Annotated in this window: 50 protein-coding genes and 4 tRNA genes (1 of these 54 only partly in view); 33 read left to right on the forward strand and 21 right to left on the reverse strand. The window is 65.2% G+C overall.

The genetic code is table 11. The features are described from left to right. Positions 1 to 324: 324 nt before the first annotated feature. Both hisI and AC4D6D_RS10050 read right to left on the reverse strand, forming a co-directional pair. Positions 325 to 702 carry a phosphoribosyl-AMP cyclohydrolase gene (gene hisI, locus AC4D6D_RS10045; protein WP_147214994.1) on the reverse strand — a complete coding sequence of 126 codons (378 nt, stop codon included), beginning with the start codon at positions 700 to 702 and terminating at the stop codon, positions 325 to 327. Positions 703 to 1042: 340 nt separating this feature from the next. Continuing rightward, positions 1043 to 1798, reverse strand: a complete 756-nt coding sequence (locus AC4D6D_RS10050; protein ID WP_491325172.1) for a ComF family protein — start codon at positions 1796 to 1798, stop codon at positions 1043 to 1045. Positions 1799 to 1904: 106 nt separating this feature from the next. On the opposite strand from AC4D6D_RS10050, the gene AC4D6D_RS10055 reads away from it, so the two are divergent. Further along, complete coding sequence (locus tag AC4D6D_RS10055; protein ID WP_491325173.1) at positions 1905 to 2663, forward strand: methyltransferase domain-containing protein; 759 nt, start codon at positions 1905 to 1907, stop codon at positions 2661 to 2663. A 36-nt stretch (positions 2664 to 2699) separates the two neighbouring features. Here AC4D6D_RS10055 and ppdK read toward each other — a convergent pair whose 3' ends face one another. From ppdK to AC4D6D_RS10070, 3 genes are read right to left on the reverse strand one after another with little or no spacing between them, the layout of a single operon-like run. Continuing rightward, a complete protein-coding gene (ppdK, locus tag AC4D6D_RS10060; protein WP_491325174.1) occupies positions 2700 to 5366 on the reverse strand; it encodes a pyruvate, phosphate dikinase in 2667 nt (888 codons plus the stop codon). Between the two features lie 57 nt (positions 5367 to 5423). Further along, positions 5424 to 7538: a glycine--tRNA ligase subunit beta gene (gene glyS, locus AC4D6D_RS10065; protein WP_491325175.1), complete on the reverse strand. Its 2115-nt coding sequence runs from the start codon at positions 7536 to 7538 to the stop codon at positions 5424 to 5426. Next, a complete protein-coding gene (locus AC4D6D_RS10070; RefSeq protein WP_491325176.1) occupies positions 7535 to 8440 on the reverse strand; it encodes a glycine--tRNA ligase subunit alpha in 906 nt (301 codons plus the stop codon). The genes glyS and AC4D6D_RS10070 overlap by 4 nt, the downstream gene beginning before the upstream one ends. Positions 8441 to 8618: 178 nt before the next feature. Here AC4D6D_RS10070 and AC4D6D_RS10075 point away from each other — a divergent pair, with 178 nt between their 5' ends. The 5 genes from AC4D6D_RS10075 (at position 8619) to AC4D6D_RS10095 (ending at position 12417) form a co-directional block, all read left to right on the forward strand. Then, positions 8619 to 9557 carry a TraB/GumN family protein gene (locus tag AC4D6D_RS10075; protein ID WP_491325177.1) on the forward strand — a complete coding sequence of 313 codons (939 nt, stop codon included), beginning with the start codon at positions 8619 to 8621 and terminating at the stop codon, positions 9555 to 9557. Between the two features lie 4 nt (positions 9558 to 9561). Then, positions 9562 to 10425 carry a TraB/GumN family protein gene (locus AC4D6D_RS10080; protein WP_491325178.1) on the forward strand — a complete coding sequence of 288 codons (864 nt, stop codon included), beginning with the start codon at positions 9562 to 9564 and terminating at the stop codon, positions 10423 to 10425. Positions 10426 to 10569: 144 nt separating this feature from the next. After that, positions 10570 to 11184 (forward strand): 50S ribosomal protein L25/general stress protein Ctc, encoded by a 615-nt coding sequence (locus AC4D6D_RS10085; protein ID WP_147215010.1) that lies wholly within the window; start codon positions 10570 to 10572, stop codon positions 11182 to 11184. 104 nt (positions 11185 to 11288) lie between these two features. Continuing rightward, positions 11289 to 11858: an aminoacyl-tRNA hydrolase gene (gene pth, locus AC4D6D_RS10090; RefSeq protein WP_491325179.1), complete on the forward strand. Its 570-nt coding sequence runs from the start codon at positions 11289 to 11291 to the stop codon at positions 11856 to 11858. A gap of 175 nt (positions 11859 to 12033) precedes the next feature. Next, the gene (locus tag AC4D6D_RS10095; RefSeq protein WP_491325180.1) at positions 12034 to 12417 is read left to right on the forward strand and encodes a PEP-CTERM sorting domain-containing protein; all 384 of its coding nucleotides are present in this window, start codon (positions 12034 to 12036) and stop codon (positions 12415 to 12417) included. Positions 12418 to 12478: 61 nt separating this feature from the next. Here the strand turns inward: AC4D6D_RS10095 and AC4D6D_RS10100 are convergent, their stop codons facing one another. Further along, the gene (locus tag AC4D6D_RS10100) at positions 12479 to 14002 is read right to left on the reverse strand and encodes a tetratricopeptide repeat protein (protein ID WP_491325181.1); all 1524 of its coding nucleotides are present in this window, start codon (positions 14000 to 14002) and stop codon (positions 12479 to 12481) included. A gap of 126 nt (positions 14003 to 14128) precedes the next feature. Between AC4D6D_RS10100 and ychF the strand changes: the two genes are divergently transcribed. Continuing rightward, complete coding sequence (gene ychF / locus AC4D6D_RS10105; RefSeq protein WP_491325182.1) at positions 14129 to 15229, forward strand: redox-regulated ATPase YchF; 1101 nt, start codon at positions 14129 to 14131, stop codon at positions 15227 to 15229. Positions 15230 to 15235: 6 nt separating this feature from the next. On the opposite strand, the gene AC4D6D_RS10110 is transcribed toward ychF, so the two are convergent. Beyond that, positions 15236 to 15676, reverse strand: coding sequence for a MerR family transcriptional regulator (locus AC4D6D_RS10110; RefSeq protein ID WP_491325183.1), 441 nt, complete (start codon positions 15674 to 15676; stop codon positions 15236 to 15238). A 41-nt stretch (positions 15677 to 15717) separates the two neighbouring features. On the opposite strand from AC4D6D_RS10110, the gene AC4D6D_RS10115 reads away from it, so the two are divergent. Both AC4D6D_RS10115 and AC4D6D_RS10120 read left to right on the forward strand, forming a co-directional pair. Further along, positions 15718 to 16467: a MauE/DoxX family redox-associated membrane protein gene (locus AC4D6D_RS10115; RefSeq protein WP_491325184.1), complete on the forward strand. Its 750-nt coding sequence runs from the start codon at positions 15718 to 15720 to the stop codon at positions 16465 to 16467. Between the two features lie 45 nt (positions 16468 to 16512). Then, the gene (locus tag AC4D6D_RS10120; protein ID WP_491325185.1) at positions 16513 to 17781 is read left to right on the forward strand and encodes an alkaline phosphatase family protein; all 1269 of its coding nucleotides are present in this window, start codon (positions 16513 to 16515) and stop codon (positions 17779 to 17781) included. 9 nt (positions 17782 to 17790) lie between these two features. Here AC4D6D_RS10120 and AC4D6D_RS10125 read toward each other — a convergent pair whose 3' ends face one another. Then, the gene (locus tag AC4D6D_RS10125; protein ID WP_491325186.1) at positions 17791 to 18285 is read right to left on the reverse strand and encodes a hypothetical protein; all 495 of its coding nucleotides are present in this window, start codon (positions 18283 to 18285) and stop codon (positions 17791 to 17793) included. Further along, positions 18282 to 20108 carry a DNA mismatch repair endonuclease MutL gene (mutL, locus tag AC4D6D_RS10130; protein ID WP_491325187.1) on the reverse strand — a complete coding sequence of 609 codons (1827 nt, stop codon included), beginning with the start codon at positions 20106 to 20108 and terminating at the stop codon, positions 18282 to 18284. The genes AC4D6D_RS10125 and mutL overlap by 4 nt, the downstream gene beginning before the upstream one ends. 242 nt (positions 20109 to 20350) lie before the next feature. On the opposite strand from mutL, the gene AC4D6D_RS10135 reads away from it, so the two are divergent. From AC4D6D_RS10135 to AC4D6D_RS10170, 8 genes are all read left to right on the forward strand, one after another. After that, positions 20351 to 21397 carry a rod shape-determining protein gene (locus AC4D6D_RS10135; protein WP_031341471.1) on the forward strand — a complete coding sequence of 349 codons (1047 nt, stop codon included), beginning with the start codon at positions 20351 to 20353 and terminating at the stop codon, positions 21395 to 21397. A 130-nt stretch (positions 21398 to 21527) separates the two neighbouring features. Beyond that, positions 21528 to 22415: a rod shape-determining protein MreC gene (locus AC4D6D_RS10140; protein WP_491325188.1), complete on the forward strand. Its 888-nt coding sequence runs from the start codon at positions 21528 to 21530 to the stop codon at positions 22413 to 22415. Further along, a complete protein-coding gene (locus tag AC4D6D_RS10145) occupies positions 22415 to 22963 on the forward strand; it encodes a rod shape-determining protein MreD (protein ID WP_147215033.1) in 549 nt (182 codons plus the stop codon). The genes AC4D6D_RS10140 and AC4D6D_RS10145 overlap by 1 nt, the downstream gene beginning before the upstream one ends. Further along, entirely contained in the window at positions 22960 to 25074 is a 2115-nt protein-coding gene (gene mrdA, locus AC4D6D_RS10150) for a penicillin-binding protein 2 (protein WP_491325189.1), read from the forward strand. The genes AC4D6D_RS10145 and mrdA overlap by 4 nt, the downstream gene beginning before the upstream one ends. Continuing rightward, a complete protein-coding gene (gene rodA, locus AC4D6D_RS10155; protein WP_491327233.1) occupies positions 25074 to 26186 on the forward strand; it encodes a rod shape-determining protein RodA in 1113 nt (370 codons plus the stop codon). The genes mrdA and rodA overlap by 1 nt, the downstream gene beginning before the upstream one ends. Positions 26187 to 26299: 113 nt before the next feature. Continuing rightward, positions 26300 to 26375, forward strand: a tRNA-Lys gene (locus tag AC4D6D_RS10160). A gap of 25 nt (positions 26376 to 26400) precedes the next feature. Continuing rightward, a tRNA-Lys gene (locus AC4D6D_RS10165) sits at positions 26401 to 26476 on the forward strand. A gap of 28 nt (positions 26477 to 26504) precedes the next feature. After that, a tRNA-Lys gene (locus AC4D6D_RS10170) sits at positions 26505 to 26580 on the forward strand. Positions 26581 to 26647: 67 nt separating this feature from the next. Here the strand turns inward: AC4D6D_RS10170 and AC4D6D_RS10175 are convergent. The 4 genes from AC4D6D_RS10175 to AC4D6D_RS10190 form a co-directional block, all read right to left on the reverse strand. Further along, positions 26648 to 26989, reverse strand: a complete 342-nt coding sequence (locus AC4D6D_RS10175; RefSeq protein WP_491325190.1) for a PilZ domain-containing protein — start codon at positions 26987 to 26989, stop codon at positions 26648 to 26650. A gap of 77 nt (positions 26990 to 27066) precedes the next feature. Then, on the reverse strand, positions 27067 to 27246 hold the full coding sequence (locus tag AC4D6D_RS10180; RefSeq protein WP_491325191.1) for a hypothetical protein: 180 nt from the start codon (positions 27244 to 27246) through the stop codon (positions 27067 to 27069). Continuing rightward, positions 27246 to 31502 (reverse strand): translocation/assembly module TamB domain-containing protein, encoded by a 4257-nt coding sequence (locus tag AC4D6D_RS10185; RefSeq protein ID WP_491325192.1) that lies wholly within the window; start codon positions 31500 to 31502, stop codon positions 27246 to 27248. Before AC4D6D_RS10185 ends, AC4D6D_RS10180 begins: the two co-directional genes overlap by 1 nt. Next, positions 31502 to 33883: an autotransporter assembly complex protein TamA gene (locus tag AC4D6D_RS10190; protein ID WP_491325193.1), complete on the reverse strand. Its 2382-nt coding sequence runs from the start codon at positions 33881 to 33883 to the stop codon at positions 31502 to 31504. The genes AC4D6D_RS10185 and AC4D6D_RS10190 overlap by 1 nt, the downstream gene beginning before the upstream one ends. 152 nt (positions 33884 to 34035) lie before the next feature. Here AC4D6D_RS10190 and AC4D6D_RS10195 point away from each other — a divergent pair, with 152 nt between their 5' ends. Beyond that, positions 34036 to 35073 (forward strand): YihY/virulence factor BrkB family protein, encoded by a 1038-nt coding sequence (locus AC4D6D_RS10195; RefSeq protein WP_491325194.1) that lies wholly within the window; start codon positions 34036 to 34038, stop codon positions 35071 to 35073. On the opposite strand, the gene AC4D6D_RS10200 is transcribed toward AC4D6D_RS10195, so the two are convergent. Continuing rightward, positions 35070 to 35843 (reverse strand): kinase, encoded by a 774-nt coding sequence (locus AC4D6D_RS10200; RefSeq protein WP_491327234.1) that lies wholly within the window; start codon positions 35841 to 35843, stop codon positions 35070 to 35072. The genes AC4D6D_RS10195 and AC4D6D_RS10200 overlap by 4 nt on opposite strands. A 244-nt stretch (positions 35844 to 36087) precedes the next feature. Between AC4D6D_RS10200 and AC4D6D_RS10205 the strand changes: the two genes are divergently transcribed. The 5 genes from AC4D6D_RS10205 to AC4D6D_RS10225 all read left to right on the forward strand — a co-directional run bounded on the left by AC4D6D_RS10205 (position 36088) and on the right by AC4D6D_RS10225 (position 40909). Then, positions 36088 to 36915, forward strand: a complete 828-nt coding sequence (locus tag AC4D6D_RS10205; RefSeq protein WP_491325195.1) for a coniferyl-alcohol dehydrogenase — start codon at positions 36088 to 36090, stop codon at positions 36913 to 36915. A 99-nt stretch (positions 36916 to 37014) separates the two neighbouring features. Further along, positions 37015 to 37818 carry a crotonase/enoyl-CoA hydratase family protein gene (locus tag AC4D6D_RS10210; protein WP_147215048.1) on the forward strand — a complete coding sequence of 268 codons (804 nt, stop codon included), beginning with the start codon at positions 37015 to 37017 and terminating at the stop codon, positions 37816 to 37818. Between the two features lie 59 nt (positions 37819 to 37877). Next, on the forward strand, positions 37878 to 39185 hold the full coding sequence (gene ribB, locus AC4D6D_RS10215) for a 3,4-dihydroxy-2-butanone-4-phosphate synthase (RefSeq protein ID WP_491325196.1): 1308 nt from the start codon (positions 37878 to 37880) through the stop codon (positions 39183 to 39185). Between the two features lies 1 nt (position 39186). Continuing rightward, positions 39187 to 39606, forward strand: a complete 420-nt coding sequence (ribH, locus tag AC4D6D_RS10220; RefSeq protein ID WP_465144720.1) for a 6,7-dimethyl-8-ribityllumazine synthase — start codon at positions 39187 to 39189, stop codon at positions 39604 to 39606. A gap of 142 nt (positions 39607 to 39748) precedes the next feature. Next, entirely contained in the window at positions 39749 to 40909 is a 1161-nt protein-coding gene (locus AC4D6D_RS10225; protein ID WP_491325197.1) for a glycerophosphodiester phosphodiesterase, read from the forward strand. Positions 40910 to 40957: 48 nt separating this feature from the next. On the opposite strand, the gene AC4D6D_RS10230 is transcribed toward AC4D6D_RS10225, so the two are convergent. The 4 genes from AC4D6D_RS10230 to grxC all read right to left on the reverse strand — a co-directional run bounded on the left by AC4D6D_RS10230 (position 40958) and on the right by grxC (position 42697). Continuing rightward, positions 40958 to 41034: transfer RNA gene (locus AC4D6D_RS10230), tRNA-Arg, on the reverse strand. A gap of 71 nt (positions 41035 to 41105) precedes the next feature. Beyond that, complete coding sequence (locus tag AC4D6D_RS10235) at positions 41106 to 41597, reverse strand: DUF1178 family protein (RefSeq protein ID WP_147215057.1); 492 nt, start codon at positions 41595 to 41597, stop codon at positions 41106 to 41108. A gap of 6 nt (positions 41598 to 41603) precedes the next feature. Then, a complete protein-coding gene (locus AC4D6D_RS10240) occupies positions 41604 to 42428 on the reverse strand; it encodes a carbon-nitrogen hydrolase family protein (RefSeq protein ID WP_147215060.1) in 825 nt (274 codons plus the stop codon). A 5-nt stretch (positions 42429 to 42433) separates the two neighbouring features. Continuing rightward, entirely contained in the window at positions 42434 to 42697 is a 264-nt protein-coding gene (gene grxC, locus AC4D6D_RS10245; RefSeq protein ID WP_147215062.1) for a glutaredoxin 3, read from the reverse strand. A 157-nt stretch (positions 42698 to 42854) separates the two neighbouring features. Between grxC and AC4D6D_RS10250 the strand changes: the two genes are divergently transcribed. Both AC4D6D_RS10250 and AC4D6D_RS10255 read left to right on the forward strand, forming a co-directional pair. Beyond that, positions 42855 to 43316, forward strand: coding sequence for an Hsp20 family protein (locus AC4D6D_RS10250; RefSeq protein WP_147215064.1), 462 nt, complete (start codon positions 42855 to 42857; stop codon positions 43314 to 43316). A gap of 144 nt (positions 43317 to 43460) precedes the next feature. Next, on the forward strand, positions 43461 to 44396 hold the full coding sequence (locus tag AC4D6D_RS10255) for an AEC family transporter (protein ID WP_491325198.1): 936 nt from the start codon (positions 43461 to 43463) through the stop codon (positions 44394 to 44396). A 54-nt stretch (positions 44397 to 44450) separates the two neighbouring features. Here AC4D6D_RS10255 and pyrG read toward each other — a convergent pair whose 3' ends face one another. The 3 genes from pyrG to tpiA form a co-directional block, all read right to left on the reverse strand. Beyond that, positions 44451 to 46079, reverse strand: coding sequence for a CTP synthase (gene pyrG, locus AC4D6D_RS10260; protein ID WP_491325199.1), 1629 nt, complete (start codon positions 46077 to 46079; stop codon positions 44451 to 44453). Between the two features lie 149 nt (positions 46080 to 46228). Further along, positions 46229 to 46636 carry a preprotein translocase subunit SecG gene (secG, locus tag AC4D6D_RS10265; RefSeq protein ID WP_491327235.1) on the reverse strand — a complete coding sequence of 136 codons (408 nt, stop codon included), beginning with the start codon at positions 46634 to 46636 and terminating at the stop codon, positions 46229 to 46231. Between the two features lie 135 nt (positions 46637 to 46771). Continuing rightward, positions 46772 to 47530, reverse strand: a complete 759-nt coding sequence (gene tpiA, locus AC4D6D_RS10270) for a triose-phosphate isomerase (RefSeq protein ID WP_147215070.1) — start codon at positions 47528 to 47530, stop codon at positions 46772 to 46774. Between the two features lie 341 nt (positions 47531 to 47871). On the opposite strand from tpiA, the gene AC4D6D_RS10275 reads away from it, so the two are divergent. The 8 genes in view from AC4D6D_RS10275 to AC4D6D_RS10310 are tightly spaced (at most 26 nt apart) and all read left to right on the forward strand, a layout consistent with a single transcriptional unit that may run on beyond the window. After that, the gene (locus tag AC4D6D_RS10275) at positions 47872 to 49848 is read left to right on the forward strand and encodes a peptidylprolyl isomerase (RefSeq protein ID WP_491325200.1); all 1977 of its coding nucleotides are present in this window, start codon (positions 47872 to 47874) and stop codon (positions 49846 to 49848) included. A 26-nt stretch (positions 49849 to 49874) separates the two neighbouring features. After that, positions 49875 to 51386 carry an anthranilate synthase component I gene (gene trpE / locus AC4D6D_RS10280; RefSeq protein ID WP_491327236.1) on the forward strand — a complete coding sequence of 504 codons (1512 nt, stop codon included), beginning with the start codon at positions 49875 to 49877 and terminating at the stop codon, positions 51384 to 51386. Further along, positions 51383 to 52162 carry a phosphodiester glycosidase family protein gene (locus tag AC4D6D_RS10285; RefSeq protein ID WP_491325201.1) on the forward strand — a complete coding sequence of 260 codons (780 nt, stop codon included), beginning with the start codon at positions 51383 to 51385 and terminating at the stop codon, positions 52160 to 52162. Before trpE ends, AC4D6D_RS10285 begins: the two co-directional genes overlap by 4 nt. Further along, positions 52159 to 52755, forward strand: coding sequence for an anthranilate synthase component II (locus AC4D6D_RS10290; RefSeq protein WP_491325202.1), 597 nt, complete (start codon positions 52159 to 52161; stop codon positions 52753 to 52755). Before AC4D6D_RS10285 ends, AC4D6D_RS10290 begins: the two co-directional genes overlap by 4 nt. Next, on the forward strand, positions 52752 to 53753 hold the full coding sequence (gene trpD / locus AC4D6D_RS10295) for an anthranilate phosphoribosyltransferase (protein ID WP_491325203.1): 1002 nt from the start codon (positions 52752 to 52754) through the stop codon (positions 53751 to 53753). Before AC4D6D_RS10290 ends, trpD begins: the two co-directional genes overlap by 4 nt. A gap of 21 nt (positions 53754 to 53774) precedes the next feature. Further along, on the forward strand, positions 53775 to 54563 hold the full coding sequence (gene trpC, locus AC4D6D_RS10300) for an indole-3-glycerol phosphate synthase TrpC (RefSeq protein ID WP_491325204.1): 789 nt from the start codon (positions 53775 to 53777) through the stop codon (positions 54561 to 54563). Further along, positions 54560 to 55033 (forward strand): cyclic pyranopterin monophosphate synthase MoaC, encoded by a 474-nt coding sequence (moaC, locus tag AC4D6D_RS10305; protein ID WP_491325205.1) that lies wholly within the window; start codon positions 54560 to 54562, stop codon positions 55031 to 55033. The genes trpC and moaC overlap by 4 nt, the downstream gene beginning before the upstream one ends. Then, a protein-coding gene (locus AC4D6D_RS10310; protein WP_491325206.1) for a molybdopterin molybdotransferase MoeA crosses the window boundary here: on the forward strand, positions 55030 to 55746 show its 5' portion. Its footprint extends 498 nt past the window's final position; the window shows 717 of its 1215 coding nt (coding positions 1–717); its start codon is at positions 55030 to 55032; its stop codon lies off the right edge, out of view. Before moaC ends, AC4D6D_RS10310 begins: the two co-directional genes overlap by 4 nt.

A 55746-nucleotide genomic window follows, 5' to 3' on the forward strand; every position in this document is an offset into this window, starting at 1 on the left:
AAACGCGGCAGCCCGAAAGCAGACAGAGCCGCCAATCGGTACGTGGGGCACGAAGCACCGACCAAAGCCTCCGCCGTTCAACGATTTTTTTCGTAGGACGGGCACGGCCAAGGAAAGCCCTTGCACCCTGTCGAGCCGGATAGTTCCTTCGTCGAACAGCTCTTGCGAGCCGATTGCGACGATCCGTCCGCTCCGTCCGCTCAATGGTGCTCAAAGGAACATGCTGATTCCTTGGTTAATTTTGAAATCAGCACAATAAGTCCATGTTCTGCGGGCAAAGAACCGGGTTCCGTTACTTCGGTTATTGGACCGCCTGCTAACGGCCTATTCCGAGATGCGAATCAGGGAATCGCCGGATAACTTCCTGTAAAAACAGCTTCTCGCGCCAGTATGGCAGGCCGGACCTTCGGGACGCACGCGCAGTTCTATCGCGTCCTGATCGCAGTCGACCAGCACGTCCTCGACGCGCAGGAAATGCCCGGAAGTCTCGCCCTTCAGCCAGAGCCTGCCGCGTGAGCGCGAGTGGAAATGAGCCAGCCCGGTTTCGCGCGTCTTTTCGAGCGCCTCGGCGTTCATATAGGCCACCATCAGGATATCCCGCGTCTGCGAATCGACGGCGATCGCAATCAGCAGACCCTGGGCATCGAATCGCGGAAGGAAGGACGTTCCCAGTTCGCGTTCAGCTTTGCTTACTTCGGACATGCCGGAAATTTCTCCGAATTGAATTCATTGGACGCCGTTGTTGCACGATAACCACAGCCGTTGACCAAAATCCTCGTAGCCACGCAGTCCCTCTTTTCAACCCCGCGGTTTCGTAGGATTGTCGCCTTGCAGCTGGGGGTTGCTGCTGATCCATAGGTCGCTGATACAAGCGCCACGGTTCAGGGAACAAGGCCGGAATACTTTCGAGTGGTCTGGTTTCAGGTAATGAGGGATCGGGCCAGGCGGCCGACAGGGGGACCGCCGAACTGCTATGCAGGGCTCAACAGTTTCGTCACGAGGACGCCCGGAACCACAGGTTCCGGGCGTTTTTGTATGTTTCTCAAGCGCCCTTTCCACGCACGTCATCAAGAGCTTCGTCGAGCACCCGCGCAAAACACCCGATGACGACCTTTCGCGCTCCGGCCCGCTTGAGGCTGGAGACGCAGGCATCGCTCGTGGCCCCGCTCGTCAGCACATCGTCCACCAACAAAACCTGCGCCGCCTTCAGCAAGGGCTTTCGCGAAGCTCGAACAGCGATAGCACCGGAAAGCACGCGTTTTCGCGCCGCCTTGCCCAGTCCGCCCAGCGATGGTGTGGCCTTGCGGCGTTCCAGCAGGTCGACAGCCAGGACCCCTCCGGTGGAGCGCGCGATTTCGCGCGCCAGTTCCGCCGCCTGGTTGTAGCCGCGCCGCCAGATGCGCCAGCGATGCAGCGGGACAGGAACGATCAGCCATGTCTCGTCCACGAGAGACAGCTTGGCGACGATCAGCCTGGCCATAAGCCGGGCATGCGAAATGCGGTTGCCGTGTTTCAGCGCCAGGACCAGCTTGCGCGAGGCCGGGTTGTAGAGCGTGGCGGCGGCAATGCCGTCGTGACGTGGCGGATCGCCCAGACAGGGCGCACAGAGCGCGCCATTCGGCTCGCCTTCTCCGAACGGGCGCGAGCAGGCCGCGCAGCAGGGTTCGCCGGGGATCGCCAGTTCGCTCCAGCAGCCCGCGCAAAGGCCGCCATGGCTGCTCAGTCCTGCGCCGCATAGCGGACAACGCGGCGGAAAGATCAGATCCACGAGCGGATCGAGGGCACGGGCAAGGGTCATCGCCGCCAAGGCTAACCGTCGATTTCCCAGCGGCAAGCTACAAGACGTTAACCCGCTTGCAGGAAGAGCGATTGCGCGACGGCGCGCAAAGCGGCAGGGGGCGGTCATGGCCAGCAAAGTTCCCCCCCGCATCTTCTCGCCCGCCCGCCGCCTCGCCGCCCGCCGCCGCGCCCTCGCCGCCCAGCAGCTTGCCGATGCGCCGCACTACCTGCACGACGACATGGTGGAGGACGTACTCGACCGTCTCGCCTTCCTGCGCTTCGAGCCGAAACGCGCGCTGGTCGTAGGAGATTGGACCGGGGCCCTTGCAGGCGCGCTCGCGGCTCAGGGCGTCGAAGTCACCCAAGTGGAACCTGCCGAAGGCTTCGACGAGGAATCGCCCTATCCCTTCGAGGGCTTCGACCTGATCGCCAGCCTCGGCACGCTCGACACCGTCAACGACCTGCCGGGGGCGCTCGTCCATATCCGCAAGGCTCTGGCACCGGGCGGGATGATGATCGCCAGCTTCGTTTCGGCGGGAAGCCTGCCCGTCCTGCGCGACGTCATGCTGGCCGCCGACGGCGACCGCCCGGCGGCACGGGTCCATCCGATGGTCGACGTACGCGCGGGCGGACAATTGCTCCAGCGCACGCTCTTCGCCGATCCCGTGATCGACCAGCGCACCCTGCAAGTCGGCTTCCGCAGCCTCGAACGGCTTGTCGGCGACATTCGTGCGCAGGCCATCGGTGGCGTGCTGGCCGATGCCCCGCCGGTGCTGGGCAAAACCGCCCTGTCGCGAGCACGAGAGGCCTTTGCTGCCGCCGGGGACAATGGCCGAACCGTCGAAAAGTTCGAGATCCTGACCCTATCCGGTTGGAAGAAGTAAGAAAAGGCCGGAAGCGTTCTTCCGGCCTTTTTGTTTTTATCCCAGAGCCGCCTGCGCCGCCGCCAGCCTCGCTATCGGCACGCGGAAAGGCGATGCCGAAACGTAGTCCAGCCCCACCTGCTCGCAGAAGACGATAGAGGCCGGGTCGCCGCCATGCTCGCCGCAAATGCCGAGCTTGAGCGCGGGGTCCGTCGCCCGCCCGCGCTCGGCACCCATCTGCACGAGCTGGCCGACACCCTCGATATCGAGGGTGACGAAAGGATCGCGCGGATAAATCCCCTTCTCGACGTAAGGGCTGAGGAACCGCGCGGCATCGTCGCGGGAGACGCCGAGCGTGGTCTGCGTCAGGTCGTTGGTGCCAAACGAGAAGAATCGGGCCTCTTCGGCGATCTCGCCCGCCATCAGAGCGGCCCGGGGCAGTTCGATCATCGTGCCGACCAAGTAGTCGAGTGTCCGACCCTTTTCGGTAAAGACCCGCGCGGCGGTCTCGTCGACCACCTTCCTGAGGATCTGCAACTCGCGCCGGGTAGCGATGAGGGGGATCATCACTTCGGGCACGATGACCTCGCCCGAGGCTGTCGCGACGTCGCAGGCCGCCTCGAAGATCGCACGGGCCTGCATCTCGTAGATCTCGGGGAACGTGATGCCGAGCCGACATCCGCGATGCCCCAGCATCGGGTTGAATTCGTGGAGTTCCTCCGCCCGGCGCCGCAGCGTATCGACGCCGATGCCGATGCTTTCCGAAAGCTCCGCGAACTCGGTATCGCCATGCGGCAGGAATTCGTGGAGCGGCGGATCGAGCAGTCGGATCGTGACCGGCAGCCCCGCCATGACCTCGAAGATCGCGATGAAGTCCGCCCGCTGCTCCGGCAGCAGCTTGTCCAGCGCCGTGCGGCGCGCCGCCTCATCCTCGGCCAGGATCATCTGACGGACCGCCGAAATGCGGCCCGCATCGAAGAACATGTGCTCGGTGCGGCACAGGCCGATGCCCTCGGCGCCGAACTGACGGGCCATGCGGCAATCCGCCGGGGTCTCGGCATTGGTGCGTACTTTCATGCGACGGTGCCGGTCCGCCCAGACCATGAGCGTGCCGAAGTCGCCGGCCAGTTCCGGCTCGATGGTCGGCACTTCACCGGCCATGATCTCACCGGTCGAGCCGTCGAGCGTGATCACGTCACCTTCGCGAAACTCGCGGCGTCCCATGCGCAAGCTGCGGGTCTTCATGTCGATCGACAGGCCCGAGGCACCCGAAACGCAAGGCCGCCCCATACCGCGCGCCACAACCGCCGCATGGCTGGTCATGCCGCCGCGCGCTGTCAGGATGCCGCGCGCCGCATGCATGCCGTGAATGTCCTCCGGGCTGGTCTCGACACGCACGAGGATCACCGCATCGCCGCGCTCCGCCCGCTTCTCCGCCGTATCAGCATCGAGCACGATCGCTCCCGAAGCCGCGCCCGGCGAGGCGGGCAGCCCCTTGCCGAGAATGTCGCGCGGCGCCTTGGGATCGAGCGTCGGATGCAGCAACTGGTCGAGCGCCATCGGATCGACGCGGCGGATCGCGGTGGCCTCGTCGATCAGACCTTCCTCGACCATGTCCACCGCCATCTTCAGCGCCGCCTTGGCCGTGCGCTTGCCCGAGCGGGTCTGGAGCATCCAGAGCTTGCCGCGCTCGACGGTGAACTCGATATCCTGCATGTCGCGGTAGTGCTTTTCGAGCAGTTCGAACACTTCGGCCAATTCGCCGTAAGCCTCGGGCATCGCCTCTTCCATCGACAGCGGCCTGGCCCCGGCGCGCTCGCGGGCGGCTCTGGTCAGGTACTGCGGCGTGCGGATACCGGCGACGACATCCTCGCCCTGGGCATTGACCAGCCACTCACCGTAATAGGCTCGCTCACCCGTCGCCGGATCGCGGGTAAAAGCGACGCCGGTGGCCGAAGTGTCGCCCCTATTTCCGAAGACCATGGCCTGGACATTGACCGCCGTACCCCAGTCGCCGGGAATGTCGTTGAGGCGGCGATAGACCTTTGCCCGGTCGGAATCCCAGGAATCGAACACCGCGCGGATCGCGCCCCAGAGCTGTTCCTGCACGTCCTGCGGGAACGGGCGGCCGAGTTCCTGCTCGACGATGTCCTTGTATTCCCGGACGATGGCCTGCCAGTCGGACGCCGCCAGTTCGACGTCGTTCATGTAGCCGTTGTCTTCCTTGACGATCTCCAGCGCTTCCTCAAAGCGCCCGTGATCGAGACCAAGAACGACGTCGGAATACATCTGGATGAAGCGGCGATAGCTGTCCCAGGCGAAGCGCGCGTCGCCTGATACTGTGCTCAGCCCCTCGACCGTCGCATCGTTGAGGCCGAGATTGAGCACGGTGTCCATCATGCCCGGCATCGAGACCCGCGCGCCGGAGCGCACCGAGACCAGCAGCGGATCGGCCGGATCGCCGAAGCGCTTGCCGACGGTCTGCTCGATATGGGTCAGCGCCTGCGCCACGTCGGCACGCAGATCGTCCGAAAAGTCCCCGCCTTCGGCGAGGTACTTCACGCATTCCTCGGTGGTGATCGTGAAGCCCGGCGGTACCGGCAGGCCAATGCCCGCCATTTCCGCAAGGTTGGCGCCCTTGCCGCCGACGATGACTTTATCGCGGGCGCGCGCGTCCTCATCGTGCCCGGCATTGCCGCCGAACGTGTAGACCTGCCTGTTCATCGATCCCCGGCTTCCCTTTCTGTCTTTTCGACATTCCGCGAAGCCGGGGTCAGATACCTAGCCCTCGATCCGCGAGAAGTCCGCGACCTTGTGGACTGCCGCGCGGAAGCGATCAAGCAGGGCCAGGCGGGCCTGACGCTTGAGCGGGTCGGCATCGTTGACGGTTACATGCTCGAAGAACGCGTCGATCGGCGCGCGGAGCGAGGCCAGCGCGGTCATGGCGGCGGCGAAGTCTTCCGCCGAGACGGCGTGCGCCACTTCGGTCTCCGCCGATGTGACGGCCTCGATCAGCGCCAGTTCGGCAGGCTCGGCCTGATAGGCGGGGGCCTGCTCACTGGCGTGACGGTGTGCCATCTTGGCGGCGATCACTTCGGCGAGGTCGGGGTCCTCGACACCGGCCAGCGGATCTTCCTCGCCGGTACGCGAAATCTCGCCCTCGACGCCGTGCCAGTCTTCCTTCTTGAGGATATTGGCCGCGCGCTTGTAGCCCGCCAGCAGGTTCACGCCGTCGTCGGTCGCGACGAAAGCCTGAAGCGCATGGACACAGGCAAGCAAGCGCACGAGATCCTCACCGCCGAGCGCGAAGACCGCGTCGATCAGGTCGTGACGGACACCGGCTTCCTTCTGCTGGACCTTGAGGCGGTCCGCGAAGAAGTCGAGCAAGTCGCCCTCTGCCACACCGAAGCGCAAACCGTTGTCGGTGATAAGACGAATAATGCCAAGCGCCGCACGGCGCAGGGCAAACGGGTCCTTCGAGCCGGTCGGTTTTTCATCGATCGCGAAGAAGCTGCGGAGCGTGTCCAGCTTGTCCGCGAGCGCCAACGCGACCGTCACCGGCGCGGTGGGCACTTCGTCGCCCTGCCCGACCGGCTTGTAGTGATCGCGGATAGCGTCCGCGACGGAATCCGGAAGGCCTTCGGCACGGGCGTAATAACCGCCCATAAGGCCCTGAAGTTCAGGGAACTCTCCGACCATCTCGGTGACGAGATCAGCCTTGCAGAGTTCTGCCGCCTGCCGCGCGAGCGCAGGGTCGCAGTTCGGCACCACGCCTTCGCTCGCCAGCCATTCAGCCAGCTTGGCCACGCGCTCGACCTTGTCGGCGACCGTGCCCAGCTTCTCATGGAAAGTGATACGCGCGAGCTTTTCGGCGTGAGCCGAGAGCGGCGTCTTGCGGTCCTGCTGCCAGAAGAAGCGGGCGTCCGAAAGACGCGCGGCCAGCACCTTGCGGTTGCCGTCGACGATCGCCGCGCCGCCATCGGTTGCAACGATATTTGCCGTACAAATGAAGGCGTTGGCAAGCGAACCTGCCGCATCTTCGCAGACGAAATACTTCTGGTTCACCCGCGCGGTAAGCTGGATCGTCTCGGGCGGAACTTCCAGGAAGTCCTCCTCGAAGCGGCCCAGCAGCGGCACGGGCCATTCGGTGAGGCCCGCGTTCTCGATCACAAGGCCCTCGTCCTCGACCAGCACGAGACCTGCGGCAGCAGCGGCTTCGCGTGCCTTGCTGCGCACGATGTCCTGGCGCTCCTCGTGGTTCACGAGAACATGAGCGAGGTGCAGCTTGTCGGCATAGTCGTGCGCGCCGCCGATAGTGATCTCGCCGGGCGCGTGGAAGCGGTGGCCGAGCGTCACGTAGGAGGAGCGGATGCCGCCCACTTCGCATTCGACCAGATCCTCGCCGAGAATCGCGACGATGCCGGAGAGCGGACGCACCCAGCGCAGCGACTCGGTCGAGATCGAGGCCACGCCCCAGCGCTGCGACTTGGGCCAGGGGAAGTTGCGGATGATCGCGGGGATCACTTCGGCGAGCACTTCGGCCACGGCGCGGCCGGGCTTCTCCACGACGGCGAAGTAGGTGTCCTTGCCCTTGAGGTCGCGGACTTCGAGCTGGTCCTTCGTCAGGCCGGTCTTGCGCAGGAAACCTTCGAGCGCCTGTTCCGGCGCGCTGGTGGCAGGCCCTTTGGTTTCCTCATGCACAGCCTCGGTGGCGAGCGGCAGGCCGCGCGCGATCAGCGCCAGACGGCGCGGGGTCGACCATACGGTGACGTCGCCCACGGCGACACCGGCAGCGGCCATGTCCTTGCGGAACAGCTTTTCAAGGTCGGCGCGGGCACCGGCCTGCATGCGGGCCGGAATTTCCTGCGAGCGCAGTTCGAGAAGGAAGTCGGTCATACGGTCCACCCCGGGAACTTGGCTTCCCATTCGCTCTTGTTCTTCTCGATCCAGGCCTCGCACGATCCCTTGGCGAGATCGCGGACGCGGCCGATGTAGCTGGCGCGTTCCTGCACGGAGATCACGCCCCGCGCCTGAAGCAGGTTGAAGAGATGGCTGGCCTCGATCGCCTGATCATAGGCGGCGAGCGGAATTTCCGCCTCGATGCAGCGCATGCATTCGGCCTCGGCGGCCTTGAAACCGGCGAAGAGCGCCTCTGTATCGGCGATCTCGAAGTTGTACTTCGACATCTGCTGCTCATTGGCGAGGAACACGTCGCCGTAGCTCACGCCTTCGTTGTTGAAGCGCAAGTCATAGACCCGGTCGACGCCCTGGATGTACATCGCAAGGCGTTCGAGGCCGTAAGTCAGCTCGCCTGCAACCGGCTTGCAGTCGAACCCGCCGACCTGCTGGAAGTAGGTGAACTGCGTCACTTCCATGCCGTCGCACCAGACTTCCCAGCCCAGCCCCCAGGCGCCGAGCGTCGGGCTTTCCCAGTCATCCTCCACGAAACGGATATCGTGCGCCAACGGGTCCACGCCGATCGCGGCGAGGCTCGCGAGGTAGAGTTCCTGAAGGTTGTCCGGGTTCGGCTTCAGGATCACCTGATACTGGTAATAGTGCTGAAGGCGGTTCGGGTTCTCACCGTAGCGGCCGTCGGTGGGACGGCGCGAAGGCTGGACATAGGCCGCCTTCCACGGCTCCGGGCCGAGCGCGCGCAGCGTCGTCGCCGGATGGAAGGTCCCTGCCCCCATGCGCATGTCATAGGGCTGAAGAATGAGGCAGCCCTGCGCGCTCCAGAAATTGTGGAGCGTCAGGATCATGTCCTGGAAACTGAGCGGCTTCTGCGCTGCGGTCGGCATCGAAATCCCGTCAAAACTCTTGGCTTCGCGGCCTTTGGCGGATCGAACCCGGCAAATCAACCGCGCAGGCGCCAGTTAAATCCGAGGCGACGCTACCGCAAACCCGCTCCTGCGGCTATCTCCCGCCGGAATGACGCTGTTAAGCTTGCGTTTGCTTCTTTCCTTTCAAGGAAACCCGATGATCTTTTCCCGCCCCCTCCGGACACACAGGCGGCTGCGTCTCGCCGCCCTCGCCCCCCTACTTCTGTTCGCGCCGCCGGTGCAGGCGCAGGTTGCTCCGGTCGCAGCAGCCGAACCGCGCGCCGAGGCCGTCGTTCCAGCCCGCCCGGCGCTCTGGAAGATCGCCGACAAGGACACGACGATCTACCTCTTCGGCACGATCCACATCCTGCCGGAAAATGCCGACTGGTTCCACGGACCGGTGCAGCAGGCTTTCGACTCCGCGAACCTGTTGGTGACGGAGACCATGCTCGATTCGCCGGAGACACTTCAGAAAGTGTTCCTGGACAAAGGCATGCGCCATGACGGCAAGACCTTGCGCGAGAGCCTGAGCACGCCGGAACGGGAAAATCTCGAAAAAGCGCTTTTAAATCTGAAGATTCCGGTAGAAACCTTCGATCAATTCCAGCCCTGGTACGCCGGTCTGGTGCTGTCGCTACTGCCGCTCAGGGCCGCCGGATACGAGCAGGCCAACGGGATCGAAACGCAGATCGAGACCAAGGCTGACATGAGCAAGGTCGCGCGCCATCCGCTCGAAACGGCGGACTATCAAATCGGCCTCTTCGCAGGCCTGCCCGAGAAGAGCCAGCGTAGCTACCTCAATGAGGTAGTCGAACAACTTCCGACATTGCGCGAGGATATCGCCAAGCTGGTGACAGCCTGGAAGGCGGGTCAGGCAGAGGAACTGGCCAAGCTGCTCAACGAGGACGAATCCGACGAAGTGATGCGCAAAGTCCTCATCACCGACCGCAACAAGGCCTGGGCCAAGTGGCTCAAGGCGCGGCTTGCCGAACCGGGTGTCGTTTTCGTGGCAGTGGGCGCGGGCCATCTCGCCGGGCGCGGCAGCGTGCAGGACGAATTGGCCAAGGCCGGAGTCCGCTCGGTCCGGGTGCAATAGGCCGATGCGCAAGCTTTTCCCGCGACTGGCGCTGCTGGGCGCTTCTCTTGTCCTCTTCGCATGCAGTCCAAGCCCGGAAGCGGCGAGACCGGCGCTCTGGCATGTCGAGAGCCCGGACGGCGAAACGGCATGGCTGTTCGGCACGATCCACAGCGCCAAGGCGCCGCTGCTTTGGCAGACCGGAAAGGTCCGGCAGGCTCTCGATGATTCCAACGAAATCTTGGTAGAAGTCGGAAATCTTGCGAATGAAAGTGAAGTTGCCGCCACTTTCGCCCGCCTCGCTCGTAATGAGGGACAGCCGCCGCTCTCGCAGCGGATCGTCGCGAAGGAGCGCCCTGCACTTGAAGCCTTGCTCAAGAAAGGCGGCTACGGCGATGGCGATTTTGCGGCGATGGACACCTGGGCCGCCGCACTCACCGTCGCGCAGGCCGGAGCCAACAAGGAAGAGGCTCGCAACGGTGTGGACCGGGGGGTGATCGCCGCCGCCGGAAAGCGCCCCGTCGTCGAACTGGAGGGCGCCGCTAAGCAACTCGGCCTGTTCGACAGCCTGCCCGAACGCGAACAGCGCGATCTGCTGACGGCGGTCGTGGCGGAGGCGGATCGTTCCGATACCGATCTCGCCGCCAGCTGGCGCAAGGGCGACATGGCCACGATCGAGCAGGAAACCCGCAAGGGCCTGCTGGCCGACCCGGACCTGCGCGCCGTGCTGTTCGTGGGCCGCAATCGCGACTGGACGGCGCAGATCGCCCGGGCCATCGACGGCGGCAAGCGACCTTTCGTAGCGGTCGGCGCCGCGCACATGGCGGGACCGGAAGGTATTCCGGCGATGCTCGCACAAAAAGGCTATACGGTCACACGGATACAGTAGTCGCCGGATGCTTGCCTTTTCGGCGATTTCGCATTAAGGGCGCGCGCTTCCCGTCATGGTCATCCCTGGAGGCGTGACGGGACGGTGCGGATCGATACGCGGTTCGTATCCGACATCTATCCAGATTTCGAAAGGCAAGTCCACATGAGCGATACGCTTAACCTGCCGGCCGAGACGCGTGATCGGGCTGGCAAGGGAGCCTCCCGTGCTCTGCGTCGCGATGGCCGCGTCCCCGCCGTTGTCTATGGTGGCAACGAAGAACCCCTCGCGATCCACGTCGAGGAAAAGGAGCTGGCCCGCCAGCTTGGAACCGGTCACTTCTTCAACTCGATCATCGAAGTCGAAGTCGGCGGCAAGAAGTTCCGGACGCAGCCGAAGGACGTTGCCTTCCACCCCGTCACCGATCGTCCGCTCCACGCTGACTTCCTGCGCGTCGCCAAGGGTGCGACCGTGCACGTCAACGTGCCGGTCATCTTCGCCAACGAAGACGCCTCGCCGGGCCTGAAGCGCGGCGGCGTGCTCAACATCGTTCGCCACGACCTCGAACTGGTCTGCGACGCCGAGAAGATCCCGCACGAGATCGTCATCGACGTGACCGGCTTCGACGTGGGCGAATCGATCCACGCCAGCCACGTGAAGCTTCCGGCCGGTGTCGAGAACGCGATCACCGACCGTGACTTCACGATCGCAACGATCGCCGCCCCCTCGGCTCTGAAGAGCTCGGAAGGCGACACGGCCAAGGAAGGCGAAGGCGAGTAATTTCGCCCGAAGCCATCTTCGGATAAAGGAACGGCCCTTCCCGCCCCGGCCAGACCGGCGAGCAGGAAGGGCCGTTTCGCGTTCAAGTTACAGGATCTATCAAGATGCAGCTGTGGGTCGGCCTCGGCAATCCCGGTACTCAATATGCGCTGAACCGCCACAACGTCGGCTTCATGGCGATCGATGCGATCGCGGAAGTCCATGGTTTCGGCCCGACGCAGAAGAAGTTCCAGGGCTGGCTTCAGGAAGGCCGTATCGGCACGCAGAAAATCCTGCTGCTGAAGCCCGCGACGTTCATGAACGAGAGCGGCCGCGCCGTCGGCGAAGCCATGCGCTTCTACAAGCTGGCGCTCTCCGACCTTACGGTCTTCCACGACGAGCTCGATCTGGCGCCGTTCAAGGTCAAGGTGAAACAGGGCGGCGGCCATGCCGGACACAACGGATTGCGCTCGATCGACCAGCACCTCGGCGCCGAGTTTCGCCGCATAAGGCTGGGCATCGGCCATCCCGGCCACAAGGACCGCGTCCACGGCTATGTGCTGGGTAACTACGCCAAGGCCGACATGGACCCGCTGACCGACATGCTGGGCGCCGTCGCCGGGGAAGCGGATCGCCTTGCCGCCGGCGACGACGTTCGTTTCATGAACGACGTGGCGCTTCGCCAGCAGGATTGATCAATCAAATTAGCTACCATTTGACATAAATTAGTGTCGGGTTAGCTTACAAACCAACCCCTTTCGCCATTCCCATGAGGAGCCGGAGTCCCGGATTTCCGATGTTGGCACGGCTATTGCTTAGCTGGTTGCGATCCATTCGGAAGATGCCCATCCGGCAAACAGGGGAATAGATATGATCCGCAAGTCCACGCTCGCACTGGCCCTCGCCGCCGGCACCACGCTCGCCTTCGCCACGCCTGCCCAGGCCACCTGGGGCTGGGGCGGCGGCAATAATGGTTGCGGCTGGGGCAAGAAGAACTGCGGTTCCAGCAGCAGCTCGGGCGGCAACACCTCCACCTCCGGCGGCACCACGACGACCTCGGGCGGCACGACTTCGGGCGGGAATACCAGCACTTCGGGCGGTACCACGACTTCTGGCGGAACTTCGGGTGGCTCCACTTCGGGTGGCTCCACTTCGGGTGGCAGCACCGCCGTGCCGGAGCCCGGCATGCTGGGCATGATGGGCATTGGCCTGCTCGGCCTGGCTTACGCGCGCCGCCGCAAGACGCGGGACTGATCGAGAACAGTTTGCGAAGGCTCTGAGTTCAGGGCCTGTTTTCAGAGCCGCTGCCGGTACGTCAACCGGCGGCGGCTTTCGCTTTCTGAAGATCGCGGGCAATGTCGGCATTGCGAGGTTCCGCTTTAATCGCCGCTTCGAGCAGTTTCCGGGCCGCCGCCAGATCGACACCAAGCTCGAGCCTCACCAAAGCTGCCGAATGCATGTAGGCGGGATTGTCGGCGTCCTGCGCCAATGCGCGATCGGCATAGGCGATCGCGTCCCGACGAAGCCCCAGACCGGCCGATGCCCAAGCAAGGCGTCCCAGCACTTCGCCGTCCTCCCCTCGGGCAAGCAAATGGATATAGACCGAGCGGGCCTCGCTCCAGTCCTGTCGGTCGAGAGCGGCCTGCCCCTTCTCGATCAGTTCCATGGTTACCTTGATGCGCCGAGGATCGAGGCGGGCCTGCAAGGCATCGGCTCGCCGGTCGCCGGAGGCGCGCGCCGCCTTTTCTGCGAGCACAAGCACGGCGGCAGACGCAAGCTGGCTGGCGCTGAGCGGTTCCAGCGTTTTCCATGCCCCTCTTGAATCACCCGTCGCCAGCAGCGCTTCGCCCAGCATCATCCGACAATAGGGGTTCGCCGGGTCCAGCAGAACCGCACGGCTGAACAGCACGCGCGCCTGCTCGGCCTGACCGAGCCTCAGCAGGGCCTCTCCATATGCAAGACCCAACTGGGATGACGGATCGAGCCCTGCTTCCCGGCCTTGCAGAGCGAACCGGATCGTCTCCCATTCGCCTTTCGCGGCCAGCAGGCGGATGCGCAGCCCTTCCAGCGCCGGCTCGCCGGGAGCGACTTTCCGCGCCTTCTCCAGCACTGCCATCGCCTCATCGACCTTCCCCTGCTCAGCGTAGGTATTCGCCAATGCGAGCATGGGCGGGACCTTGTCCGGATAGGCGGCGATCGTCCGGCGGTAGGCGGCAATCGCCCGATCGGTCTCACCGCGCGCGCTTGCGAGGTCTCCGGCAAGTACGAACGTGTTGTATGAGTTCGACGCAAACTCTTGCATTTTCGATAAAATCATATCGCCACGAGCCAGGTCTCCTGCCGCGAGCGCGAAACGTGCATAGGCGACGGCCAGCGGCAGATCGTCCCCGGCCTGCATGCCCCGCGCAAAGGCCTCCGCCGCGGCGTTGTTATCGCCCAAAGCGAGATAGGCCTCCGCCCGGAGACGCCAGGCTTCGGTGTCGAAATCGTTTACAGTGAGCGCAATCGCCTCGGATGCTCGACCGCGCAGAAGCGCCAGCCCCGCTTTCAGGCGCATCAGCCCGGCGCCCTTCTCTCCCGCCGTTTCGAGACGCACGATCGCGCGCTCGGCGGCCTCGGCATCGCCCAGCGCGATCTGCGTGAGCGCCAGCAGTACCAGCGCCTCGCGATTGCCCGGTTCCTGCTCCAGCGCCGCGAACAGGCTCGTCCGCGCCGCCTGATAGTCCTGCGCGGCAAAATCGGCACGCGCCTTGTCGAACGGAGCCGGTTCGCCATCCCCGCATCCACCCAACAAAGCGAAGGCAAGAGCGGCAAGCGACAGGCGAACGACGGCTTTCATGACGCGGGTCTAGGGCCAAGCCCTGAAGTTTCCGTGAAGCCCCGTTGCACAAAGACTCGCCGCGCAACTGGTAATGCGGGCGGAGTGACGCTAAGGCCCGGCCAAACATTTCTTCCGGAGTTACACATGGGTTTCCGTTGCGGAATCGTGGGCCTGCCCAATGTCGGCAAGTCGACCTTGTTCAATGCGCTCACCGAAACGCAGGCAGCGCAGGCGGCCAACTATCCTTTCTGCACGATCGAGCCCAACGTCGGTCAGGTCGGCGTGCCCGATCCGCGCCTCGACAAGCTGGCCGAGATCGCCGGTTCGGCCAAGATCATCCCGACGCAGCTGTCCTTCGTGGACATCGCCGGTCTCGTGCGCGGCGCCTCGAAGGGTGAAGGGCTAGGCAACCAGTTCCTCGGCAACATCCGCGAGGTGGACGCGATCGTCCATGTCCTGCGCTGTTTCGAGAACGACGACATCCAGCACGTCGACGAGCGGGTCGATCCGATCGCCGATGCCGAGACGGTCGAGACCGAGCTGCTGCTTTCCGACCTCGAAAGCCTGGAAAAGCGCGTTCCCGCCGCCCAGAAGAAGGCCGCGCAGGGCGACAAGGAGTCGAAGATCATCGCCTCGGTCCTCGGCCAGACGCTGGAACTGCTGCGCGACGGCAAGCCCGCCCGCCTGACCCAGCCCAAGGACGACGACGAAGCCCGCGTCTTCGCGCAGGCCCAGCTGCTCACCGCCAAGCCGGTGCTCTACGTCTGCAACGTCGAGGAAGAATCCGCCGCCGAAGGCAATGAATTCTCGGCCCGTGTGTTCGAAAAGGCCAAAGCCGAAGGCGCCACTGCCGTCATCGTCTCCGCCGCAATCGAGGCCGATCTGGTCGGCATGGACAACGAGGAGCGCATGGTCTTCCTCGAAGAGATGGGCCTCCACGAAACCGGCCTCGCCCGCATCATCCGCGCCGGTTACGACCTGCTCGGCCTGCTGACCTTCTTCACCGTCGGCCCCAAGGAAGCCCGCGCCTGGACCGTGCACAAGGGCGCCAAGGCCCCCGACGCGGCAGGCGAGATCCACTCGGACATGCAGCGCGGCTTCATCCGCGCCGAGACCATCGCCTATGACGACTATGTCGCGCTGAACGGCGAATCCGGCGCCAAGGAAGCCGGCAAGCTGCGTCAGGAAGGCAAGGAATACGTGGTGCACGACGGCGACGTCATGCACTTCAAGTTCAACGTCTAATCCTGTTCAGGCGGCGCCGGTTTTCGAACCTGCGCCGCCACATAAAGCCGTTTCCTCGAAAGATTCGAGGATAGGGCATGGCCCCTCGTCAGACCCCGCGCATTCCTGCGCAAGCCGCCGCAGCGGTTGGCGCGCCGCTTCCAACCCGGCAATTTCGACGTCCAGCGCCGCCAGTCGCACTTGCGCCATTTCCCGCGCCCTTGGCCGGTCTCCGGTGTGATCGAGGCTGATGAGTTCCGCGATCTCATCCAGAATGAAGCCCGCCGCCTTGGCCGAGCGGATGAAGCGCAGCCGTCGCACGTCCTCCTCGCCGTAATGCCGCTGGCCTTTCGCCCCGCCGGTCGCTGTGGGACGCGGATCGAACAGCAATCCCTTGCGCTGGTAGAACCGCACCGTCTCCACGCCGACACCGCTCGAACGCGCCAGCTCCGAAATCGTCAGGGCCATGCTTGACTCCGTACCATGGTACGGAAGCTATAAGCCGAGTCATGATACAGACGCCAGCCCGTACCGCCGTCCTCCATCGCATGGTCATGGAGAGGCATTCCTGCCCTTGGGGGATCAAGTCCAAGTATCTACTGGAAAAGCTGGGATACGAGGTCGAGGATCACTGGCTGACCACCCGCGACCAGGTCGATGCCTTCAAGGCTGAGCAAGGCGTGGCGACGACGCCCCAAACCTTCATCGAGGGCAAGCGGATCGGCGGCTACACGGACTTGCAGGCGCATTTCGGCCTTAAGGTTCACGATCCGAAAGCGAAGACCTATCGCCCCGTCCTCGCGGTCTTCGCGACCGGCCTCGGCCTTGCACTAGCGGCCAGCTGGGCCGCGTTCGGCACGCCTTTCACTTTGCGCAGCGCAGAATGGTTCGTCTCGATCACGATGATGCTGCTGGCCATGCTCAAGTTGCAGGACGTCGAACAGTTCTCGACGATGTTCCTCGGCTACGACCTCCTCGCCAAGCGCTTCGTGCCTTATGCCTATGCCTATCCGGTGTTGGAATGGACGGCGGGCGCGTTGATGACGGCTCATGCCCTGCCCTGGCTCTCGATCCCTATCGGCCTTGCGATCGGCGGCATCGGCGCGGTCTCGGTGTTCTACGCGGTCTATATCCAGAAGCGCGAACTCAAGTGCGCCTGCGTCGGCGGCTCGGGCGCAGTGCCACTGGGCTTCGTCTCGCTCACCGAGAACCTGTTCATGGTCGCGATGGCGCTCTGGATGCTGGCAAGAATGATATAACAGGACATCGACCTGTCATGATCGCAGGTCTAGGGGGGTGGCGATATGAAGAGACTCGCCCCCCTGTTCGGCGCGCTTGCCCTGCTCGCCTCTCCCGCACTTGCCAAATCCACTTCGAAGCCTTCCGACGATCGCCGCGATCCGGTGGTGATTCTCGTTTCGATCGACGGCTTCCGCGCCGACTATCTCGATCGCGGGATCACCCCCAACCTCTCGGCCATTGCCGCCAGCGGCATCAGCGCGGCAATGCGGCCTTCGTTCCCCAGCAAGACTTTCCCCAACCACTGGGCGCTGGTGACCGGCAAGGTCCCCGACCGCAACGGCGTGATCGCCAACGCATTCGAGGACCCCGCCCATCCCGGCGAAAAGTTCACGATGTCGAGCGACGAGCCCTATTGGTGGGGCGAGGCCGAGCCGATCTGGGTCACGGCCGAAAAGGCGGGAATCCGCACGGCGACGATGTTCTGGCCCGGCTCCAACGTCGCCTGGGGCGGTACGCTGGTGAAGGAGCCGTGGAAGACCGTGACCGGCGGCATTCGCCCGCGAGACTGGCAGCAGTTCAACGGCGCGGTATCCCCCATGCAGCGGGTCGATGCCGTGCTCGACTGGCTGCGCCGCCCCGTATCGAACCGGCCGAAGCTGGTGACCCTCTACTTCGATCAGGTCGATACGGCAGGCCATCACTACGGCCCGGACGACGCCCATACCAATGCCGCGATCACCGACGTGGACGGCGATATCGGCAAACTGGTAGCAGGGCTGCGCGAACTGGGCCAACCTGCCAATCTCATCGTGGTCGCCGATCACGGCATGGCGGCGATTTCCAGCGAGCGTGTCGTGGCGCTCGACACCGTGGCGGACCCTGCGCTCTACACGCTGGGCGACACCGGCCCCTTTGCAGCCCTGACACCGACCCAAGGCCATGACGACCAGCTTGCCGCCGCGCTCGTCAAGCCGCACGATCACATGCAGTGCTGGCGCAAGCAGGACATTCCCGCCCGCCTGCACTACGGCAGCAATCCGCGCATCGCCCCGTTCTTTTGCCTGGCCGAGACGGGCTGGCAGATCACCGCGAGCAGGTCGGGGAAAATCTCGACCGGCGGCACCCATGGCTACGACAATGCCGCTCCGGAAATGGCAGCGCTTTTCGTCGCCGCCGGTCCGGCCTTCGCTCCGCGCGGCAAGCTTGCATCTTTCGACAATGTCGACATCGCCTCGCTCCTGCGCGATCTTCTGGACCTTCCGCAGGCGGCCGACGGGGATGGCAACGATTCACCTTTTCGCGGCGCGCTGACACAGCCGCGCAGGAGGTGAGCCTCTTTCTCAGGAACGGCAGGTAACCTCGCCCTCCGACATGAAAGCCACCCGCTCCTGGGCATCGTGGAGCACGAGTTTCGCAGGCCAGTGCATCGTATCGGACCCGCCGGCCTTGTCCGGCAGGCTCACCATATCGACCCAGCTCGCCAGACCGACATAAGTGGAGCGCGCATTGCCGGGCAACTGCGCGCTTTCCTTCTTGGCGGCATAGCGCTTGAGATCGCCGCCGATCCGCATGAAACCCTCGTCGGCATTGGCGATGAAGATCGGGTCCTTCTCGCCCGGCGTGCGGAACGCACAGCCGGGCTTGTCGAGGCCGTAACGGGCTACGTCGATCTCGGTGATGCCGCGGGGAATGATCGGCTTGAACGGCTCTTTGCTCATCCGCTCGACCATGGCCACGTCCTGCGCGTCTTCCGCCGCCTCCCTGCCCGGATCCTCCCGGCCGCAAGCTGACAGCAGGACCAAAGGAACCAGAGCAAGGATCGGTTTTCGCATCATTTTCGCCCGAACAGTTTCTCGATATCGTGGTGCGCGAGTTTAACCCACGTCGGGCGCCCATGGTTGCATTGGCCGGAACGCGGGGTGCGCTCCATTTCGCGCAGCAGCGCATTCATCTCCGTGACCGAAAGCGAGCGACCGGCCCGGACCGAGCCATGGCAGGCCATCGTCGCCAGCACGAGTTCGAGTTTCTCGCCCAGCAACAGGGCATCACCGTTGCGCGCCAGATCGTCGGCTATATCGCGAACCAGAGCATGGACATCCGACTTGCCGAGCACCGAGGGCACTGCGCGAACCAGCATCGCGCCAGGCCCGAAACGCTCCAGCACCAGCCCGAACTGCGCAAGGTCAGTCGTCTTGTCCTCCAGCGCATCGCAGGCAGCTTCCTCCAGTTCGACGACCTCGGGCAGCAGCAGCGCCTGGGAGCGGGCCATCGCGTCTTCCGCCCCGACAGCCTTGAGACGCTCCAGCACGAGCCGCTCATGCGCCGCGTGCTGGTCGACGATCACCAGACCATCCTCCGCCTCGGCGACGATGTAAGTCCCCGCGACCTGCCCCCGCGCGACGCCCAGCGGATATTGCAGCGCTTCCTCCGGCTCGTCGGGCGCCGGTTCGGCCCGGCCCGAGGGCTGGGCCATCACCTCTTCCTCGTAGGAGCGCCAGGCGGCCCCCGCTTCCGAGACGCGGTTCGGCGCGGGCCGATAATCGGTGCGTGAGGACTGAGAGGAATATTCGCGCGCGAACAGCGAGCCGAGCGCAGGTGCCGGGGCGGGTGCAACCGGCTCGACCTGCCACATGTTCATCGCGGCGGCGGCGGCAGGCTGGGCGCTCCGCTGCCCCGAAGATTCGAGCGCATGGCGCAAGGCCCCGACGAGGAAGCCGCGAATGAAGGTGGGATCGCGGAAGCGCACTTCGGTCTTCGCGGGATGGACGTTGACATCCACTTCCTCCGGCGGAATTTCGAGGAACAGTGCCAGCACCGCATGGCGATCGCGCGCGAGCATGTCCGAATAGGCGCCGCGCACAGCGCCGACGAGCAGACGGTCCTTCACCGGACGCCCGTTGACGAAGAGATACTGGTGATCCGCGACGCCGCGATTGTAGGTCGGCAGTCCCGCCACGCCGGTGAGGCGCGCGGTTCCCCTCTCCGCGTCGATCAGCACGCCGTCTTCGGCCAGTTCGCGCGCCACGAGCCGCGCCACGCGCGACGCCAGTTCCTCGCGCGGCTGCACGGCGATCACCCGACGCCCGTCGTGCTCCATCGTGAAGCCGATATCGGGCCGCGCCATCGCGAGACGGCGCACGACATCCTGACAGGCCGCATATTCCGAGCGCGCCGAGCGCAGGAACTTCCGCCGCGCGGGAACTTTCCCGAAAAGGTCCTCGACCCGGATCCGCGTGCCCGGCGGCAGCGCGGCCGGGCTGTCCACCGCAACCACGCCGTGATCGACGACGCGCTTCCAGCCTTCTTCCGAATCGTGGGGACGGCTCTCGATAGTAAGCCGCGCAACCGACCCGATCGACGGCAGCGCCTCACCGCGAAAGCCGAGTGTAGCAACCAGTTCGATATGTTCGTCCGGCAGCTTCGAAGTCGCATGGCGCTCCAGCGCCAGGGCGATCTGGTCCGGCACCATGCCACAACCGTCGTCGGTCACTTCGATCAGGTCGAGACCGCCCGAGGCGAGGCGCACGGTGATCTGGGTCGATCCGGCATCGATAGCATTCTCCACCAGTTCCTTCAGCGCGGAGGCGGGGCGCTCCACTACTTCGCCCGCCGCGATGCGGTTGACGAGATGTTCGGGAAGACGGCGGATAATCGGCATTACTGGTCTTTCGCTAGTCGCGGTGATCGGCGTCCATGACACCGCGATCTCGAAGTGTTCCAAACACTAGCGGTGAACCGCATGGAATTCGAGACGGGCTTCCAACGATTCCCCCATGAAAAAGACACAAATTTTTGGCGTTTCGCGAATCGATGGGCTAAGGGGTCCCCTTCCATGCCAACCTGCCAGTCGCCCCATGGGGATTCCCTGTGGCGAGCGCCCGGAAAGACAACGGATTACTGATGGCCTCGCTCGTCTCGCGATTCTTCAAACTCGGCTCACAGAACATGGCGATCGACCTTGGGACCGCCAATACGCTCGTTTACGTTCAGGACCGCGGAATCGTGCTGAACGAGCCTTCGGTCGTTGCCATCGAGACGCTGAACGGCGTCAAGAAGGTCAAGGCCGTGGGCGACGACGCCAAGATGATGATGGGCAAGACGCCCGACAACATCGAAGCCATCCGCCCGCTGCGTGACGGCGTGATCGCCGACATCGAGATCGCGGAAGAGATGATCAAGCACTTCATCCGCAAGGTGCACGGCAAGAAGAACCTGTTCCGCTATCCGGAAATCGTGATCTGCGTGCCTTCGGGCTCGACTTCGGTCGAACGCCGCGCGATCCGCGACGCCGCCTCGAACGCCGGCGCCAGCCAGGTCTACCTGATCCTCGAACCGATGGCCGCGGCGATCGGCGCCGACATGCCCGTCACCGAGCCGGTCGGCTCGATGGTGGTCGACATCGGCGGCGGCACCACCGAAGTCGCGGTGCTTTCGCTGCGCGGCCTCGCCTACACCACCTCGGTCCGCGTCGGCGGTGACAAGATGGACGAATCGATCGTCTCCTACGTCCGCCGCCACCACAACCTGCTGATCGGGGATGCCACCGCCGAGCGCATCAAGAAGGACTACGGCATCGCCGTCATGCCGGCCGACGGCATCGGCGAAACGATCCACATCAAGGGCCGCGACCTCGTCAACGGCGTGCCGAAGGAGATCACGATCTCGCAGGCCAACGTCGCCGAAGCGCTGGCCGAGCCGATCGGCGCCATCGTCGAAGGCGTGCGCATCGCGCTCGAGAACACCGCACCGGAACTCGCCGCCGACATCGTCGACCAGGGCATCGTCCTCACCGGCGGCGGCGCACTGATCCAGGGCCTCGACGACTATCTGCGCGAGGAAACCGGCCTGCCGGTCAGCGTCGCCGAAGACCCGCTGTCCTGCGTCGCGCTCGGCACAGGCCGCGCGATGGAAGATCCCGTCTATCGCGGCGTGCTGATGTCCGCCTGATTTCGCGCGGAGCGGCCGGTGCTCCGGAAGCCCGGCCGCTCCCCCTTTCCCGGCACCCTTATTGCCGGTCGTTTGACGTTAGAGCGGCAGTCCGACCAGAAGGCCGCCACTACGAAGGAGTGCATGGCGCATGGCACCGCCAGCAAACAGGCGCTCCAGCTATTCGCGCCGGGCGCAGTACACCACGTTCCTCAGTTATGCCGCAGGCGTGCTTGGCGCCGCGGTCGGACTGGCGCTCGTGGTGATCTCACTTGTAAACCCCGGATTTTTCTCCGCCCTTCGCGGACTGGCCGACGATGCGAGCGAACCGGCTGCGCAGATGTCCGCCAGCGGCCGCGATCTCGGACGCGATACCTGGGCCGAACTCACCGGATTCTTCCATTCGGGAGCAGAACACGCGCGGCTCAAGCGTGAGCTTGCCGAGGCGAAAGTGCGCCTTGCCGAAGCGAAAGCGACGTCGGCCGAAAACAAGCGCCTCAAGGACCTGATGGCGCTGTCCGAGCCGAACGGCGGCGCGGTCGCCTATGCCCGTCTGACTTCCTCGACCAGCGCCAGCACCCGCCGCTATGCGACGCTGGGCGCCGGAACCGACCGCAACGTCACCCCCGGCATGCCGGTCCGCTCGCAGTTGGGTCTCGTCGGGCGTGTGCTCGAAGTCGGCTCGTCCAGCGCGCGGGTCCTGTTGGTTACCGACAGCGAAAGCGTCGTGCCGGTCCGCCGCGCGACCGACGGCGTCCCCGCCTTCGCGCAGGGCAACGGCGACGGCACCCTGCGTATCCGCCTCATCAACCTCGGCATCAATCCGCTCCGCAAGGGCGACGTGCTGGTGACGTCCGGATCCGGCGGCCTCTACCGCCCCGGCACGCCGATGGCCGTCGTGACCGAGCTCATCCGCGACGGCGCCATTGCCCGCGTTCTCAGCAACCCTTCCGATACCGACTATGTAATGGTCGAAAAGAGCTGGGCGCCGCCACCACCGCCGCCGCCCGTCAACGACGGCACGGTCAAGAAACGCTGATGTTCCAGCGCAGCGCCTCCCGCTCCACCACCCGGCAGCGCATCAACCACGCGCCCTCGCGGTTCCTCGCCAGAGGCTTCCCCTGGCTGACGGTGATGCTCGGCTCGCTGGTGCCGGGCTGGTTCATGATCGCCTCGGCGCCGGTCATGCCGCCGCTGGGCTTCCTGATCTATCTCGGCTGGCGGCAGCTGCGTCCCGGCCTCTTGCCGATCTGGGCGGGCCTGCCGCTGGGCCTGTTCGACGACCTGTTCTCCGGCCAGCCCTTCGGCTGCGCGGTGCTGCTCTGGTCGCTCACCGCGATCGCGCTGGAAATCGTTGAAGTCCGCCTGCCCTGGCGAAACTTCGTGACGGAATGGCTCATGGCAATGGGTCTCATCGTCGCCTATATTGTCCTCTGCCTCGCACTCGCGAACCTCGCGGGTGCAGCATCCCCATTTCACGTCATCGTGCCGCAGGTCGTTATCTCCGTGCTTTCCTACCCGCTCGTCGGTCGAGTCGTTGCTCTATTCGATCGGATTCGCCTCGCGCCGATCGTACTGCTGCGATGAAGATCAATTTCAAACGGTTCTTTCCGCAGCGCCATGTCAGCGCGGGCACCCTTCGCAACAGCTTCGACCGACGCAGCCTCGTCGTCGGCTCGATCCAGGGCGGTATCGGCGTCCTGCTCGCCGCGCGGCTCGGCTATCTCTCGATCGCCCAGAACGCCAAGTACGAGCTTCAGGCGGAGAGCAACCGCGTCAACCTCTCGCTGATCCCGCCGCGCCGCGGCTGGATCATGGACCGCAACGGCACCCCGCTCGCCTCGAACCGCGCGGATTTCCGCGTCGATCTCATCCCCGAGCGCGTTCAGGACGTGCCGCATACGATCCAGACGCTGGGCAAGCTGCTCAGCCTCTCGCCGATCGCGATGCAGGACCTGGAAGACAAGCTGGAGCGCGCCCGCCGTTTCGCGCCGGTGGAAGTCGCCAGCGGTCTCGACTGGGACACCTTCGCCGCCGTCAGCGTGCGCCTGCCGGACCTGCCGGGCGTCGTCACCCAGCGCGGTTTTTCGCGGTTCTATCCGCTGGGGCCTTCGGTGGGCCACCTGATCGGCTATGTCGGTCCGGCCTCGGCGGAAGAATACGAGAAGGACCGCGATCCGGTGCTCATCACGCCGGGCTACAAGGTCGGCAAGGACGCGCTCGAAAAGTTCTACGAAAAGGACCTGCGCGGCAAGCCCGGCGCCCGCCGCGTCGAAGTGACCGCGTCGGGCCGAATCGTCCGCGATCTCGACACCCGCGAGGACGTGCCCGGCAAGACCCTGAAGCTGACCATCGACGCCGGCATCCAGGAATATGCCGCGCGGCGCATCGGCCCCGAATCGGCGGCGGTCGTGGTGATGGACTGCCAGACTGGCGACATCCTGGCGATGTGCTCGATGCCCAGCTTCGACCCCAACAGCTTTTCAGACGGCATCGGCCGCCTCGAATGGAAGATGCTGTCGGACGACGACCATGTGCCGCTGCGCAACAAGGTGCTGCGCGGGCTCTATCCGCCGGGATCGACGGTCAAGCCGATGGTGGCGCTGTCCTTCATGGAAGCCGGGCTGGACCCGAACGAATCGGTGTTCTGCGGCGGCGGCCTGCGGGTCGGCAACCGCGTGTTCCACTGCTGGAACCGGCGTGGTCACGGTTCGGTCAACATGGCCAAGGGCATCTACCAGAGCTGCGACGTCTATTTCTACCACTTCGCCCAGCGCATCGGCATGGACCCGATCGCGGCGATGGCGAGTCGCCTCGGCCTCGGCCACGACTTCCCCCTGCCGGTTTCCGGCCAGTCCTACGGCACTGTGCCCAATCCGGCCTGGAAGCTGAAGAAATACGGCAAGGAATGGCAGACCTTCGACACCGTCAACGCGACGATCGGTCAAGGCTACTTCCTGGTGAACCCGTTGCAGCAGGCGGTTCAGGCCTCGCGCATCGCCAGCGGCCGGATCATCATGCCGCGCCTCGTCCATGGCCACGAACAGGAGACCGCACCCTCGCTGGGCATTCCCGCTGACCATCTCGCCTATATTCATCAGGCGATGTCGGACGTGGCTAACGGGCCGGGTTCGGCACGCCATGCGGCGCTGCCCTTCCCGGACATCAAGCTTGCTGGGAAGACTGGTACGGCCCAAGTGGTCGGCCTGAATGTCGGTAATGGCAAAGGAGGCCTGTGGAAGCATCGCGACCATGGCCACTTCATCTGCTTCGCGCCCGTCGAAAACCCGCGCTATGCGGTCTCGGTCGTCTGTGAGCATGGCGGCGGCTCTCCATCGGCCTATCCGATCGCCCGCGATGTGCTGACCTACGTCTTCGACAAGCAGAAGGGCATGGATATCCTGACCGAGCTTGAGCAGAAGTGGGGCGGCACTCCCAAGGAGCGGCTCGACGCCCGTTATCGCACCTATTCGGCGCAGTACGGCGTCGGTGCCCCGGCGGTTTCCGCGGAAGAGGAAAACCGCAAGATTCAGGGTGCGGATGCCGCTCCGGACCCGGCGCAGCCCATCGTCCGCGAGGCCGCCTCGCCCGCGCCCGAACCCGATGCCGCCGAGCGCCAGCCCTCGGCATTGCAAACGCCAGGCCCCACGGCGACGCCCGCCGCGCCAACTCCCAGTACCGGAGGCAATCCGCAATGATGGGCCGTTCGATCGTTCCCGAGGCCATCGCCCGCCAGCCCTGGCACATGCTGGTGCCGCTGACCGGTCTCGTCTCGCTCGGCGCCGCGGTGCTCTATTCGGCGGCGGGCGGAAGCCTCCAGCCTTATGCGCTCAGCCATGTCGTGCGCTTCTTCATCTTCCTGGTCATGGCGATCGTCATCTCCCGGATCAGCCGCGATTTCTTCCGCATGGCCGCCTATCCCGTCTACGGCGCGATCGTCGTGCTGCTGGTGCTGGTGGAAGCGATCGGCGCGGTCGGCGGCGGCAGCCAGCGCTGGCTCAACCTCGGCTTCATGACTCTTCAGCCATCCGAACTGATGAAACCCGCGATCGTGCTCGTGCTGGCGCGATTCTACGAGACCCTGCCCCATGCCATGACCGCCAGCTGGCGCGGACTGGTGCCTGCAGGCGTGCTGATCGGAATTCCCGCGCTGTTCGTCATGATCCAGCCCGACCTCGGAACCGCACTGGCGATCTGCTTCGGCGGCGTCGTGACGATGTTCCTGGCGGGCCTGCCGCTCTCCTGGTTCATCGGCGCAGGCTTGACCGCCGCGATCGCCGCACCGATCGCCTTCTTCACCCTGCTCCACGACTACCAGCGCAACCGCGTGCTGGTTTTCCTCGATCCGGAAAGCGATCCGCTCGGCACCGGCTATCACATCACCCAGTCCAAGATCGCGATCGGCTCGGGCGGTTTCCTCGGCAAAGGCTTCGGCAACGGTTCGCAGAGCCACCTGCAATACTTGCCTGAATCGCATACCGACTTCGTCTTCGCGACGATGGCGGAGGAATGGGGCATGCTCGGCGGTCTCTTCGTGCTCTGCGTCTTCACCATCGTGCTGTCGTGGGGCCTCAGGGTCGCCCGCAAGGCCCCGGACCGCTTCTCCAGCCTGCTGGCCGCAGGCATGGCGGCGACGGTGTTCTTCTATGTCGCGATCAACCTGATGATGGTCATGGGCCTTGCGCCTGTCGTCGGCATCCCCTTGCCCTTCATGAGCCACGGCGGCACCTCGATGCTGACCAACATGATCTGCCTGGGCACCCTCATGGCCGTAAACCGTTGGAATCGCCGTCCCGGATCGCTCGCTTAATTTTTTTGAAATTTCCTCTTCCCATCCTGAAATCAGCCGTTATAGGGGCCTCTCCGCCGCCGGGGAGGTCCACCAAGACTTCCGCAAAACGGCAGCCCAGGTCAGGGCAGTGTGGACGCATAGCTCAGTTGGTAGAGCAGCTGACTCTTAATCAGCGGGTCCTTGGTTCGAGCCCAAGTGCGTCCACCATTCCTGTCCTTACGCGGAAACGCGTGGACGCATAGCTCAGTTGGTAGAGCAGCTGACTCTTAATCAGCGGGTCCTTGGTTCGAGCCCAAGTGCGTCCACCATTTCCGTACCTTACGCGGCAACGCGTGTGGACGCATAGCTCAGTTGGTAGAGCAGCTGACTCTTAATCAGCGGGTCCTTGGTTCGAGCCCAAGTGCGTCCACCACCGCCTCTCCTCACATTCGCTTCCGACCGACATTGAGCGTCCCATTGCTCTGTCTGTTCTCGCCCGATCAGATTTCGGCTGCCGAGAGGTTCCGCCGCATGACGGGAATGCCGTAGCGCTCCGCCAGATCCTCGATCACCGCTTTCGGCAGGGCTTTGAGAAAGGCCATGCCGACCCGCCCGTCGCGTATCCAGCGCACTTCCGCCTCCACGGCCTTGAGGTTCGCCATGCGCAGCGCGATGCGCTGGCCGGAGGCAAAATCCTCGCTGCCACCGACCACGCAGCATCCGCCTTCCGATATGTCCGCGAGTTCGACGCCGAAGACGTGCCAGCTCGACTTGCGACAGCGCGCTTCCAGCAGGACGGCATGGCGCGATGTCAGCCTGCCGCAATCGTCCCGTACCTGCATTCCAGCCCCTACTCGCTACCATCGTTCATCAACGAGACGCGACCTCTAGCAACGATAGGTAAACCGCAGGTTGCGCCTTAGTCCTTCGAGGTGTCTTGCGCAGGCGGTGTGCCTGTGCCTGCGATCTGGGCATCGATATCGCGGGCACGCTTGGCGATCTTCTCGTTCGCCGCGTCGTAGCGCTCCTCGAAGCTCGGCTCCTTGTGGCACCCGGAGAGCGCCACAAGACCCGCGAGCAGGATGAGTACCCTGCCCATCAGTAGTCCTTCTTGATGCGGATATTGAGGCTGTTGACGCCCGAACCGCCTGCCTGGCTCAGCACCGAAAGCCACTTGGTCACGCTCACTTCGAGCTGCGTTGCGGTGAAGCCGCGCGCGTCGGTGATCAGTTCCACGTAGATATCGTCGGTCAGGTACTGGCCGGCCGCCAGCGCCGTGCCGCGGCCGCTCGCCTCGTCGGGGCTGAGGATGCGCAGACGATCGATCCCCGCCGCCGAACGCAGCTTGCCCAGCGGATTGACCCCGCCGCCCGTGGCCCGCAGCGAATTGAGCGACGTGGCCAGTTGCACCGCCTGGATCGCCGAGAGATTCTCGATCGAACTGCCGAACAGGATGCGAGACAATATTTCGTCCTGCGGCAGACTGGGATTGGAGCTGAACTCGATCTGCGGATTGTAGGCGCGACCGCTCACGGTAACGGTCACGGCCACATCGTTGATCGTCTCGGTAGCAGTGATCGCCACCGTCGGGTCGATGGTCTGGCCGCCGTTGAACGAAATCAGGCCATCGGTCAGTTCGAACTGCTTGCCCGCAAATCCGAGCGTACCGCGCACCAGCTTCACTTCACCGGCCATGCTCGGCGCCGAACTGGTGCCGCTCAGGCGGAAGTCGGCGCTCCATTCGGATTCGAGTCCCATACCGGAAACGTAAAGCTTTTCCGGAGCCTTCAGGTGCAAGTCGAGCCGGACCGACGAGAAGGCGCTGGTGATCTGCGGTGCCGGTTCGTCGCCCGTCACGCGCATCGGGCCGGAGCGCTGCTTGAAGCGCACGCCGGTAAGGTGCGGCACGTCCACGGCGCCTTGGCGGACGATCTCGTAGCGGGTTTCCGGCAGGCGCAGGTCACCCGAGAGCAGCGGGGTCTCACCGGCGCGCTTGGTCAGGTTGAGCGTGCCGGTGGCGCTTGCCGAAAGCGAATCGCTGCGCGCCAGCCGTGCCTTGTCGAGCTTGACGTTGAGGTCCATCGGATAGCCCGCGTCGGCAGCAAGGCTCAGGCGTCCATTCGCGCTGACCGTGCCGCTGCCCGCATTGGCATTGAGCGAGGTCAGTTCGAAGGAGTTGCCGCTGAACTTGCCTTCCAGCGTCATGTTGGTCAGCCGGGTGCCGTAGGCCTGGTACTCGTATGTCAGGTCCTTGCCCTTTACGAGACCGGTGATGCACGGGTCGGAAACGCGGCAGGAGAAGTCCGCTGCCAGACCGATCGATCCGGTCAGCGTCTGGCCGGGCTGGCCCGCGAAGGAGAATAGCGTATCGGCCGGGCCGTTGTAGCGGATGCCGCCGCCCAGCGGTGCCTGAAGCAGGCGCGTGGTCCACGCGCCCTCACCCGGAGGCAGCGGGCTGAGCGTGGCGGCCAGGCGACCGATCACGCTGCCCTGCTTGCGGAATACCGCGTGGGCCTCGCCGCCGTCGGGATGGAGCTTGCCGACGAAGTTGATGTCGACCGGCTGGCTCACCGTGCTGGAACTGGTGCGGGTAAAGTTCACCAGGCTCATGCGGGCATCGGCGCGCGGGAAGGCGGCGGCGCTTTCCTGCTCGAAGTCGAGGCTGCCGCTGGCCTTGCCGCCGAGGCCGTAGCCGGGAACGAAGGCATTCACGAGCGCAACGTCGATGTTCTCCAGCCGGCTCTGGAACTTCATCCCGGCGCCGTACTGGCCAGAGACTTTCGCCGTGCCCGAGCCGAAAGCGATGGTGGTCGGCAGCAGTTCGTAGCCGCCATCCTTGGGCACGATCCGCGCCGGAGACTCGGTCTTGAGACCCAGCCCGCGCACGCGCCCTTGCAAGGCGACGCGCCAGAGTTCGGGGGTGAGATCGGCGTTGAGACCGACGCGGAACGGCACGCCGCTCACGCCCTCGATCAGGCCCTTGGCCTTGCCGCGTCCGTCACGGTAGTCGACGATCACACGCGCGGCGGCGATGTCGAGAGCGCCGAACGAGGTTCCGGCCAGCTGGGCGTCAGCGACGACGCTGGGCTTGTCGTAGAGCACCGCGCGCCCGTCGATGATGGCCGAGCCGATCGTCAGCTTGGCGGCACCGGGGAACACGGCATCCTTGGCACGCAGGTTGAAGTCGACGGCCTGGTACTTGCCCTCGGCATCGAGCTTCAGGGCGCCGCCGATGCCATTGCCCTTGGCGGTGAGTTCACCGGCGAAAGGCCCGGCCTTGGTCTGAACCATGCGGCCCGCGAAATCGACGCCGGACAGGTTGGCGCTGTTGATGTCCACCGACATCTGCTGGCCCAATCCCAGCGAAACATCGGCCTTGAGCGGGCCATAGTCGGTGTCGCCGGTCATGTCGAAGCGATAGCCGCCGCGAGCGCCGGTGATTCGTGCGTCGAGATTGGCAAGGCCGATGCCGAAGCCCGGCCGCTCGGCGGTGACATGGGCATCGGGATTGGCGATCGTGCCGTCCACCCGTACCCCGATCGCGCCATAACGGTTCGAACTGCCGCGCGCGGCGAGGGAAATCCGGCCATTTGGAGACCAGCTCCCCTGCCCGCCCGTCACCTTCAGGTCCGGCGCGTTCAACTGCAGCGAGGAGAAGCGCACGACACCGTCCGGCCCGTAATGAACGCGCGAGGATGCCGCGAAATTGCCACCGAGGTAAGTCTGGAGGCTCTCATTCAACAGCTTCGTCGAACGCGCGCGCACGGTGCCATCAAGCGCAAAGCCGCTGCCCTCAGTCTTGAGGTCCATGTTCGTGCGGATGCTGAAGATGCCGACGCTGTCGAGCCGGTAGTTGTCGATCTTGCCGTCAATCGCGCCGGTGTAGAAGCCCTTGGCCAGATCGGCGACGAGGATCAGCCCGGCGTCGATACGGTCGGAGCGCAGGCGCATGTTGTCGGAAAGGACGCGGGTGCCGTCGATGGCGAGGTCGCCGTCGAGCCGGACATTGGCCAGCGAACCGCCCGCTATTGTGTCGAGCCCGGTGATGCGCTGCACGCGCGCGGAAACGGGGATCAGGATCTTGTCCGCATCTACCCGCGCGGCGCCTGTTGCGGTCAGGCGCTCCAGCCCCATGTCGTTCATCACCACGCGTGCGGCGTTGATGCGATAGGCGACCTTGGGCGTGGTGAACGCACCGTCCAGCGCGAGCGAAGCGGTCAGCCCGGCTCCGCTGAGCTTCGGCGCGATGGCGGCGGGCTTGAGCAGGGCGAAGTCGAGCTTGAGATCGTCGAAACTGTTGTTCGACAGGTCCACCACGCCGTTCGGCGTCAGGTTGAAGGCATCGCTCCAGATCCGGCCCGTCACTTTGGCGCGGCGCTGGTCGAGCGCGGCGGTCACGTCGAGGTTGGTGATCGGACCCAGCAGGTTCGCGGTTGGCCCGGTGACGAGCCGTGCCACTTGCGTCGGCCCCTTGATCGTGAAAGTGCCGTCGCGCGCGACGAGGTCCAGTTTGGCAAGCTCGCCGCCGCCGAGACCGGCATCGAGCTTGCCGTTCCAGGCCTTCCAGTCGCCCTTGCCGCCGAGCTTCACTGTAAGCGGCTGCTTGAGACCGCCCAGCGCGGCGATCACGCCGCCGGCCGGGGCATTGAGATCGAGGTCGATGGCGAGCCGGTTCTTCGCAGGCACCGCGTCGAGCAGGAGGTTGAAGCGGTCTCCGCCTTCCTTGCCTTCGATCGCGATCGTGCCGCCCTTGGCCGAAACCAGCGCGCGGCCGTCGGAGATATGGGCCTTGCCGTCGATCGTGACGATGCGGCGATTGCCGGAAACCGGCGGCTCGGAAATGAAGCGGTCGATCCGCAGCTCGCCGACGTCGACGTCGATATCGGGCAGCAGCGGCGCATCGCTGGGCGGGGTCGGCTTGAACTTGGGCACGCGCCGAAGGATCATGCGTTGCGCCGTAGCGCTGCGCACGTCGACATGGTTGCTGAGATAGGCGAAAGGCCGCCAGTCGACATGGATCTCCGGCGAGAACAGGAACTCGCCCCTGGGATCGCTGACCGACAGATTGCGCAAGGTCATGCGCCGGTAGAGCGATCCTTCGATGCGCCCGACCTTGATCCTCATGCCGTTCTCGAAACGCAGGCCCGCGATCTGCTCGGCCACGAAACGGTGCCCCGGTCCGGTGTCGATGCCGAAGATGACGGCGGCAGCCAGCACGACGACGCCCAGCACGAGACCGACGACCGTCTTGAGGATGCGGATCTGCACGCGGCGCCAGACCGTGGGCTTAGGCTTCACGCCATCGCTGGAAGTTTCAGGCTCGTCGGCCGGGATCATGGTGTCATCGTCCGACATCAGAAGGCCTGTCCGATCGAAACGTAGAGATTGAAGCGGGATTCGCCCGGCTGGCGATTGACCGGCGTTGCGATGTCGAGACGGACCGGGCCGAAATTGGTGTAGAAGCGGCCGCCGATGCCCACGCCGTAGCGCAAGTTGTTGAACTGCGGCATCGTCTCGCGATAGGCCTGCCCGGCATCGACGAATGCGACGACGCCGTAGTTGCCGAAGCGATAACGTGCCTCGACCGAGCCTTCGTTAAGGCTGCGTCCACCCACGGCCGTACCGTCGGGAGCCTGCTCGCCCAGCGCCTGATAGGCGTAGCCGCGCACCGAACCGCCGCCGCCCGCATAGAGGCGCCGCGACGGTGCAATGTCGAACAGACCCGCGCCCTGGATCGTCCCGAGCCGCACGCGCCCGGCCAGCACCAGGCCGTCGGTAACGGGGTAATAGGCCGAAGCGTCGACGCGCGCTCGCACGTAAGGATCGAAGCCCTTGCGAACCGTCGCTTCCGGCTGGATCAGCGTGGTCAGGCGGTAGCCCCTGGTGGGATCGAGCAGGCTGTCGGTCTGGTCGAAGCCGACCTGGCCATTCACGCCCGCCACGTAATAGAGCTTGCGGTCGCGATTACCGGTAGTGCGGTTGTAGTCGGTTTCCGCCGTTCCCAGCATCTCGACGCCGAAGGCATAGGTATACTTCTTTTGCCAGATCGGCGTGGAGTCGCGGGCGATACGGGCGGCGATGCGGCCGGTATAGGCGCTGTAGGCGTCGTAGTCGTTGTGGAACGCCTCGGCCACGAGTTCGAAAGTACGGTCACGCTTGCCCGCGTTGGAGCGGCGGAAGGTCACGCCAGCGCCCTGCTGGCGCGTACCGGCGATGGCTTTCGCGATCAGCGCGCCTTCCGGCGGGAACATGTTGCGATTGGTCCATGTCGCAGCCGCGGTAATGCCTTCGCCTGCGGCAAAACCCAGCGAACCGGCGATCGTGCGCGGCGGCCCGGCGTCCTGCTGGACGTGAAGCTCGACATATTCGGTGTCGTCCGGGGCTGCATCACCGGTCTTGCGCGGCTCGACGGTAACCGTAGAGAACAGGCTCGTGGCGACCAGCGCCTTGCGCAAGTCGTCCACCTTGCGGCTGTCGTAGAGTTCGCCGCGCTTGAAACGGGCGAGAACGCCGACATGCTCGGCATCGAAGGCGAGGTCGCCGGAAGTCGTGAAACCGCCGAAACGACCTCTCGTCCCCACGTCGACCGGCAGCGTATAGACGCCCTCGCCGGTATCCTGATCGAGCAGGATGTCGCGATCGCCCACTTTGGCGAAGGCATAGCCGTTCTCGGGCAGTGCCACCGCCACTTGCGCCTCGGCCCCCTGAACACGCTCGGCGACGATCGGCTCGCCGACCTTGAGCGCCAGGTTCTTCGCGATGAGGTCGGAAGGAACGGTGGGATCGGCCTTCACCACGATTTCCGAGAACTTGTAGCGCTGACCGGGGCTCACCCTGATGACGGCGACCAGCGGTGCGCCTTTGGTGCCGTCAGCAGTCCGCTCGACGCGGGTGGTCACGACCGGCGAATACCAGCCTTCGGAGGACAGCACCGTCTGCATCAGCGTGGCGTCTTCGTTCAGGCGGGCATTGACCATCGCCACGTTCGCCGCCTTGCCGTCTCCCTTCTTCAGCGCCGAATGAGAGCGGAACTCGCTGCGCAAGTCGGTGCCTGTCTCGTCGTCGGCGGATTCCAGCCCCTCGATCCGGGTCTCGTAGGCGACCTCGACGTCCTTGTTCTCTTCCTTCTTCTCGGCGAACTGGACCGGGGTCACCTCGAACTGGTCGATCGGCGGCAGCGGCGCGGTAAGTTCGGCGTCGCGCACCGGGGCATCGCCGATCGGGATATCGGCCGAAGCATTGGAAACATCACCTGTCGGCACGGGGCTCGTCAGAACAGGCGCTGCCACAGGCGCCGCCTTGGCATCCTTTGCTTTCTCAACGCCAGCCTGCTGGGCCGCTTCCTGCTCGCTCGCCATGCGGCGCTCGAATTCGTCGATCGATTCGAGCGGCTTGTCGAGTTCGGGATCGTCCTGCGGATCGAGCCGGGGAATGGACCTGTTGAACTCGTCGTCGGGAATGATCGGCTTCACTTCAGGCAGCACAACATCTGGCGGAGGAGCGGGTACGGCGAGCTTGCCCGCCTGCACTTGGTCGTCCTGCACCGGATCGCTCTGTTCGGGCGTTTCCTGCGCACTCTGGACAGCCCCTGAACCCTGGACAGGTGGCCGCGTGCTCGTCCCTTGCGCGAAGGCAGGGCTCGCCGACAGGGCAAGGAGCAGTGAAATCGTGGCCAGTCCCGCACCGTCGCGCAGCGAGAGGGAACAAGCCGGCTTCTGATTGATTAGCCAAGGCATGAGCAGCGCGATGTAACACCCCCTGTCGAGAATGGGCAACAGGCCCCCTCGTGGAATACCCTATCGCATTGCAACAGCGAAAGTTCCCTGCCGCAAGTGGGTAAGCGATGAAATCCGACGAAGCCTCCCCGGCGTCAACAGCCAAGGAAAAGATGTCTACACCGTCTACGTCAATTCAGCCCGGAACCGACGCAAATGCGCCCTGGCAAATTCCGGGCAAGGCCTGGTGGAAGATCCTCAAGCGCGTCTACGTGATGAGCGGTTTCCATGAACTCGGCCTGCTGGCGGGCGGTCTGGCGTTCTACTGCTTCCTCGCCCTCACCCCGCTGATCGGCGCGACGGTGATGATCTACGGGCTGTTCGGCAATGTGGAGAGCGTCCATTCGCAGATGCAGAGCATCGTCGAAGTCGTCCCCCCGGAAGTCGCGAAAATGCTGGAGCAGCAACTCGTGCAAATCGTCACGACCAGTCGCGGCGTCACCGGATTCGCCCTGCTGATCGCCCTCTTCTTTGCGATATTCGGCGGCATGCGCGCGGCGAACGGCATGATGAGCGCGCTCAACATCATAAACGAGGAACGCGAGACGCGCGGCACCATCGCGCTCACTTTTCGCGCTGTCGGCCTGACCGTATCCGCCGTGTGCATCGCCCTGACCGGCGTCCTTTCCGGCGGCGTCTTCGCCTGGCTCCAGACCCAGACCAGCGTGTTCCTAGGCGATTCCACCGAGGTCCTGTTCAAGTGGCTGACCTGGATCGCCGCCGTCGCCCTTGGCAGCGCCGGTTTCGCGCTCATCATGCGCTACGGCCCCGACCGGCGTCCGGCGAAATGGCGCTGGCTGGCGCCCGGCTCGCTGCTGGCGACGCTGCTGTGGATCGCCGTCTCGTTCGGCTTCTCGCTCTATGTCGCCTACATCAGCGACTACAATGCCACTTATGGCTCGCTGTCGGCCATCGTGGTGTTCCTCATGTGGCTCTATCTCTCGGCCTACGGCGTGCTGCTGGGTGCTCTCGTCAATGCCGAGATCGAGCGGCAGACGTTCTGCGACACCACCACCGGGCCGACGCAGCCCGCCGGAGAACGCGGCGCGGTGCTGGCCGACCTGATGGACAACCGCGTGCCCTCCGCCTCCGAACTGGAACGCAACAAGCGCCGCCGGGCCGAGCAGGTGCGCCGCGAGGCCGAGTCCTAACCGATCGCCACGGAACCTCGCCGCGCGTCGAGGCGGATCAGCAGATCGGCGCGCGGCGGCATTTCCGCCAGGATCCAGCGGGTCAGGCGCTCGTAATGGGCAATGAAGCGGGCGATCCCGGCCTCGTCCATGACCCGCGCGCCGCCCCCGGCCGCGAGTTCGCGCTCCTGCTCCAGCCTCCATTCGTGGACGACCTCGAAGCCCGGCGCCGCGAGCAGGACCAGACGGTCGATCCGCGCGAACAGCCGCTGATAGGCATCGCCGAGCATGTCGTTGACATAGCGACGCCACCGACCGTCTGAATCTTCCTCGGCTTCCAGCGCGTTGACCGGACGCACGAGCTCATCCGCAGGCTGCGGGAAGGCGCCAAGGCACCAGCCTTCGAAAATCAGGACCTGAAGATCGGGACCGACGATCGGCCATTCCCGTTCCGGCAGGCGATCATCGGCGCCCTTGTCGAAACGTGGCAGCGCCACGGGCATCCCGCTTTCGAGCATGTCCAGCGTATCCAGCCCAAGCGCAATGTCATGCGTGCCCGGCACGCCGCGCGTCGACAGCAGGGGATGAACCGTGCGTGCAAGCTCCTGCCGCTCATCACGAGCAAGATAAAGGTCATCGAGCGACAGGGCAGCAGATTGCAGCCCCTCGCGCGCGCAGGCAGCGAGCACGGCCCTTGCCAGCGTCGTCTTGCCGGAGCCTTGCGATCCGCATAGCCCGATCACGACGGGACGATGGCGAGCGCCCGCCAGCGCTGAACGGACTTGCGCCATCACGGCCGCAACCACCTCCATTGCCGGACCTGCCTTTGCGGTATTCTGCTCGCTCGCCATCGTCCTTCCTCGAAATCCACGGATCGCGCGTAGCAAGCCCTCGCAGCCATGGCGAGGATCGTGACGGGCGATACCGTGCGCGGCATCGCGCCCGCGATCAGCCCCCGCGACAGTTGAAGCGATGGTCTGTCTCGGACTAGCTAAGGCACGACAATATCCGCTTGGCGGGAGGAGGACACGAAAGATGACCGACGTTCTGGGATATAGGGGCAAGCGCGTGATCGTCAGCGGATGCTTCTCCGGCATGGGCGAGGCGACGGCGCGCATGCTGGTCGATCTCGGCGCCGAGGTGCATGGCTTCGATTTCCGCGAAAGCGCCGTTCCGATGGCCTCCTTCATGCAAATCGACTTGCGCGATCCCGCCACGATCGAAGCGGCGGTGGCCGGTGTCGGCGGCAGGATCGATGCCCTGTTCAACTGCGCGGGATTGCCGGGTGGCGGCGGCTTCCCGCCGCTCGACGTCATCAAGGTCAACTTCCTCGGCACGCGTCACCTGACCGACCAGGTCGTGCCGCTGATGGGCGAAGGCGGCGCCGTGGTCTCGATCGCCTCCACCGGCGGCCTGGGCTGGAACCGCCGCATCCCGGTGCACATGCAGCTCCTCGCCACGCAGGGCTTCGACGCCGGTCTCGCCTGGTGCGAGGCCAACCCCGATCAGGTGGCGGAAGGCTATGCCTTCTCGAAGGAGGCGGTGATCGTCTGGACGCAGTTCATGGGCGCGCGGCTCATCAAGAAGGGCATCCGCATCAACTGCTCGCTGCCCTCGCCCACCCAGACGCCGATGATGGCGACCTTCCATGCGACTTCGGGCAAGGATGTGGTGGACGCCGCCGCCGAGCCGCTCGGCCGCTACACCACGCCGGAAGAACAGGCCGGGCCGCTGGTGCTCATCAATTCCCGGCTCGCGGGCGTCGTCAACGGCATCGTCATGCCGGTGGACGGCGGCTTCATGGGCGGCCTCGCTACCGGACAAGTCGATATTTCCCGGATGATGAGCAAGCAACCCGCCTGATCCTCCATTCCCTCACAAGGGTGGATGTCGCGATATCCACCCTTTTACCTATGCGTCAACCTGCTAAGCCCTCCGGCAAACGGAGAAGGATCGAAGCGCATGGACGAAGCGGTACTCTATGAAATCGACGCAGAAGGTATCGTCACCCTCACGTTGAACCGCCCGGACATGCGCAATCCGATCTCCGACCCCGAAGTGATCGAAGGCCTGCTCGGCGCGCTCGAACGGCTCGACAGCGATCCGGCGGCGCGCGTGGCGATCCTGACCGGCGCGGGCAAGGGCTTCTCCTCGGGCGGCAACATCAACGAGATGAAGCCCGGCGGCAACGTCAATGGCGGCGTGCCGACCCGCACGCGGCTCAACTACAAGCGCGGCATCCAGCGCCTGCCGCTCGCCTTCGCGGCGCTCGAAGTGCCGGTGATCGCCGCCGTCAACGGCGCCGCGGCGGGCGCGGGCTGCGACCTCACCTGCATGTGCGACTTGCGCATCGCCGGCGAGAGCGCGCGCTTCGCCGAGAGCTTCGTGAAGATCGGCCTGATCGCGGGCGACGGCGGTTCCTGGCTGCTGCCACGCGTCGTCGGCTGGTCGAAGGCGGCGGAAATGGCACTTACCGGCGATATGATCGATGCCGCCGAAGCTCTCGCCTGCGGCCTCGTCTCGAAAGTCGTGCCGGACCACCTGCTGATGGACGAAGCCCGCGCCCTCGCCCGCCGCATCGCCGCCAATCCGCCCCACGCCGTGCGCATGACCAAGCGCCTGCTCTGGGAGGGACGGCGCAGCGACCTCGCCACCGTTCTGGAAATGGCCGCCGCCATGCAGTCCGCCGCCCATGCGACCGACGACCACGCCGAAGCGGTCGAGGCCTTCCTCGAAAAGCGCAAGCCGGTCTTCAAGGGGACTTGAATTTCGATGTGATCGGTTCATATGGCGATCACATCGAAATGTGAAATTGGATTCTTGCAATGGCTGCTAATGTGATCGAACAGGTCCGCAAGCTCGTGACCGAAGGCGGCATGAGCAAGGCGGGCCTGGCCCGCGCCGCCGGACTTCACGCCAACACCCTGCGCGACTGCGCCGAACCCGAGTGGAACCCCACGGCGGAAACGCTGACCAAGCTCGAACGCTTCCTCAATGCCAACGACGACCGTCAGGTCCTCGTGCCGATCGAGGAAATCATCGACGAGGCGCGCAACGGCCGCATGTTCATCCTCGTCGACGACGAGGACCGCGAGAACGAAGGCGACCTCGTGATCCCGGCGCAGATGGCGACCCCGCAGGCGATCAACTTCATGGCCACCCACGGCCGCGGTCTGATCTGCCTGACGCTCACCAGCCAGCGCGTCGAGGAACTCGGCCTCGACCTGATGAGCCGCCACAACGGCACCCGTCACGAGACCGCCTTCACGATCTCGATCGAGGCGCGCGAAGGCGTAACCACCGGCATTTCGGCAGGCGACCGCGCGCGCACCATCTCGGTGGCGATCGACGGCACCAAGACCAAGGCCGACATCGTCACCCCCGGTCATGTATTCCCGCTGCGCGCCCGCGACGGCGGCGTGCTGGTCCGTACCGGCCACACCGAAGCAGCGGTCGACATCTCGCGCCTCGCCGGTCTCAACCCTTCCGGCGTGATCTGCGAGATCATGAAGGACGACGGCACCATGGCCCGCATGGACGACCTGATCGCCTTCGCCCGCATCCACGACCTCAAGATCGGCACGATCCGCGACCTCATCGCCTATCGCCGCAAGCACGATCGCATGGTCGAGAAGAAGAACGAGATCACCTTCCAGAGCCGCTACGGCGGCCAGTGGCTGGCCCGCAGCTACTTCAACAAGGCGACCGGCGAAGAGACGCTGACCCTCATCAAGGGCCGCATCGATCCCGAAAAGCCCACGCTGGTCCGCATGCACACCCTGTCCGTCTTTGCCGACGTGCTGGGCGAGGAAGCGACCGATCGCGGCGATCTGCTGCACCGCTCGATGGAAATGATCGCCGAAGAAGGCACCGGCGTGATCGTCGTCATCAACCGTCAGATGAACGGCGCCATCTCACGGGTCATGGACATCAAGCACCAGGTTCGTGCAGGGGAAACACCCGATATGGAGGAACTGCGCGACTACGGCGTCGGTGCCCAGATCCTGGCGGAGCTTGGCATCCACGACATGATCCTGCTCTCCAACACCCATTACTCGCTCGTCGCGCTGGAAGGCTACGGCCTCAACATCGTCGGCGAACGCCCCATCCCCGCCCCTGAAGGAGCGCATTGAAATGGCCCGTTTTCTCATCGTCGAAGCCCGCTTCTACGACCATCTCAACGACAAGCTGATCGCCGGTGCCAAGGCCGCACTGAAGGCTGCCGGTCATCAGGCCGAGGTAATCACCGTACCCGGCGCGCTGGAAATCCCGGCCGCGATCTCGCTGGCCGACGCGACCGGCGACTATGACGGCTATGTCGCCATCGGCGTCGTCATCCGCGGCGAAACCTACCACTTCGAGATCGTTGCGGGTGAATCCGCGCGCGGCATCATGGCGCTGACGATGGACGGCATTCCGATCGGCAACGGTATCCTGACCGTCGAGAACGAGGAACAGGCCCTCGTCCGCGCCGAGCCTGCGCAGAAGGACAAGGGCGGCGAAGCGGCCAAGGCGGCCATCGCGCTCTACGACCTCAAGGAAAAGTTCGCCTGATAGGGCATGCAGGGGGGCGGCTCATCCCTGCCCCTGCACTTTCTTTCGCGAAATCAATCCCCTCGCGACGAGATCCGATTGTCGTCAAGCTGTCACCCGAAGTGAATAGCCGCCGATTTTCCGTTTCTTCGAGGGCTTCAGCATGATCCAATCGCCACTCTCCCGCCGCTCGCTTATCCGCACCGGCGCCGGAGTTGCCGCAGGCACACTTGCCGCCTCGGTCATGCCCCCTGCAATGGCAGCGACTGGGTCAGCTCCCATTTCCGCCGCTCGCCAACGCCCGGCCAAGCCGCTGGTCATCGGCCATCGCGGCGCCAGCGCCCTGCGCCCAGAGCACACGCTGGCCTCCTATGCCAAAGCCATTGCGGACGGCGCTGACTTCATCGAACCCGATCTGGTCGCCACCAAAGACGGCGTGCTGATCGCCCGGCATGAAAACAACATCGCCGAAACCACCGACGTCGCCGATCATCCCGAGTTCGCTACCCGCAAGACCAGCAAGTCCATCGACGGCGAGCAAGTGACCGGCTGGTTCACCGAAGACTTCACCCTTGCCGAGATAAAGACGCTGCGCGCAAAGGAACGCCTAGGCCCGCTGCGCCCGGAGAGCCACGGTTACGACGGCCGGTTTCAGGTGGTGACGTTCGAGGAGATCGCCGATTTCGTCGCCGCCGAAGCCGCCGCCCGCGGACGCACGATCGGTGTGATCCCCGAAATCAAGCACTCCACCTATTTCGCCTCGATCGGCCTGCCGTTGGAGCAGCACTTCCTCGACCGCGTCCGTGCCAGCGCCTATCTCCGCACCGCGCCGCTGATAGTCCAGAGCTTCGAAGTTTCGAACCTCAAGTGGCTGCGCCCGCGCATCGGCGATCTCGGCAATGTCCAGCTCATGCAATTGACGGTGCCCGGCAAAGTGCGCCCTGCCGATCTCGCCGCCAAAGGCTCCGGCCCGACCTTCGACGATCTCCACACACCCGCAGGCCTCGTGGAAATGGCAACTTACGCGGACTGGATCTCGCCCTACAATCTCGCCCTGATCGCGCGCGACAAGGACAACCGCCTTGCCGCGAAGCCGAGCGATCTGATCGCCAATGCCCACAAGGCAGGACTGCTGGTTTCGACCTGGACCTTCCGTCCGGAGAACCACTTCCTTCCGGCGGACATGCGCAGCAGCGGCGGCGACGGCGCCCGCAATCCCGAGGGCAGCATCGCCGAAATCCGGCGTTATCTGGCACTTGGACTGGACGCGTTCTTCACCGACGATCCCGCAATCGGCCGCAAGGCGGTCGACGAACGCGCCTAAACTCTCCGACGCAATAAAAAAGCCCGCGAATTTCGCGGGCTTTTTTATTGGTGCGCCCGACGGGATTCGAACCCATGGCCCCCAGATTAGGAATCTGGTGCTCTATCCGGCTGAGCTACGGGCGCACTCGAGGGGCGTCCTAGCTTGCGCGGAAAGTCTTGGCAATCCGTTTACATTCACCCGTTCCAGGGGCCGTTCAGTTTGCCTGTTCGGGCGGCGTGACCGGGAACGGCAGCGGCGTAAGCGCAATGCCTTCCTCGATAAGTTCCTTGGCCTGCTCCACGCTCGCACGGCCGTGGATGGTTTCCACCTCGCGCTCACCGTAATGCATCGCGCGGGCGTCTTCGGCGAAGCTGTCGCCCACGAAGCGGCTCGACTTGAGCGCCTCGGCCTGCATCACTGCCAGCTTCTGGAGCACCTCGATCGCCTGAGGCGGCAAGGGTGCAGCCGGCACGGCAGGCGCTGGCGCCGGCAGAGACGGCGTCGCTCTTGCCGGAACTTCGGCGCGCTGGTTGCCCTTGCGCGCGAGGCGCGGCGCCTGCACCGCCTTGCCGACATCGGCCGATCCGCAGTGCGGGCAGGCGACCAGCCCCCGCTCCTGCTGGCGCGCGTAATCGTCCGAGGACTTGAACCAGCCCTCGAAGCGGTGCTGCGCGGAACGGCATTCGAGATCAAAAACGATAGGCATCGCGGCCTATTTGGCGATCTCGCGGCGGTTGGCAAGACTGGGAAGCTGCGCGCGCACTTCTGTAATTCGCGCCGGATCGAGATCGACGAAGCCCAGACCCGCCCGCTCGCCGCCCATGTCGAGCAGGATGTCACCCCAGGGATCGATCGCCAGCGAATGGCCGTAAGTCTCGCGACCGTCCTCGTGACGGCCGACTTGCGCGGCGCTGAGCACAAAGGCGCTCGCCTCGACCGCACGGGCGCGCTGCATCAGGTGCCAGTGCGCCTTGCCGGTGGGCACCGTGAAAGCGGCGGGCGTTGCGATCACGTCGCATTTGGCCCGGCCAAGCGCCTCGAACAGCGCGGGGAAGCGCACGTCGTAGCAGATCGCCAGCCCCAGCCTGCCGAGCGGGGTCTCCACCGTCACGACATCGTTACCGGGCGCATAGGCATTCGATTCGCGCCAGGATTCGCCGGTGGCGAGATCGACGTCGAACATGTGCATCTTGTCGTAGCGGGCACGGATTTCGCCGTCAGGACCGATGACGAAGGCGCGGTTGGCATAGCGCCCGTCCCCGCCCTCATCGCGGCGCACCGCCAGCGAGCCGATATGTACCCATAGCCCCTCGCGCGCCGCCGCGTCGCGTGCCGCCGCGAGAACCCGGTCCTCGGCTTCCCGCACGATATGGCCCGCTGCCCGTTCCCGGTTGCGATCGAGCAAGCCCGACATTTCGGGCGTGAACAGCATGGCCGCACCGTCTGCCCCGGCCTCGCGGATCGCGGCGACGATCGCGGCGGCATTGGCCTCGGGATCGACGCCCGAGGTCATCTGGAACAGCGCGGCGCGGCCCATCGCCGTCAGAGACCCAGCACCGGATCGAGCTTGCCAGCCCGATCGAGCGCGCTGATGTCGTCGAACCCGCCATAGGGCTTGTCGTCGACCAGCACTTGCGGAACCGTCATCGCGCCGGGAACGCGCTCGACCATCTCGGCACGCTTCTCGCCGCCCATGGTCACGTCGTATTCCTCGTAAGTCACGCCTTTGCCGTCCAGCAGCGCCTTCGCCATGACGCAGTAAGGGCAGCCCCACTTGGTGTAGATCTCGACTTTCGGCTGGCTCATCGAACTTCTTCCTTCAATCTTTTTGCGACCCTTGAAAGGGCGATCCGCTACCATATCTAGGAGTGCAAGTCATGGCCCGCCAAGGGGATGGCTTGAGAGCGAGGCGCCGCAAGTCGGGCCTCATCACACGAAGATTGCTCGAACGAGGATTTTTGTCATGAACCGTATCGATTTTTCGCCCTACCGCCGTACCATGGTCGGCTTCGACCGCCTGTTCGACATGATCGAGAACCAGGGCCGCGTGAATCCGGGCGACAAGTACCCCCCCTTCAACATCGAACGTCGCGGTGCCGATGCCTATCGCATCACGCTGGCGGTCGCAGGCTTCAAGCCCGCCGATATCGACATCACCGCGCAGGCCAACCTGCTGGTCGTCAAGGGCCACAAGCCCGAAGAACCGGCCGAGGGTGAAATGCTGCACGTCGGCATTGCCCAGCGCGGGTTCGAGCGTCGCTTCGAACTGGCCGATTATGTTCGCGTCGACGGCGCCGATCTGGCCGACGGCCTGCTGGTGATCGACCTCGTGCGCGAAGTGCCCGAGGCGATGAAGCCGAAGAAGATTTCGATCGGCGGAAACACCCTTTCCGTCGTCGAAGGCGGCGATTCCGCCGCTGCCTGAACGTTTCGATGAACTGACATGATCTGGGGGCGGTCCGGAATTTCCGGGCCGCCCTTTTTGCAGCGCGATAGCAAGGAGGCGTGACAGCCGCGCATTCCGCGCCCTAAGCTCACCGCCATCACTTCCAGCGGGCCGCTTTTCTCCATGCTTTCGATCCTGTCGGTCGTCCTGCCGATCTTTGCGCTGACCTTCGCGGGCTGGCTGACTCGGCGCCTCGGCGTGTTCGGGCCGCAATCGACCACCGAACTCAACCGCTTCGTCGTCTATCTTGCGCTTCCCGCCCTGCTCTTCGACATCGTCGCAGGTGCCCGGCCCGCAGACCTGTGGCAACCGGGCTTCGTCGCCGTCTTCGCCCTGACCACGTTCTGCTTCTTCGCGCTCACCGTGACGGTGAGCCGCGTGAAGGGCGTCGCGCTCGGCAATGCGACGATCCACGGCCTCAATGCCGCCTATTCGAATGTCGCCTTCCTCGGCTTTCCCCTCCTGCTGGCAACGCTGGGACCGGCCTCGCGAACGCTGACGCTGATCGCCACGATCAATACCGTCTGCGCCCTCTTCGCGACTTCCATCGTCCTGCTCGAATTCGGCAACCAATCCGGCGGACGGCCCTCGCTCGTATTCCTCCGGGTGCTTCAGGCGCTGTTCCGCAACCCGCTGGTGCTGGCGCCGTCGCTAGGCGCGCTGGTCATGACGAGCGGGATCGGCATCGCCCCGCCGCTGGACACGTTCCTGAAGCTGCTCGGCTCCGCTGCCAGCCCCTGCGCCCTCGTCTGCCTCGGCATGTTCCTGGCCGAGCCGCGCAAGGTCGAGCCCGGCGACACCGGCCGGACCGCCCTGCTCGTCGCGCTGAAACTCTTCGCCTATCCGGCGCTCATGCTGGTGATGGCCCGCTGGTTGATCCCGCTCGAAAAGCCGCTGCGCGATGCCGCCGTGCTGCTGGCCGCGCTACCTACGGGAACCGGACCGTTCATGCTGGCGGAACTCCACCGCCGCGAAGGCGCGCTCACCGCCCGCGTTATCCTCGTCTCGACGGTTCTGTCCGTTGCGACGGTGACGCTGCTGCTCGCCGCCCTGCGCTGAATCGAAAAGGGCGGACCATCCGGCCCGCCCTTCCCTAATTCAATTTCCCCGCGATCAGACCAGTCGGGCCTGACGCAACGCCGCCGCGATGAACCCGGCGAACAGCGGGTGCGGTTCGAAGGGGCGCGACTTGTATTCGGGGTGGAACTGTACGCCGACGAAGAACGGATGGTCCGGACGCTCGACGATCTCGGGCAGCAGGCCGTCGGGCGACATGCCGGAGAAGATCAGGCCGTCTCCTTCCAGAGTCTCGCGGTAGGAGGCGTTCACTTCGTAGCGGTGGCGGTGACGTTCCGAGATTTCGGTCGAGCCGTAGATCGAGGCGACATGGCTGTTCGGCGAAAGCTCGGCCTTGTAGGCGCCGAGGCGCATGGTGCCGCCCAGATCGCCGCCCTCGGCGCGCTTTTCGAGGCCGTCCTTGCCCATCCATTCGGTGATGATGCCGACGACGGGTTCCTCGGTCGGGCCGAACTCGGTGGAATTGGCCTTCTCGACACCCGCCGAACGGGCACCCTCGATGCAGGCCATCTGCATGCCGAGGCAGATGCCGAAGAACGGCACTTCGCGCTCGCGGGCGAAGCGGACCGAGGCGATCTTGCCTTCGGTGCCGCGCTCGCCGAAGCCGCCGGGAACCAGAATGCCGTGCATCGGTTCGAGCGCGGCGGCGATTTCCGAATCTTCCTTCTCGAAGATCTCGGCATCGATCCAGTTGACGTTGACCTTCACGCGATTGGCCATGCCGCCGTGAACGAGCGCCTCGTTCAGCGACTTGTAGGCATCCTGCAGGCCGACGTACTTGCCGACGACGCCGATGGTCACTTCCCCCTCGGGGTGCTCGAAGCGGTCGGTGATGTCGTTCCAGCGCGACAGGTCAGGCGCCTGCGACTCCATGCCGAAGTGGTGAAGCACTTCGGCGTCGAGGCCTTCCTGATGGTACTGGAGCGGCACGGCGTAGATATTCGGCGCATCGAGCGCGGGAATCACCGCCTGCGGACGCACGTTGCAGAACAGCGCGATCTTGCGGCGCTCGCTCTCGGGCAGTTCGCGGTCGGCGCGGCAGAGCAGGATGTCGGGCTGGATGCCGAGGCCGGTCAGTTCGCGCACCGAGTGCTGCGTCGGCTTGGTCTTCAGCTCACCGGCAGCCGCGATGTAGGGCACCAGGGTGACGTGGACGAAGCAGGTCTGCTCGCGGCCGAGTTCGTTGCGCAGCTGGCGCAGCGCCTCGACGAAAGGCAGGCCCTCGATGTCGCCGACGGTGCCGCCGATCTCGCAGAGCACGAAGTCGAGATCCTCGGTCTCCGTCATCGCGAAGTCCTTGATCGCATCGGTGACGTGCGGGATCACCTGGACGGTGGCGCCCAGATAGTCGCCGCGGCGCTCCTTGGCGATGATGTCCTGGTAGATGCGGCCCGAGGTGATGTTGTCCGCCTGACGGGCCGAAACGCCGGTGTAGCGCTCGTAGTGACCGAGATCGAGGTCGGTCTCGGCGCCGTCGTCGGTCACGTAGACCTCGCCGTGCTGATAGGGGCTCATCGTGCCCGGATCGACGTTCAGATAGGGATCGAACTTGCGGATCCGGACGCGATAACCGCGTGCCTGAAGCAGAGCCGCGAGGCTCGCCGCCATGAGACCTTTGCCAAGCGAGGAAACCACGCCGCCGGTAATGAAAATATGCCGCGCCATGGGAGTCGGCCCTTAAATTGCATGGGGGCACGAGCGCAAGAGCGCTGTGCCGCAATCCACAGTTCAACACAAATGAAATGCCGCCTGCCAGAGCCAGACGGCATTCCTGTTACGATGATGCGCCGGGGTGAACCCTGCCGAAAGCCAGATTACTGGCCGGCAGCACCCGAAAGCGGATCGTTGGCCGGAGCGGTTCCAGCCGGAGCCGGGCTCGCGCCACCCGCCGGAGCCGCGGCCGGTGCGGCCGCGCCGGCGAGCGGATCGGCCGGCTGTACGGGAGCGGCCGGAGCCGTCTCGCGCTGAAGGGAAGTGTCGATGTCGCGGCCGCTGGTCGTATTGACCGCCAGGGCTGCGAGCACGATCGAGAGAATCACGAAGACCGCGGCGAGGATGCCCGTCGCACGGGTCATGAAGTTGGCCGCACCGCGCGCCGACATCAGGCCCGAGGGGCTGCCGCCACCGACACCGAGACCACCGCCTTCCGACTTCTGCATCAGAATGATAACGACGAGCAGAAGCGCGACAATCGCCTGGACAACGGTCAGGAAGGTGAACAGCATCTTGCGTTTTTCTCAGTCTTTCGGGGCCGAAACCCACATCTCAAGCCGCGCAGATAGGCGCTCGTCGCCTTCTGCGCAAGTCATCAGCCGAACCCTTCCCGCGAAAGGCAGTATCCGGCGGAAATCCGTGCCTCAGTCGTTGCCCAGCAAGGCTGCGGCGCCGACGATCGCCAGGAAGCTCTCGGCGCTCAGGCTGGCACCACCGACCAGCGCTCCGCCCACTTCGGGCACGGAGAGCAGTTCGCCGGCGTTCTCCGCCTTGACCGAGCCGCCGTAGAGAATGCGCACGTCCGCGCCGCCCTCGCCGTAGATGGCAACGAGCTTCGCGCGGATCGCCGCGTGCATGGCCGCCACGTCCTCGATCGAGGGGACGCGGCCGGTGCCGATCGCCCAGACCGGTTCGTAGGCGACCGAAATCTTCTCGGGCGTGCCGTCGATCGACGGGCACGAGCCATCGAGCTGCGCGGCGACCACGGCCTCGGCGTCGCCCGCATCACGCTGCGCCTCGGTTTCGCCGACGCAGAGAATCACCGCGAGGCCCGCCGACAGCGCGGCCTCGGCCTTGGCCTTCACGTCGCCGTCGCTCTCGCCGTGGAGCGTTCGGCGCTCGGAGTGGCCGACGATGGTGAAGTCCGCACCGGCATCCTTGAGCATGGGCGCGGAAATGTCGCCGGTGAAGGCGCCGCTGTCTTCCGCACGGCAGTCCTGACCGCCGACGCCGATCAGTTCCACGGCATCGCGAATACGGTAGATCAGCGTCGCCGGCGGCGCGACCGCCACCTGCACCTTCGGGAAGCGTGCGGCAGCCCGGTCGATCGCGCGCGCCTCATTGAGCATCGCACGCGTGCCGTTCATTTTCCAATTACCGACGATGTAAGGCAGACCAGCCATGATATTGAGAAACCTTGATTTCAGAGCACGCAGATTGCTCGTCAGTCCCGCTAGGAGCGGGAATCACGAGCCGCGCTTTCCGGGCGCTGCTAGGGCACGGAGGGCTCTCTTGTCAAAATCCGTGCATTCCCGGTTCAGGCATAACTGCGGATTGAGGGCAGGAATTCGCGAGTCGCGAGGTGCTTAGCGAACCTCGGCCCGAAAGTCGGCCCAAAACTCGGCATTGCAGGATGCCCCAAGCCACCCTAAAGCCAGCCCGTTTCGCGCGTTGGCTGTCCTTATGGCGGCTCAGCCATCACTGCGACCTGAACCTGAAATTTCCACGCTGATCGGCACGGTACATGCTCTCATTCTTCCGCAACGTCCTGAAGTCCAAGATCGGCGCCGGCATTGGCCTGGCGGTGCTGGTACTCATCACGCTGGCCTTCGTCGGCGGCGATCTTACCGGCATGAACGATTCCGGCGGCATCAGCCCCGGCAAGTCGGTCGCTACGGTCGGCAAGGATAACGTGGACGAGAATGGCCTGGCCCTCGCCGCCAAGTCGGCGCTCACCCGTGTCCAGCAGCAGGACCCGACGATGACGATGAAGTCGCTCATCGCACAGGGCGGGCTGGAGCAGGTGCTCGATGAGCTGATCGACCGCACCGCCACCGCATTCTTCGGGAAGAAGATCGGCGTCGTCGCCGGAGATCGCCTGATCGACAGCGAGATTGCCCGCATTCCGGCGTTCCAGGGCGTGGACGGCAAGTTCGACCAGAGCACCTTCCGCCAGTTGCTCGCCCAGCAGGGTCTTTCGGAAAAGTCGCTGCGAGAGGACATCGCCCAGGGCCTGATCGCCCAGCAGCTGATGCTGCCCGCGCAGTTCGGCACCACGATGTCGACCTTCGCCGCCAAGCGCTACGCCGCCCTGCTCGACGAGAACCGCGCCGGTTCGGTCGTCGCCCTGCCTTCGCAGCTGTTCTTCCCTGCGGGTCAACCGAGCGATGCCGATCTCCAGGCATTCTACAAGAGCCATACCGGCGCCTTCGTCCGCCCCGAGCGCCGCGTGATCCGTTACGCCGCCTTCGGCGAAGCGGCCGTCAAGGAGGTTGCCGCCCCCACCGATGCCGAGATCGCCAAGCAGTATCAGGCGGACAAGGCGCTCTACGCCGCGCAGGACAACCGCAAGATCACCCAGCTGATCGTTCCGACCGAAGCCGCGGCCAAGGCCGTCGCCGCCGAAGTCGCAGGCGGCAAGACGCTGGAAGCGGCCGCCCAGGCCAAGGGCCTCTCGGCTGCCAAGCTTGAATTCTTCAGCAAGGACCAGCTTTCGGGCCAGTTCTCGCCCGCCGTCGCCGATGCCGTCTTCGCCACGCCTGTCGGCAAGCTTGCCACGCCGCAGAAGAGCGCGCTGGGCTGGCACCTGATCCGCGTCGAGGAAGAGCAGAAGAAGCCCGAGCGCGCCCTCGCCTCGGTCAAGGACGAGATCGCCGCCAAGCTCACCGAAGCCAAGAAGCGCGCCGCCTTCACCGATCTCCTCGCCAAGATCGAGGATGAGTTCAGCAACGGCGCCAGCCTCGTCGAAGTCGCCAAGTCGCTTGGCGCGACGGTCGAGACGACTGCGCCGATCGTCGCCGACGGCCAGGTCTACGGCAAGCCCGGCGAAACCGCTCCGGCCCTGCTGCAGCCGGTGCTGAAGACCGCTTTCGGCATGGACCAGGAAAAGCCGCAGAGCGCACAGGTCGGCGGCCAGCCCGCCACGCAGGGCGCTCCCGCCACCCCGCCGAGCTACATCGTCTACGACGTCACCCAGATCACCGCCTCGGCGCCCGCGCCGTTCAAGGAGATCGTCAACGACGTGAAGGCCGCCTGGGCGCTCGACAAGGGCGACGCCGCCGCCAAGGCCGCCGCGATCCAGATCCAGGCCCAGCTCCGTCAGGGCAAGACCGTGGAACAGGCCGTCGCCGCCGCCGGCAAGAAGCTGCCGGTCGAGCAGGTCTCGATGTCGCGCGCCACGCTGACCGCCGCACTGCGTTCGGGCCGTCAGGTTCCACCGCCGGTCTCGTTGATGTTCCACATGGCCAAGGGCACCGTGAAGGTGCAGTCGGCCGGACAGGATCGCGGCTGGTTCGTTGTGCTCCTGAAGGACGTGGTGCCGGGCAAGGTCGAAGCGCCGCAGCTCGTCGAGGGCACCCAGCGTGAACTCGGCGGCCAGCTCGGCCAAGCCTATACCGACGCGCTCGGCAAGGCGATCCGCAAGGAAGTGGGCGTGACCAAGCACGACAAGGCGATCGCCGCCGTGCGCGACCAGCTCGCCGGCTCCGCCAGCGCTGAATAAGACAACTTGAAATGAAGACCGGGGTTATGGAACGCGAATCGGATCGCCTTGCGGCATTGGCACAGCTCTCCCAGGGCAAGCCCGGCGTGCTCTGGCGCAAGCTCGTTGCCGATACCGAGACCCCGGTCGCCGTCGCGCTCAAGCTCTTCGAGGAAGGGCGCGGCGATTTCCTGCTCGAATCGGTCGAAGGCGGCGAAACGCGCGGGCGCTACAGCCTGATCGGCCTCGATCCGGACCTCGTCTTCCGCGCCGAGGGCCATTCCTGCGCCATCAACCGCGATTGGCGCCATGACCGCGAGGCCTTCTCGCCGCTTCCGGGCGATACTCTCGCGGAACTGCGCGCGCTGGTCGAAAGCTGCCGCTTCGACGTTCCTGCCGAGCTTCCTCCTGCCCTTGCCTGCCTCGTCGGCTATTTCGGCTACGAGACCATCGGCCTTGTCGAGAAGCTGCCGCGCGCGCCGCAAAGCGCGCTCGAAGTGCCGGACATGCTGTTCGTGCGGCCCTCGCTGATCCTCGTCTTCGATCGCCTCAGCGACGAACTGTTCTGCGTCGCGCCGCTCTGGCCGGAAGCGGGCGCACCGGAATCGCTGGTCGAACGCGCCTCGGAGCGCATCGACGAGGCCCTGCGCAAGCTCTCCGGTCCTGCACCTGCGGCGCCGACCGCTGCCGACCTGCCCGAACCCGTCCAGACCCCGGTCATGGCCGCCGCCGACTACGAGGCAATGGTCCTGAAGGCGAAGGACTACATCGAGGCGGGTGACATCTTCCAGGTCGTGCTGGCCCAGCGCTTCACCTGCGATTTCCCGCTGCCGCCGCTGGCGCTCTATCGCTCGCTGCGCCGTGTGAACCCCTCGCCGTTCCTCTACTTCCTCGACATGCCCGGCTTCGCGCTGATCGGTTCGAGCCCGGAAATCCTCGTACGCGTGCGCGAAGGCGAAGTGACGATCCGTCCGATCGCGGGCACCCGCCCGCGCGGCAAGACCGCCTCCGAGGACAAGGCCAACGAAGTCAGCCTGCTCGCCGATCCCAAGGAACGCGCCGAGCACCTCATGCTGCTCGATCTCGGCCGCAACGACGTGGGCCGCGTGGCCGCCGCCGGAACCGTCGAAGTGACCGACAGCTACACGATCGAGCGCTACAGCCACGTCATGCACATCGTCTCGAACGTGGTCGGTAAGCTCGACGGCGCCCGGCACGACGCCATCGATGCCGTCTTCGCGGGCTTCCCGGCAGGCACCGTCTCCGGCGCCCCGAAAGTGCGCGCCTGCGAGATCATCGCCGAACTCGAACCCGAGACGCGCGGCGCCTATGCCGGCGGCGTCGGTTATTTCGCCCCCGACGGCTCGGTGGATTCGTGCATCGTCCTGCGCACCGGCGTGCTCAAGGACGGCGTGCTCCACGTCCAGGCTGGGGCAGGCATCGTCGCCGACAGCGTTCCCGCCTACGAACAGCGCGAATGCGAGGCCAAGTCCGGCGCACTCTTCGCCGCCGCCCGCGAGGCCGTGCGCGTCGCCGGGGAGCCGGGCTTCGGCCAGTGACGCGGGCCGCCGCCGCGGCCGTACTGCTTCTCGCCGCCTGCTCGTCGGGTGACGCCAAGCAGGAGGCCGCCGCGCCGCCCCCGCCCGCCTGCGTGGGTGCAACCTTCGAAGGCGTGTCCTTCACCCATTGCACCGCCGATCCCGCGCGCCACACGATCCACATGGTGTTGGGGCCGAAAGGCGGCGCGCCCTATCGCAGCCTCTCCGAACTCGCAGCGAGCCGCCCCTCGGGCCATCACGCCGTCGCCTTCGCGATGAACGGCGGCATGTTCGACGACAAGGGACAGCCGATCGGCTATTACATCGAGGAAGGGCAGCGCGGCCACAAGCTCAACACCAACGAAGGCTGGGGCAATTTCCACCTCCAGCCCAACGGCGTGTTTTACGGCGATGCGCAAGGCCGATGGGCCGTGCGCACGACGCAGGACTTTGCGAAGAACGTCGCCAACCGCCCGGACTTCGGCACCCAGTCCGGCCCGATGCTGGTGATCGGCGGCAAGCTTCACCCGAAGATCGATGCGGACGGCGATTCGAAAAAACTGCGCAACGCCGTCGGCGTCGACCGCAAAGGCCGTGCCCACTTCGTGATTTCGGACGAGCCGGTCTCGTTCGGCAAGCTGGCCCGCTTGTTCAGGGACAAGCTCGATTGCCCCGATGCGCTGTTCCTCGACGGCAGCGTATCCTCGCTCTGGGACCCGGAGCACGGCCGCGTGGACGGCGGACCGCCGCTCGGCCCCTTGATCGTCGTCGAGAAAGCGACGAAAGGCAGACCATGATCCTCGTCATCGACAATTACGACAGCTTCACCTGGAACCTGGTCCATTACGTGATGGAACTGGGCGCCGAAGTCGAAGTGGTGCGCAACGACGCCCTCACCGCCGTCCAGGCCATCGAAAGCGGCGCGCAGGGCTTCCTGCTCTCGCCCGGCCCCTGCACCCCCAACGAGGCGGGCATCAGCCTCGATCTCGTGGGCGCGGCGGCGGACAGCGGCAAGCCGCTGCTCGGCGTCTGCCTCGGCCACCAGTCGATCGGCCAGTACTTCGGCGGCAAGGTCGTGCGCGGCGGGCTGATGCACGGCAAGACCTCCCCGGTCACGCACGACGATACCGGCGTGTTCCAGGGCATCCCCTCGCCGTTCACCGCCACCCGCTATCACTCGCTGATCGTCGAGGACATTCCGGCGGCGCTGAAGGTCAACGCCCGCTCGGACGACGGCCATGTCATGGGCTTCCGCCACGCCACGCTGCCGATCCACGGCGTACAGTTCCACCCGGAAAGCATCGCCACCGAGCACGGCCACGCGATGCTGGCCAATTACCTCAGGCTCTGCGGCATCAACGCCAAGCTTCCGGCGCGTCTCGCCGCATGACCGTGACCAGCCTTCCCGATCCGCTGCATCCCATCGGTGAAACGGAAGCCGAAGAAGCCTTCGGCGCGATCCTCGACGGCAAAGTCGATGACGATGCCATCGTCCGCTTCCTGATCGCCCTCACCGAACGCGGCGAGACGGCCAGCGAAATCGCCGGAGCGGCCCGCGCCATGCGCAACCGCATGATCCCGATCCACGCCCCCGCGAACGCCATCGACGTCTGCGGCACCGGCGGAGACGGCCATCATACCCTCAACGTCTCGACCGCTGTGTCGCTGGTCGTCGCAGCCTGCGGCGTACCTGTCGCCAAACACGGCAACCGCGCCGCCAGCTCGAAAGCCGGTGCCGCCGACACGCTCGAAGCGCTCGGCCTGAACCTCGACCGCGCCGCGGAAACTGCCGAGGAGACGCTGAACGACCTCGGCATCTGCTTCCTCTTCGCCGCGCGCCATCACCCGGCGATGGGCCGGATCATGCCGATCCGCAAGGCGATCGGGCGCCGCACGATCTTCAACCTGATGGGACCGCTGGCCAATCCCGCCAACGTGCGCCGCCAGCTCGTCGGCATTGCCCGCCCCGCCTATGTGCCGATCTATGCCGAAGCGCTGATGCACCTCGGAAGCGAGCACTCCTTCGTCATCTCCGGAGACGAGGGCCTCGACGAACTGAGCCTCGCGGGCGGCAACGAAGTGGCCGAGATCAAGGACGGAGAACTGGCCATGCGCCGGGTCTCGCCCGAGGACGTCGGCCTGCCGGTCTCCGAGGTCGGCGCCATTCGCGGCGGCGATGCGGCCTACAATGCCGAGGCGCTGCGCCGTCTCCTCCTCGGCGAGGAAGGGGCCTATCGCGACGCGGTGCTGCTCAATGCCGCCGGGGCCCTGATCGTGGCGGGCGAAGTCGAAACCTGGCGCGAAGGCGTCGAGGAGGCCGCCGAGGCCATCGACAAGGGCCTCGCCAATGCCCTGTTGAACTGCTGGATTTCCGCGCTCAAGGCCTGAGCCGCGTTTTCGAGGTTACCGATGTCCGACAAGCTTACCGAAATCTGCCAGACCAAGCGCGCGGAAGTCCAAACCCGCAAGGGCTTCGCGACGATCAGCGAACTCGACGCCCGCGCCGCCGGGCAGACCGCACCCCGCGGCTTCGAGGCCGCCCTGCGCGCCAAGGCGGAAACCGGCTTCGCGCTGATCGCCGAAATCAAGAAGGCCTCGCCCTCCAAAGGCCTGATCCGCCCCGATTTTCGTCCTGCCGAACACGCCGTCGCCTACGAGCGCGGCGGCGCCGCCTGCCTGTCGATCCTGACCGACGCGCCTTATTTCCAGGGACATGAGGATTTCCTCGTCGAAGCACGCGCCGCCGTGTCGCTGCCGGTCATCCGCAAGGACTTCATGGTCGATCCCTGGCAAGTCGCCGAAGCCCGCGCGATCGGCGCCGACGCGATCCTCATTATCGTCGCCGCGCTCGATGACGGTTTGATGGTGGAACTCGAAGCCGCCGCCCACGAACGCGGCATGGATTGTCTCGTCGAAGTTCACAACGAAACCGAGATGGAGCGCGCAAGCCGCTTGAAATCAAGGCTTATCGGCGTGAACAATCGTGACCTGAAGCGCTTCGTCACCGATATCGGCATCACCGAACGCCTCGCCCCGCTGGCTCCCGAAGGCACGCTGCTGGTCAGCGAGAGCGGGATCAACGGCCATGCCGACCTCCAGCGCCTCTCCGCCTGCGGTGCCCGCACGTTCCTCGTGGGAGAAAGCCTGATGCGCGAAGCCGATGTCGAGGCCGCTACCCGCGCCCTTCTGTTGGGATGAGCAAGTCCCTCACCCACATCGACGATCAGGGCAATGCCCGCATGGTGGACGTCGGCGCAAAAGCAGAAACCCGCCGCGTCGCCGTCGCCTCGGGCCGTATTACTATGACGGCGGCAGCGCTTGAAGCGATCCGTGCCGGCAATGCCCCAAAGGGCGACGTGCTCGGAACCGCGAAGATCGCAGGCATCATGGCGGCGAAGAAAACCGCCGACCTCATCCCCATGTGCCACCCGCTGGTGCTCGATGCCGTGAATGTCGATTTCGCTTTCGAGGACGAGGCCGTCACGGCTACCGCAACCGTCTCGCTCACCGGCAAAACCGGGGTGGAAATGGAAGCCATTACAGCCGTTTCCGTAGCGCTCGTGACAATCTACGACATGGCTAAGGCGCTCGACAAGGGCATGGTCATTGGGGATATCCGCCTCATCGAGAAACTCGGCGGCAAGTCCGGCCACTGGAAGGCCCAATGACCCCGCCGATCCCGCTTGAGGAAGCGCAGGCCCGCCTGCTGGCCCTCGTCGAGCCGTTGCCTGTCGAGCATGTCGACGTGGAAGGCACACTCGGTCGATACCTTGCCGGGCCCATGTCTGCCCGCCGCAGTCAGCCCGTTGCGGACGTCTCGGCCATGGACGGTTATGCCGTCACCCCCGGTGATCTGGTCGGGCCATGGCAGATCATCGGCGAAAGCGCGGCCGGGCACCCTTTTGACGGAACCCTTGTCCCCGGCAAAGCGGTCCGCATCTCCACCGGCGCCCTGCTTCCCGTTGAAGCCGGTGCCGTGATCCTGCAAGAAGACCTGACCCGTGAGGGCAGCGCCCTCGTGCTGACCGGCACGGCGCCGCATCCCGGCCACAAGCATATCCGCAGACGCGGCATGGACTTCGCTGACGGCAGCCCTCTGTTGGCGCAGGGAGCGCCGATCGGTCCAGCCCAGATCGGTCTCGCTGTCGCGGCAGGCCATAAGCATCTTCCCGTCCATCGCATTCCGCGAATCACGGTGATCGACAGCGGCGACGAACTGGCCGCCGAACCCGATTGCTGCGCAGACCATCAGATCCCCGCAAGCAACGGCGCGATGCTGACGGCACTGATGCGCAGCCTACCCGTCGATGCAAAGCGAAATGGACCTGTTCCGGACGATCTCGATGCACTCGTCAACGCTTTCGAGGCCGCGTCCGACGCC

Source organism: Novosphingobium sp. BF6 (genome assembly GCF_058273105.1).

Excerpts from the sequence above, each read along its gene's own strand:
- AC4D6D_RS10250 (WP_147215064.1), top strand. The coding sequence starts at position 42,855 with ATGAACCGTATCGATTTTTCGCCCTACCGCCGTACCATGGTCGGCTTC.
- ribB (WP_491325196.1), top strand. The coding sequence starts at position 37,878 with ATGGCTGCTAATGTGATCGAACAGGTCCGCAAGCTCGTGACCGAAGGC.
- rodA (WP_491327233.1), top strand. The coding sequence starts at position 25,074 with ATGGGCCGTTCGATCGTTCCCGAGGCCATCGCCCGCCAGCCCTGGCAC.
- AC4D6D_RS10100 (WP_491325181.1), bottom strand. The coding sequence starts at position 14,002 with ATGAAAGCCGTCGTTCGCCTGTCGCTTGCCGCTCTTGCCTTCGCTTTG.
- AC4D6D_RS10085 (WP_147215010.1), top strand. The coding sequence starts at position 10,570 with ATGAGCGATACGCTTAACCTGCCGGCCGAGACGCGTGATCGGGCTGGC.
- AC4D6D_RS10145 (WP_147215033.1), top strand. The coding sequence starts at position 22,415 with ATGTTCCAGCGCAGCGCCTCCCGCTCCACCACCCGGCAGCGCATCAAC.
- tpiA (WP_147215070.1), bottom strand. The coding sequence starts at position 47,530 with ATGGCTGGTCTGCCTTACATCGTCGGTAATTGGAAAATGAACGGCACG.
- AC4D6D_RS10240 (WP_147215060.1), bottom strand. The coding sequence starts at position 42,428 with ATGGGCCGCGCCGCGCTGTTCCAGATGACCTCGGGCGTCGATCCCGAG.
- AC4D6D_RS10275 (WP_491325200.1), top strand. The coding sequence starts at position 47,872 with ATGCTCTCATTCTTCCGCAACGTCCTGAAGTCCAAGATCGGCGCCGGC.
- AC4D6D_RS10075 (WP_491325177.1), top strand. The coding sequence starts at position 8,619 with ATGATCTTTTCCCGCCCCCTCCGGACACACAGGCGGCTGCGTCTCGCC.
- AC4D6D_RS10210 (WP_147215048.1), top strand. The coding sequence starts at position 37,015 with ATGGACGAAGCGGTACTCTATGAAATCGACGCAGAAGGTATCGTCACC.
- AC4D6D_RS10110 (WP_491325183.1), bottom strand. The coding sequence starts at position 15,676 with ATGGCCCTGACGATTTCGGAGCTGGCGCGTTCGAGCGGTGTCGGCGTG.
- mutL (WP_491325187.1), bottom strand. The coding sequence starts at position 20,108 with ATGCCGATTATCCGCCGTCTTCCCGAACATCTCGTCAACCGCATCGCG.
- ppdK (WP_491325174.1), bottom strand. The coding sequence starts at position 5,366 with ATGAACAGGCAGGTCTACACGTTCGGCGGCAATGCCGGGCACGATGAG.
- AC4D6D_RS10080 (WP_491325178.1), top strand. The coding sequence starts at position 9,562 with ATGCGCAAGCTTTTCCCGCGACTGGCGCTGCTGGGCGCTTCTCTTGTC.
- AC4D6D_RS10175 (WP_491325190.1), bottom strand. The coding sequence starts at position 26,989 with ATGCAGGTACGGGACGATTGCGGCAGGCTGACATCGCGCCATGCCGTC.
- trpC (WP_491325204.1), top strand. The coding sequence starts at position 53,775 with ATGTCCGACAAGCTTACCGAAATCTGCCAGACCAAGCGCGCGGAAGTC.
- AC4D6D_RS10180 (WP_491325191.1), bottom strand. The coding sequence starts at position 27,246 with ATGGGCAGGGTACTCATCCTGCTCGCGGGTCTTGTGGCGCTCTCCGGG.
- AC4D6D_RS10200 (WP_491327234.1), bottom strand. The coding sequence starts at position 35,843 with ATGGCGCAAGTCCGTTCAGCGCTGGCGGGCGCTCGCCATCGTCCCGTC.
- mrdA (WP_491325189.1), top strand. The coding sequence starts at position 22,960 with ATGAAGATCAATTTCAAACGGTTCTTTCCGCAGCGCCATGTCAGCGCG.
- trpD (WP_491325203.1), top strand. The coding sequence starts at position 52,752 with ATGACCGTGACCAGCCTTCCCGATCCGCTGCATCCCATCGGTGAAACG.
- ychF (WP_491325182.1), top strand. The coding sequence starts at position 14,129 with ATGGGTTTCCGTTGCGGAATCGTGGGCCTGCCCAATGTCGGCAAGTCG.
- hisI (WP_147214994.1), bottom strand. The coding sequence starts at position 702 with ATGTCCGAAGTAAGCAAAGCTGAACGCGAACTGGGAACGTCCTTCCTT.
- AC4D6D_RS10185 (WP_491325192.1), bottom strand. The coding sequence starts at position 31,502 with ATGTCGGACGATGACACCATGATCCCGGCCGACGAGCCTGAAACTTCC.
- AC4D6D_RS10190 (WP_491325193.1), bottom strand. The coding sequence starts at position 33,883 with ATGCCTTGGCTAATCAATCAGAAGCCGGCTTGTTCCCTCTCGCTGCGC.
- AC4D6D_RS10115 (WP_491325184.1), top strand. The coding sequence starts at position 15,718 with ATGATACAGACGCCAGCCCGTACCGCCGTCCTCCATCGCATGGTCATG.
- AC4D6D_RS10235 (WP_147215057.1), bottom strand. The coding sequence starts at position 41,597 with ATGCCTATCGTTTTTGATCTCGAATGCCGTTCCGCGCAGCACCGCTTC.
- AC4D6D_RS10095 (WP_491325180.1), top strand. The coding sequence starts at position 12,034 with ATGATCCGCAAGTCCACGCTCGCACTGGCCCTCGCCGCCGGCACCACG.
- pth (WP_491325179.1), top strand. The coding sequence starts at position 11,289 with ATGCAGCTGTGGGTCGGCCTCGGCAATCCCGGTACTCAATATGCGCTG.
- AC4D6D_RS10125 (WP_491325186.1), bottom strand. The coding sequence starts at position 18,285 with ATGATGCGAAAACCGATCCTTGCTCTGGTTCCTTTGGTCCTGCTGTCA.
- grxC (WP_147215062.1), bottom strand. The coding sequence starts at position 42,697 with ATGAGCCAGCCGAAAGTCGAGATCTACACCAAGTGGGGCTGCCCTTAC.
- trpE (WP_491327236.1), top strand. The coding sequence starts at position 49,875 with ATGGAACGCGAATCGGATCGCCTTGCGGCATTGGCACAGCTCTCCCAG.
- pyrG (WP_491325199.1), bottom strand. The coding sequence starts at position 46,079 with ATGGCGCGGCATATTTTCATTACCGGCGGCGTGGTTTCCTCGCTTGGC.
- glyS (WP_491325175.1), bottom strand. The coding sequence starts at position 7,538 with ATGACCGACTTCCTTCTCGAACTGCGCTCGCAGGAAATTCCGGCCCGC.
- AC4D6D_RS10290 (WP_491325202.1), top strand. The coding sequence starts at position 52,159 with ATGATCCTCGTCATCGACAATTACGACAGCTTCACCTGGAACCTGGTC.
- AC4D6D_RS10195 (WP_491325194.1), top strand. The coding sequence starts at position 34,036 with ATGTCTACACCGTCTACGTCAATTCAGCCCGGAACCGACGCAAATGCG.
- AC4D6D_RS10055 (WP_491325173.1), top strand. The coding sequence starts at position 1,905 with ATGGCCAGCAAAGTTCCCCCCCGCATCTTCTCGCCCGCCCGCCGCCTC.
- AC4D6D_RS10140 (WP_491325188.1), top strand. The coding sequence starts at position 21,528 with ATGGCACCGCCAGCAAACAGGCGCTCCAGCTATTCGCGCCGGGCGCAG.
- AC4D6D_RS10255 (WP_491325198.1), top strand. The coding sequence starts at position 43,461 with ATGCTTTCGATCCTGTCGGTCGTCCTGCCGATCTTTGCGCTGACCTTC.
- AC4D6D_RS10205 (WP_491325195.1), top strand. The coding sequence starts at position 36,088 with ATGACCGACGTTCTGGGATATAGGGGCAAGCGCGTGATCGTCAGCGGA.
- AC4D6D_RS10050 (WP_491325172.1), bottom strand. The coding sequence starts at position 1,798 with ATGACCCTTGCCCGTGCCCTCGATCCGCTCGTGGATCTGATCTTTCCG.
- ribH (WP_465144720.1), top strand. The coding sequence starts at position 39,187 with ATGGCCCGTTTTCTCATCGTCGAAGCCCGCTTCTACGACCATCTCAAC.
- AC4D6D_RS10120 (WP_491325185.1), top strand. The coding sequence starts at position 16,513 with ATGAAGAGACTCGCCCCCCTGTTCGGCGCGCTTGCCCTGCTCGCCTCT.
- AC4D6D_RS10225 (WP_491325197.1), top strand. The coding sequence starts at position 39,749 with ATGATCCAATCGCCACTCTCCCGCCGCTCGCTTATCCGCACCGGCGCC.
- moaC (WP_491325205.1), top strand. The coding sequence starts at position 54,560 with ATGAGCAAGTCCCTCACCCACATCGACGATCAGGGCAATGCCCGCATG.
- AC4D6D_RS10070 (WP_491325176.1), bottom strand. The coding sequence starts at position 8,440 with ATGCCGACCGCAGCGCAGAAGCCGCTCAGTTTCCAGGACATGATCCTG.
- AC4D6D_RS10135 (WP_031341471.1), top strand. The coding sequence starts at position 20,351 with ATGGCCTCGCTCGTCTCGCGATTCTTCAAACTCGGCTCACAGAACATG.